This is a genomic window from Litchfieldella anticariensis FP35 = DSM 16096, from assembly GCF_000409775.1.
Lineage (GTDB): Bacteria > Pseudomonadota > Gammaproteobacteria > Pseudomonadales > Halomonadaceae > Litchfieldella > Litchfieldella anticariensis.
The window spans coordinates 181,514-239,184 of sequence record NZ_KE332393.1 but is presented as its reverse complement, the minus strand read 5'-3'; the positions used below and the strand labels follow the sequence as shown (position 1 = coordinate 239,184).

Below are 57,671 nucleotides of genomic sequence, written 5' to 3'. Positions count from 1 at the left end.
AGGGATCGTTATGAGTGCACGACCACCACGAGTCAGGTGTACTCACCCTGATACCTCAACGTGCCAACGCCACTTCAATAGTGATGTTGCACTCAGAACCTGCATCCGCCCAATACAAAATCTATGGTCACCCCCGCGACTTGAACGTGAGCTCCGAAATCCACATAGGGCAACTGTCCCAAAAGGCCAAAGTTGGAGAACGACAAGGCAGTAGGGAGTACAATGAGGAGCGATTGGCGACCAGGGCGAGCCGATATCTCAATTCATTGATATACAAAGAAGAACTTCAAGGATCTGGATGCGGATTGAACATCGAGTGACGCGGTGGCTGGTGGCAATCGCTGCCTGCCTCGCATTGCTTCCCTTGCAGAGTTGGGGACAGTCGTCACCCTCCCCCGCGGGTGACGACAGCGACACCATCGTCGTCGGCGGGGATCACTACCATCCGCCTTACGAGTTTCTCGACGAGGATGGCCAGCCTGCCGGCTACAATGTGGAGCTGACCCATGCCATTGCCGAGGTCATGGGAATCGATGTGCGGATCGAGCTGGGCACCTGGGGCGACATGCGCGAGCGGTTGGAAAATGGCGAGATCGACGCACTCCAGGGCATGTCCTACTCCGAAGAGCGCGACAAGCCATTCGATTTCGCGCCGTCTCACGCCATTGTGCATCAATCGATTTTCGCCCGACGCGGTGACCCGGTAGTGGGCGTAGAAGGCTTGCGAGGGAAGGAAGTGATCGTCCAGCGTGGCGATATCATGCACGACTACCTGATCGAGCATGACATCGGGGCCAAGGTGATCACCGTGGATACCCATGCCGATGCGCTGCGAGCGCTGGCGTCTGGCCAGCACGACTACGCCATGGTGGCCAATTTGCCGGCACTCTACCTGAGCCGAGAACTGGGGCTGACCAACATCGTACCGATAGCGAAGCCTTTTTCGTTGCGTTATGGCTACGCGGTGAAGAAAGGCGATTCGAACCTGCTCGCCCAGTTCAGTGAAGGGCTAGCCATTCTGAAGAACACTGGCCGACATCAGGAAATCTACGACAAATGGCTGGGCCCTCTGGAAAGCTCAGATGGCATTCCCTGGAAGAAGATCGGCCAGGTGGGCGCTGCCGTTTCCGGACTCCTGTTGCTGATCCTGGGCGGTATCGTGGTCTGGAATCGAATGCTCAAGAAGGAAGTGGCAAGCCGCACCGAGGAGCTGCGGCTGCATCAGAAGCAACTGATCCAGGCCGACAAGATGACCTCCCTCGGCATTCTGGTGTCCGGCGTGGCACACGAGATCAACAATCCCAGCAGCCTACTATTGCTGAACCTGCCGGTGTTGCGCGATGCCTACGCCGATGCCGAGCCGATTCTCGAAGAGCACTACCGCACGTATGGCGATTTCACGCTCGGAGGGCTGGCATATTCGCGGATGCGCGAGGAGATACCCTTCATGATCGACGAGATGCTGGAAGGCACCCAGCGCATCAAGCGCATCGTCGGCGATCTCAAGGATTTCGCGCGGCAGGGAAACACCGACCTGGGCGAAACCCTGAACCTCAACGAGGTGGTGACCACCGCCATCCGCCTGGTCGACAACTCGATTCGCAAGGCCACCTGCCGCTTCGAGACGCACTACGCCACGGACCTGCCACCGCTCAAGGGCAACGCTCAGCGTATCGAGCAGGTAGTGATCAATCTGGTGCTGAACGCCTGCCAGGCCCTGGACAGCATGGACCAGGGCATCTTTCTGACGACACGCTATGATCACGCAAGAAATTGCGTGGTACTGGAAGTCCGCGATCAAGGCAGAGGCATCGACCCCGAGTCGCTCAACCTGCTGACGGACCCTTTTTTCACCACCCGGCGCGAGTGTGGCGGCACCGGACTGGGGCTATCCGTTTCCGCTGGAATCGTTCGCGAGCATCATGGCAGCCTGGAATTTGACTCCTGGCCAGGTGAAGGAACGATCGTTACCCTCGCGCTTCCGGCATCATCGCAACCGATACTCGACGAGGCGTCTCAGCACCCAGTGTCGAGTTGAATGGTAACCACGGCATTTTGACAGTAGGTGGGTAATGTGCCCAATGACGAAGAACCTGTACCCCTCATTCGGCCTGTTGCTCGTCGATGACGAACCCTCGTTTCTGCGCAGCCTGAGCATTGCGCTGGAGCGCTCTGGTGGCATCACTCATATCCACCGCTGCCAGGACAGTCGCGAGGTGATGGAAACGCTGGCCCGGGAAAACATCGGCCTGGTGACCCTCGACCTCACCATGCCGCACGTGTCGGGCGAACGGCTTCTGACGCAGATCGTCGAAGAGCACCCGGACATTGGCGTCATCGTGATCAGTGGCCTGAACCAGGTGGAAACGGCCGTCAACTGCATCAAGCTCGGAGCCTTCGACTATTTCGTCAAGACCGACGAGGAGAGCCGCCTGATCGAGGGGATCAAACGGGCCATCCACCTTCAGGAACTGAAGCGTGAGAACCAGGAGCTGCGCAAGCGCTTCCTCAACGATACCCTGGAGCACCCTGAGGCGTTCGCTCATATCACCACCGGTGACAAAGGCATGCGTTCGGTTTTCCAGTATCTGGAATCAGTGGCTCCGACCAGCCAGCCGATACTGATCACCGGTGAAAGCGGCGTGGGGAAGGAGCTGATTGCCCGTGCAGCCCATACCTTGAGCGAGCGCCAGGGGCCTTTGGTATGCGTCAACGTGGCGGGGCTGGATGACAATGTCTTCGCCGATACGCTGTTTGGCCACCAACGCGGCGCGTTCACCGGCGCCGATCAAGCACGTGCCGGGATGATCGAGCAGGCGGCAGATGGCACCCTCTTCCTCGACGAGATCGGCGATCTCAGCATGTCCTCGCAAGTGAAACTGCTGCGCCTGCTGCAGGAAAGCGAGTACTACCCTCTCGGTAGCGACCGTCCCAAGCGCATGCAAGCACGAGTCATCGTAGCGACTCACCAGGACTTGAGCGAAAAGCAGCTGGCAGGGGAGTTTCGCAAGGATCTCTACTACCGACTGCGCACGCACCAAGTCCATATTCCACCACTACGACATCGCAAACAGGACATCCCGCTATTACTGGAGCACTTCCTTGAGGAGGCAGCTGAAGAGCTCGGCAAGAACAAACCGACGTATCCCCAGGAACTGCCGGTATTGCTTGCCAATTACGACTTTCCCGGCAATGTGCGCGAACTGAGCGCCATGGTCTTCGATGCCATGAGCGTCCATAAATCCAGAACGCTATCCATGGACGTTTTCAAACGCACCATCCACCAAACGAGTCTGGATACGGAAACGCATTTTGCCGCCAGGCAGGACGTGTTCTCAGTCGACGCGTCTCTACCAACACTGCATGAAGTGGCCGATCTGCTAGTGCAGGAAGCGATGCAGCGCGCCGAAGGCAATCAGTCCATCGCCTCGCGCTTGCTAGGCATCTCCCAGCCGGCGCTGAGCAAACGGTTGAAAAAGATGCGGGGCTGAACCCCTATAACCTGGGCGGCATTTATAACTTTTGTTATAGATCGCCATAACTAGCTGTATTGGCATAAGTTTTCATATTTTTTCCCGACAACTTAGATCCCTGGTTATATCCCTTCATCCTGCGCCATCTATTGACCTGCCAAAAATATCTCTTCAATAACAATGCGTTAGATCATATTTCTTGACTGGCATGGTCTTTGCTCTCTATGAACTGGCCCGCAAATTGCGGGCCTGAACATGTGCGAGCAAGAGGTTCGACCCACCATGCCAACAACAATGATGGCGGCAGCTATGGTATGGGCTGCATCGCTTTCCCTGCCTACAACAACTACGGATGGAGATTCATGATGCTGGATATCGTCAACGATATTCTCTGGGGAAAAGTATTGATCGCATTGCTGGTTGCGGTCGGTATCGGCTTTACTCTGTTCTCCCGTTTCGTCCAGTTTCGTTATTTTGGCCGCATGTTCCGGATCCTGAGTGCCAGCCAGGCGTTCAAGCGGGACAAACACGGCCACTTGAGTTCTTTCCAGGCTCTGGTGTTGTCAGTGGCCGGCCGTGTCGGCGGTGGTAATATCGCCGGTGTCGCGGTGGCGATCACCCTGGGTGGCCCGGGTGCCATCTTCTGGATGTGGGTGATCGGTCTGATGGGTATGGCTACCAGCTATCTCGAATGCACCCTCGCCCAGGCCTACAAGACGGCGGAACCGGATGGTACCTATCGAGGTGGCCCGGCGTACTACATCTCAAAAGGGCTGGGCAGCCAGTGGAAGTGGCTTGCGAGCCTGTATTCCGTGCTGCTGCTGATTACCTTCGGGTTCGGTTTCACCGCCTTGCAATCCTACGCTGTTGCGACTTCCTTCGGTGACGCCTTCGGTGTCCCCGTCTTCTACACTGGCATTGGCCTGGCCTTGGTCGTGGGCCTGATCATCTTCGGTGGCGTCAAGCGCATCGCCCGCGTTGCGGAAGTTCTGGTGCCGGTAATGGCGGGTGGCTATCTACTGATCGCCATCGTGGTGTTGGCCCTGAATCTGCCCCGAATTCCCGATGCGATCCTGCTGATCGTCAATAGCGCCTTCGGTCTCGAGCCAGCCATCGGCGGCGGCATCGGCGCGGCTATCCTGATGGGGGTCAAGCGCGGCCTTTTCTCCAATGAAGCCGGCCTGGGCAGCGCTCCGAACGTCGCCGCCGTCGCCTATGTGCCACACCCGGCCAACCAGGGTATCGTCCAGGCATTCTCGGTATTCATCGATACGATGATCATTTGTTCCGCTACCGCTTTCATCATCCTGCTCAGCGGTGTCTACGATCCGGCAGCCGGTGCCGAAGTCAATGGGGTAGCGCTGACCCAAGCCTCCCTGGCCGATCATGTGGGCGAGTGGGGACGTAGCTTCGTCAGCATCGCACTGCTGCTGTTCGGCTTCAGTACCATCCTCTACAACTACTATCTGGGGGAAAACAGCCTCAATTTCTTCAGCAACCAGAACCAGTTGTTGTTCAATATCTTCCGGGTTGCGGTCATTGGCCTGTGTACTTGGGGAGCGATCACCGACCTGGGCACGGTATTCGCCTTTGCCGATGTGACCATGGGCTTCCTGGCACTGGCCAACCTCGTTGCCTTGATCATGTTGATCAAGCCCGGGCTGCGTTTCATGCGTGACTTCGACGACCAGATCAAGGCGGGTATCGAGCAACCCATTTTCGATGCCAGCAAGTTCACCGATCTGGACATCGATCCGGCTGCGTGGGACATCGAACCTGAGGACCTGCAACGAGTACAGCGGACACAAGCCGCTAGCCCTCCTTCCAACTAAGCGGCCTCAATACCCACATTTCATCATTCGGCCCGGAATCTGGCTATGCCAGCTCCGGGCCACTTATCGCTTTCGTTGCACGTCACGTGAAACACGTGAACGCATGTTCGGGATTATGGTAACGATGCAGCAATTGGTGGATGAAATAAACGAACGGGCCAGGGCCAAATTCGGGACAGGACGTGTCGCCGACTACATACCGGCACTGGCGGAACAGAATGCCAACAAATTCGGCATCGCGGTCTGCACCAACGACGGACAGGTGTACGCCGCAGGCGACGCACGGGACGCGTTCTCGGTACAAAGCATCGCCAAGGTATTCCTGCTGACTCTCTCGCTACGCGTTTACCAAGACACGTTATGGGAGCGCGTGGGTCTCAATCCATCGGGAATGCCATTCAACTCCCTCACTCAGCTCGAAGCGGAACGGGGCAAGCCTCGCAACCCTTTCATCAATGCTGGCGCCATCGTGGTGGCCGATCGTCTGGTCAGCGCCTTTGCCACGCCGTCAAAACACATACGGGACGTTGCCCGAAGACTGTCCGGTAACGAGTCGATCCTGATCGATGCACGCGTGCTGGAATCGGAATGGCAGCATCGCTCCCGGAATGCCGCCATGGCCTATCTGATGAAGGCGTTCGGCAACATCGACAACGATGTCGACCAGGTACTTCACTCCTATTTTTCCTGTTGTTCCCTGGCAATGAGCTGTGTCGACCTTGCCATCGCATTGAACTATCTGGCCGCGGACGGACATGCCCAGGCCATGGGCGAGCAGTTCATCGCCGCCGACCTGGCACGCAGGATCAACTCGATCATGTTCACCTGCGGCATGTACGATGCTGCTGGTGATTTCGCCTACCGTGTGGGTCTACCGGCCAAGAGTGGTGTCGGTGGCGGTATCATCGCTATCGTGCCGGGCAAGATGACAGTTTGCGCCTGGTCCCCAGCCCTTGATGAAAACGGGAACTCGGTGGCGGCCCAATATGCCTTGGAGCTGCTCGCCAACGAGATGGGATGCGAGTTCGGACGTTAGTCCACTCCCGTTTCGCTGCAACGACACGCCGTAAGGGTCGCGACACGTTCCGCCCGCAGCCCCAGGTAAAAGATCAGCAGACCACCGGCTGCCAACGCAGCCCCCACCAATCCTGTGGTGGACCAGGCGAAACCGAGCTTGACCGTGATACCGGCCAGCCAGGCGCCAAGTGCATTGGCGCTATTGAAAGCGGCATGATTGAGTGACGCTGCCATGGTCTGGGCATCCTCCGCCACATCCATGAGCCGTGTCTGGATCGCTGGCCCCAACGCGATTCCCGTGCCGACCAGCCCAACGAAGAGTATGCCCAGCCACACGAAGTTGGCAGCAACGAAGAACAGTCCCTGTACCACTAGGCACCACAGTAGGATGCTGGGAATCGCGCGCATCAGGTTACGGTCCGCCGCCCGGGCACCAACCAGGTTACCGATGATGGTGCCAATACCAAACACCACCAGTGCCAGCGGCCCCAGCGCCTCACTCATGCCAGCCTGCTCGGTGAGCGTAGGAATGACGTAGCTGAACACCGCGAATATGCCACCGAAACCGATGCAGGCCACTCCCAGGGTGAACAGCACGCGCTGCTTGACCAGCGCGGAGAGCTCACGCCTCGCGCTAGCCCCAGGAAGGCCGGGCTGCACCGGTACCCACAACCGCACCAATAACGCGGTAAGCAGGGCAATTCCACCCACCCCGATGAAAGCGACCTGCCAGCCGAGCAGGTTCCCGGCCCAGGTGGCCAGGGGTGCCCCGATCAGGATCGCGGTGGAAAGCCCCAACATGACACGGCTGATCGCACGCGCTCGTTCGGTGATCGGCACCGCCGCTGCGGCGACCAGCGCGGCCACACCGAAATAGGCGCCGTGAGGCAAGCCGGACAGGAAGCGCAGGAACACGAACGACCAGAACCCTGGAGCAAAAGCGCTGGCCAGATTGCTGAGAGCGAAGAACAGCATCAAGCCAATCAGTAACGTCCGCCTGGGAACACGCGCCGCCAGTGCCGAGATCAGGGGCGCCCCCACCACCACGCCCAAGGCGTAACTACTGATGGCATAGCCCACATCGGGCACCGCCACCTGTAAGTCATTCGCCACACGGTTCATCAGGCCCATGATCACGAATTCCGTGGTACCGATACTGAAGCCGCCAAGAGCCAACGCCAGCTCGGCCAGACGTGGGCGAGATGCGGTGGAAGATTGCACTGCGTTGGTGGAATCATGCATACGTCGGCTCCAGTTCCATGGGCGGGTGAGCAGGGCCGGCCGCCCCGGAAGAGGCAAAGAGGCACAGACGAAGCACCGGTACGGCCAAGAGACCACCGGCGCTGCATTGGAAGTCAGCGATCTTCGCAGATTACGACTAAAGTCTAAAAGAACTTTCGGCTATCAGCTCGATTGGCAAAAGCTATGGAAGAACTGCCGTGGCAGTGCGAAGCCGATGACCAATGTGCGATAATGCGCGTTTCTCTCGAAGCGGCTCAATCGGACACATTATCATGTCCCACGGTACTCTTTTCATCGTTTCCGCGCCGTCTGGCGCTGGCAAGACCAGCTTGGTGCGGGCGCTGCTCGAACGCCTCGACAACATCCAGGTTTCGGTATCGCACACCACCCGCCCTCAGCGGCCCGGCGAGGTCGATGGCGAGAACTACCACTTCGTCGACGTTTCCGCCTTCGAGCGCATGATCGAACGGGGTGATTTCTTCGAACACGCCCGAGTGTTCGACAACTACTACGGTACCTCACGACCGGCAGTGCAGGCGTTGCTTGCCGCTGGCCAGGACGTGATCCTGGAAATCGATTGGCAGGGCGCCCGCCAAGTGCGCGCTCAGGTACCGGAAGCGGAATCGATCTTCATCCTTCCACCCTCGCGCGCTGCCCTGCGCGAACGGCTGGCCAGCCGTGGTACCGATGACGACAGCGTGATCGAACGCCGTATGCGCGATGCCATCAGCGAGATGTCGCATTTCGACGAATACCGCCACGTGATCATCAACGACGACTTCAACACGGCATTGACCGATCTGGAAAGTTTGGTGCGAGCCAACCGTTCCAGCCTGGAACGAATCCGCGAACGCCATGGGCCGCTAATCGAGGCGCTCTTGTCACGCGACGACGGGGTCGAGTAGACTCATTTATTCTCCCCCAAGCGTTTCAACCACATGCGTCCCACGCATTTAACCGTAATAGCAGGATACCACCCATGGCGCGAGTTACCGTCGAAGATTGTCTGGAACACGTCGAAAACCGATTCAAGCTGGTGATGATCTCTACCCAGCGCTCCCGCCAGCTCGCTCGTGGCTCCCGCGATGCCCTGCTGCCGTGGGAAAATGACAAGCCCACCGTCATGGCGCTGCGCGAGATCGCCGCTGGCAAGATCGACGAGAATGTACTCGACGAACCGATCGAAGCTCCTGTAAGGACACGCCGCGAGCCCGAGCTGGGAGAGGAGTGACGTTCGTCATTTTGGGCATAGGCGCGCTTCATGTTCACCATCGATGACCTCGCCGACCGACTTGGCGGCTATCTCCCCCCGGATGAGATCCAGCAGGTCAAGCGTGCCTTCTATTACGCCGAGCAGGCCCACGATGGCCAGCGTCGGCGTTCTGGTGAGCCTTATGTGACCCACCCTCTGGCGGTGGCCAATATCCTCGCCAACATGCACATGGATCATCAGAGCCTGATGGCTGCCATGCTGCACGACGTGATTGAGGATACCGGGGTATCCAAGGACGCCTTGGCCGCTCAATTCGGCGAGCCGGTGGCGGAATTGGTCGATGGCGTCTCCAAGCTGACCCAGATCACTTTCGAGGACAAGGCGGTCGCCCAGGCGGAGAATTTCCAGAAGATGGTGCTGGCGATGTCCAGGGACATCCGGGTAATCATCGTCAAACTCGCCGACCGCCTGCACAACATGCGCACCCTAGGCGCGCTGCGCCCGGAAAAGAAACGCCGCATCGCCCGCGAAACGCTGGAGATCTACGCACGCATCGCCAGTCGACTGGGCATCAATACCATTCGTGTCGAGCTCGAGGATCTCTCCTTCCAGGCCCTTCATCCGATGCGGGCCGAACGCATCAAGCATGCCGTCAGCAAGGCCCGCGGTCACCGTCGCTCGACCATTCGTCAGGTCCAGAACAGTCTGCAGAAGTGTCTTGACGACGATAGCTTGCCGGGAACCGTAATCGGCCGCCAGAAACACCTGCTGTCGATCTATCGCAAGATGCGCGATCAGCGCAAGTCGTTCGCCGAGATCATGGATGTGTTCGGCTTCCGTATCATCACCGATGACGTCGATAGCTGCTATCGCATCCTCGGCGCGGTGCACAACCTCTACAAGCCGGTTCCCGGGCGCTTCAAGGATTACATCGCCATCCCCAAGGCCAATGGCTACCAAAGCCTGCACACAACCCTGTTCGGCTCGAGCGGCATGCCTATCGAAGTGCAGATTCGCACTCGCGAGATGGAAGCCATGGCCAACAACGGTATCGCCGCTCACTGGCTTTACAAGGCCGGCCAGACTGCGCGCCCGATTGCTGCCGGCAGCCACGCCCGGGCTCGCGAATGGGTACGCGGGCTGCTCGAGATGCAGCGCCACGCCGGCAATCCGCTGGAGTTCATCGAACACGTCAAGAATGACCTGTTCCCCGACGACATCTACGTATTCACTCCCAAGGGCGACATCATGGAACTGCCCCAGGGCGCCACGGTGATCGACTTTGCCTACAGTGTGCACACCGATATTGGCAACAGTTGCATTGCGTGTCGCATCGACCGCCACCTGGCGCCACTGTCGACGCGGCTGGAAAGTGGTCAGACCCTGGAAATCATCACGGCGCCGGGAGCACGCCCCAATACTACCTGGTTGTCGTTCGTGGTCACCGCCAAGGCGCGTTCGGCGATTCGTCATGCCTTGAAGCACCAGCAACACACCGAATCGGTTCAGCTCGGTCGCCGGCTGCTCAACAAGGCCTTGGCCGATTTCGACACCAGCCTGGAGGAACTACCCAAGGAGTACTTGCGCAGCCTACTCGACAACATGGGACTCAAGCACGAGGACGAACTGCTGGAGTCCATCGGACTGGGTACACGTTTGGCTTATGCCGTTGCCCGTCGCCTGCTCGATGCCTTGCCTGATGGCACAGTTTCCGACGACCGGCTACGTACCTCGGACCAGGACAGCCCCATCGTGATCAGCGGGGCCGAAGGTATGGTGATCAACTTCGCGCGCTGCTGTCACCCGTTGCCGGGCGATCCGGTGATCGGCCACCTTTCCGTGGGCAAGGGCATCGTCGTCCACCGTGCCGAATGCCGCAATCTCGACGAACTTCGCAACGATCCGGAGAAACTGTTCGCCCTGGAATGGTCGCAGCAGATTCAGGACGACTTCCCGGTGGCCATGCGCATCGAAATGGAAAGCCGCCGCGGCCTGGTCGCCGAACTGGCCAGCCTGGTTACCGATGCCGATGCCAATATCGAACGCATTGGCATCGAAGAGCGTGATGCTAGATTGTCGATCGTCAACCTGACGATCGCCGTGCGTGACCGCGTGCACCTGGCACGCATCATCAAACGGATTCGCAACCTGCCCCATGTGGGCAGGATCTCGCGCGTCCGAAATTGAAACCCCGCGACCATCCGCCGCGCCAGGCGCGGCGGATGGTCGTTTTTTATTATGAACTCATCGTTATAACACCAAGGAGCGACACCATGAGCAACAAGGCCGTCATCAACACTGATAAGGCACCCGCCGCCATCGGTCCTTACTCCCAGGCCATCAAGGCCGGCAACACCGTCTACATGTCGGGCCAGATCCCGCTCGATCCAGCCACCATGGAGCTGGTCTCCGATGACTTCGAGGCCCAGGCCCGCCAGGTCTTTGCCAACCTCAAGGCGGTCTGCGAGGAAGCCGCTGGCTCGCTTTCCGACGTCGTCAAGATCAACCTCTATCTGGTCGACCTCGGCAACTTCGCCATTGTCAATCAGATAATGGAAGAGTTCTTCACCTCTCCCTTCCCGGCACGTGCTGCGGTCGGCGTCAAGGCGTTACCGAAGGGGAGTCAGGTTGAAGCGGAAGCCATCATGGTCATTGGTGACTGAGGATAGAAAGTGGCTGCACTCGGCCATGCTGCGTTAAAAACCGGCTCGAAATACTCATTTACGCTTGTAAATTCGTGTGCGAGCCCAGTCCGTTTTCTCGCCGGTTTTTGCCTTGCCTGACCGTCGTTCGCCGACTTTCTAGCTTTCTAACATGCGGCTGTTCTTTGCTTTGTGGCCGGATGACGCGCTGCGCCATGAGCTGGTAGCCCTGGCTCGCCAGGCCCAAGGTATCTGTGGCGGGCGTCGTCCACGCGACGAGGCCATGCACCTGACCCTGGCCTTTCTTGGCGAGGTGTCCCCGGTGCAGGCCTCACAGTTGGTCGCTATGACCCAACAATTTCATTGCCCGGCTGGGCAGTGGACATTGGATCGCTACGGTCACTTCAAGCGTGGCGGTATCTTGTGGTTAGGCAGCCAGTTTCCCGCCCCCGCTCTCGACGTATTGCAGGCGCGACTATGGCAGGCATTGGCAGAATACGAGTTCACACCGCCGTCACGTCCTTTCCTGCCGCACATCACGCTACTACGCAAGGCGCGCCGGCCGTCATGGGCATCACTTCCCGACGTCCACCTCGACTGGCGCTATCATCAGTTAAAATTGATACAATCTGTTGCAGACGGCGCTGGACGCCGTTACGTCTCTCTCGCCCACTCGGTGTTCGACTGAGGAGTCACGATGCCAAGGAAGTCCCTGGTCACCACTGCCCCATGGATGGCTGCCATTCTGTTGGCCACCACTTCACCCGCCAACGCTGACCTCTATCTCGCTGCCGGCGCGACCAGCGAAAATACCGCTGCCCTCAAGGTCGAGCTCGATCATGAGTTCGACCTCGATCACTGGCATCCCCAACTCAGCCTGCGTCTGGGCACTGGTGCATTGCTGCTGTCCAGCGACCACGACAATGGCAATCTCGCCTGGCTGATCACACCAGCCTTTCGCTACACCTTCACAGGCGAGAGCGGTGTGTTCGTGGAAGCCGGAATCGGCGCCAGCGTGTTTCTCGACACGCGGCTCGAATCACGCGAACTTTCCACCTCCTTCCAGTTCGAAGATCGCCTGGCAGTGGGCATGCCCTTCGCCAGTGGCGAATTGAACGCGAGTATCACCCATTACTCCAACGGCGGTATCAAACAGCCCAACGATGGCTTTGAGGTATTCGCGTTGGGTTATCGTCTACCGATGTAGGAACACCTAGGCTTTCACGCCTTCGAGGAAACCACCTTCCTTGAGCACATGCGTGTATCCCTCACGGTAGGTGGGGTAGCGGAAACGGTAGCCGGACTCAAGCAACCGCGTATTGTCGCAGCGTTTGCTCGAGCGGCGCTTGAGAGGCGACTGGATGATATCGGTGGTTTCCACCTTGAGCTTTTCAGCCAACCAGCTCATCACCTCGTGCAAAGGGGCCGGTTCGCAATCGGTAGCCAGATACAACTCCTCGATCTCATCGCCGGCCAGGCACAGGTCGATCAGGTGGGCCAACACTCCGACACAGTCGTCGCGATGAATACGATTGGTATACATCGGCGGGGAGGCCGGAGCTATGCGTCCCTCGCTGACCTGGCGTATCAGGCGATCGCGGCCTGGCCCATAAATGCCCGAAAAGCGTACTACGGTGCCAGGCACTGCATGCTTGAGCAGAATCTGCTCGGCTTCACGCATCAACTGTCCCGAAAAGCCGTGCGGCTCGGTGGAGCTCGACTCGTCGACTTGCTCACCGGATTGCTGAGCATAGACACTGGTCGAAGAAACGAAGAAAACCCGTTTGGGAGGAACGTCACGCTGGCCATACTCAGCCAGGACGGACGCAAGCCCCTTTGGATAAGCGGCCTGATAGGCACCTTCGTCGAAGTGGTCAGCACTCACCACATAGACCAGAATATCGACATCGGGCAATGCCGAAAGCGTATCGACATCATTGATATCCAATGCCAGCGCTTCGATGCCGCTACCTTCGAGCATCTGCACGTTGCGACGGGCACCCAACACCCGATGGCCGGCCTCTTTCAACTGCCGCCCCAAGGACATGCCGATATCGCCACAACCAATAATCAGAGTCGTTGTCTTCACCTTTTTGTCGCCCCTTGATAAAAAGTCCCTATTGGAAAGCCTATCCATCTGATTCAAGAGGATGCCGTAGAAGGCACCACCATGACTCTAACAGAACTTCGCTATATCGTAACCTTGGCGCAGGAGCGTCATTTCGGCCGCGCTGCCGAGCGCTGCTTCGTCTCGCAACCTACGCTGTCGGTGGCCGTGAAAAAGCTCGAGGAAGAGCTCGGCGTGGCCCTGTTCGAACGCTCCAAGTCCACGGTACAGGTCACCCCGCTGGGTGAACAGATCGTCGAGCAGGCTCAGCGCGTGCTGGAACAGAGCAGTGTGATCAAGGAACTGGCCAATGCTGGCAAGGACCAACTTACCAGTCCTTTGCGTATCGGCGCCATCTATACTATTGGACCTTACCTATTTCCGCACCTGGTGCCGGAGCTGGCGCGCACAGCGCCGCAGATGCCGTTGTACATCGAAGAAGGCTTCACCGCCAACCTGCGCCGCAAACTGCGCAGTGGTGAGCTGGATGCAATCATAGTCGCCTTACCCTTTACCGAAACCGATGTGCTGACCAAACCGCTGTACGAGGAGCCCTTCGAGGTTCTGATGCCAACTGGCCACCCCTGGACAGCCAAGGTCACCATCGACAAGGAAGATTTGCTCAAGGAGCGTCTACTCCTGCTCGGTGAAGGCCATTGTTTCCGCGACCAGATTCTCGAGGCCTGCCCAGCAATAAGTGCCCAACTCAATAGCCCCAGCAATACCCTGACCGCAGAGGGCGGCTCGCTGGAGACCATCCGCCATATGGTCGCCTCCAAGCTCGGCGTGACGGTCTTGCCCCATTCAGCCATCGGTACCGGCCATTACGAGGCTGGGGTACTGGAGAGTCGTCCCTTTACGCCAGAGGCTCCTTCGCGCACGGTGGCCGTCGCCTGGCGAGCCAGCTTCCCGCGTCCCAAGGCCATCGACGCCCTGACCAATGCCATCGTCAATTGCCGCCGTCTCCAGCAACCCGAGCCGGCATGAGCGATCTGACGCAACCGGCCACGGCGCTGTCAGGAGTCGGCGAAGCGCTGGCCGTCAAGTTGGCACGGCTGCGTGTCGAGAGCGTTGCCGATCTGCTTTTCCATCTGCCACTGCGCTATCAGGATCGCACCCGCATCACGCCGATTGCTACCTTGCGAGCCGGGCACGAAGCCGTGATCGAAGGCGAGGTCGCTGCCAGCGACGTGGTACGGGGGCGTCGGCGCAGCCTGCTGGTACGTCTCAAGGACGGCTCGGGAATCCTGAGCTTGCGTTTCTTCCACTTCTCACCCGCCCAGCAGCAACAATTCCAGCCTGGGGTGCGCGTACGCTGCTTCGGCGAAGCACGTGCCGGGGCTACAGGCCTAGAGCTCTACCACCCCGAGTATCGTCTGCTCAAGGCCGGCGATACCCCCGTGGACGACCACTTGACGCCGATCTATCCCACCACCGAAGGGCTCCACCAAGCACGCCTGCGTGGCTTGATCGGTCAGGCCCTGGAGAAGCTCGATGCCGCACCCGCCGCATTGCCGGATTGGATTTCACAGCCGCTGCGCGAGCGTTTTCGCCTCCCCGAATTGCACAGCTCACTGCATTACCTGCACGAGCCGCCGCCCGATGCCGACCTGGCGCGCCTAGCCGACGGACGTCATCCCGCCCAGCGCCGTCTGGCCCTGGAGGAACTGTTGGCCCACCAGCTCAGCCTGCGCCAGGTGCGCTTACGCATCCAAGCCGATGGTGCTCCCGTCCTGCCTTCCGGACGCGGACTGCAGGCGCGTTTCGTCACCCAATTGCCGTTTGCCCTGACCGGCGCCCAGCGCCGCGTGCTCGACGAGATCGCCCATGACCTCGAGCGTCCGGTACCGATGCTGCGGCTTGTACAGGGCGACGTTGGCTCGGGTAAGACGGTGGTGGCAGCGATGGCCGCGCTGCAGGCAATCGCCGGTGGCTGCCAGGCAGCGATGATGGCACCCACCGAGATCCTTGCCGAACAGCACTTCCGTACCTTTCGTGACTGGCTGGCACCGCTCGGCATCGAAGTCGCTTGGCTGGCCGGCAAACTCAAGGGCAAGGCTCGTCTCGATACCAAGGCCGCGATTCTCGACGGTCGCGCCCAGATGGTGGTCGGTACCCACGCCCTGTTCCAGGGTGACGTGCACTTCCAGCGCCTGGGGCTGGCAATCGTCGACGAGCAACACCGCTTCGGCGTACACCAGCGCCTGGCACTGCGCGAGAAGGGCGAGGCCGGCGGCCTGACCCCTCACCAGTTGGTGATGACCGCCACGCCCATCCCACGCACCTTGGCAATGAGTGCCTATGCCGACCTCGATGTCTCGGTGATCGATGAGTTGCCCCCGGGCCGCACCCCGGTGCAGACCGTTGCCGTGCCCGATGAACGCCGTCCTGAGGTCGTTGCCCGTATCCGCCAGGCATGTGCTGCAGGACGCCAGGCCTATTGGGTATGCACCCTGATCGAAGAATCCGAAGTCCTGCAATGCCAGGCCGCCGAAGCGACCCGTGACAGCCTGGCGGAAGCACTGCCGGAACTTGCCATCGGCTTGGTCCATGGGCGCATGAAGGCCACCGAAAAAGCCGAGGTGATGGCTGCTTTCAAGCAGGGCGAGCTGGACTTGCTGGTCGCCACTACGGTGATCGAGGTTGGTGTCGACGTGCCTAACGCCAGCCTGATGATCATCGAAAATCCCGAACGCCTGGGGCTGTCGCAGCTGCACCAGCTACGCGGTCGCGTGGGGCGTGGTGCCACCGAAAGCTTCTGCGTACTGCTCTATCATCCACCACTATCAGCCCATTCCCGCGAGCGCCTGGCGGTGATGCGCGAGACCACTGACGGCTTCCGCATCGCCGAGAAGGACCTGGAACTCCGTGGCCCCGGTGAGGTGTTGGGTACCCGCCAGACCGGGCTGGCGCAGATGAAAATCGCCGACCTGGAGCGCGACCGCGATCTTCTCGATCAAGTCAGCCCCCTGGCCAAGGCCTTACTGGAAGAGGCACCCGAGGCCAGTCAGCCACTGATCCGTCGCTGGTTGGGCGAAGAAGCGGGGAGGTATGGGCAGGTGTGAGCGAGGTGTTCCAATATCAAGAACACTATCTCGCTATCATTAGAACAAGGTCCTTTCGATACTCAGGGGTGTCCCATACCACAACAAGGACAACCCTTATGGATCTCAAGCTGCTATTGAACTGGCGCCTGCACCTGACGGTGATACTAGCGTCACTTCTCGCCGAGTGGATCGGCATTCTCCGCATACCGATGGGGCCCGGCACTCTGCTACTGCTGCCGTTGTTTTACGCCTTCATCATCGGTGTACTGCTCAATCCTCACCTTTTCTCCGGCATGAACCGTATCATCCCCAAATCGGTCAGCAATGCCGCAGGCCCGCTTATACTGATCGCTATCCTGCCCTTCATTGCCAAGTTCGGCTCTACCATCGGTCCAGCCATCGAGCAGATCATCGCCGCCGGCCCGGCACTGATCCTGCAGGAATTGGGCAATCTCGGCACCATGCTGCTGGCGCTGCCCTTCGCCGTGCTGGTATTGCGCATGGGGCGTGAAACCATTGGTGCCACCTATTCCATCGCCCGCGAGCCGAACATCGCCATCATTTCCGACAAGTACGGCCTGCGCAGTCCAGAGGGCATCGGCATCATGGGGGTCTACGTGGTCGGTACCATGTTCGGCACTCTTTACTTCGCGCTGATGGCAGGGTATCTGGCATCGCTGGATATCTTCGACGTGCGTGCCCTAGCCATGGCCTGCGGGGTGGGAAGCGGCAGCATGGTAGCGGCCTGTTCCGGCGCCCTCGCCGAGGCAATGCCAGGCATGCGCGACGAACTCCTGGCCTTCTCCGGTGCCAGCAACCTGCTCACTTATGCGACGGGGCTCTATGTTTCCCTGTTCATCGCCCTGCCCGCTGCCGAATGGCTATACAAGCGTCTGAGCCCTACCGCTCTTCAGGAGGCCCGCAATGAAAACCTCTGATACTGTCACCATCGATAACGAGCAGTTGCAGGAACTGCGCCCCGAAAACCAGCTCGGCAAGACCGCCTTGCTGCTGGCCGTGGTCTGCGTCGCCGCCTGGATCGCCAATATCGTCAACGGCGCACCTCTGCTTCAGGCACTGCCGGGCATGATAGTCCTCTACGCCATGGTGATGCTCGGCCTGGGGATAGGGCGTGTCGCGCCCTTCTACCTGCCCAGCGTCGCCTGGGTCTCGCTGGTCAGCATCCTGATGACGCTACCGTTTTTTCCGGGTAACGGCTGGATCGTCGAGCAGCTCACCCACGTAAACTTCCTGGCCGTGGTGACCCCAGTGCTCGCCTATGCCGGGCTGGCACTGACCGGCCGCGAGTTCACCATGTTCAGGCAGACAGGCTGGAAACTGGTGATCGTCTCGCTACTGGTGTTCACCGGCACCTTCGTCGGCTCGGCCGTCGTCGCCCACCTGATGCTGTAGGAAGAATCGCAATGCCATCTATTCCTCTGCCTTCCTACGATCTTCTGCGCGAGTGGCGACACGACTTCCATCGTCACCCGGAAACCGCCTTCGAGGAGTTCCGCACCAGCGAGCGCCTTGCCACCTTGCTTCGTGAGTGGGGATTGGATGTCACCACCGGTATCGCCGGCACGGGGGTGGTCGGCGTGCTGGATGGTGCCCGAGGTGCGGGACCGAGCATCGGCCTGAGAGCCGACATCGACGCCTTACACGTCACCGAGGAGAATGATGTCGCCCACGCCTCCTGCCATCCGGGACGCATGCATGCCTGTGGCCACGACGGTCATACCACCATGTTGCTCGGAGCGGCCTGGGCACTGTCCCGACAGCCTGACTTCCGAGGCCGGGTAGTGTTCATCTTCCAGCCGGCGGAAGAGAACGAGGGTGGTGCCCGTGCCATGCTCGAAGAGGGCCTCTTCGAGCGCTTCCCCGTGGATGCCGTCTACGGCCTGCACAACTGGCCCGGCCTGCCGGTGGGGGAAGCGGCGGTGCACGACACCGCCGTGATGGCGGCCTTCGACATCTTTTCATTGACCCTCACCGGCAAGGGCTGCCATGCGGCAATGCCACACCTGGGCACCGACACCCTGTTGGCCAGCTGCCAACTGGTCACCCAGTTGCAGGCATTGATCAGCCGCGAGACGTCCCCCGACCAGCCCGCAGTGTTGAGCATCACCAGCTTCCATGCCGGGGATACCTTCAATGTCATTCCGGAGCGAGTCGAGCTGCGTGGCACCCTGCGCTGCTTCGATATGGAACTCAAGGCTCACCTGGAGCGGCGCTTCACCCAGGCCATCGAAACGCTCGCTGGCTTCCACGGGTTGCAGGCGTCGCTGGACTATCGGCGCTGTTATCCGGCAACCATCAACACCCCGAACCATGCCCAGCACTGCGCCGAGGTGCTCGATGACCTGCTGGGCAGCGACAAGGTGCGGCGCAATCCCCCGCCCAGCATGGCCTCCGAGGACTTTTCCTTCTTCCTCGAGCAACGACCAGGCGCCTATATCTGGCTGGGTAACGGCCATGACTGCGCACCGCTGCATAGCCCGCGCTACGACTTCAGCGACCAGTTGCTGCCGATCGGTACTCGCTACTGGGTCGAGCTGGTTGCCAAGTTGCTGCGCTAGACAAAACGAGCACCTTCAGCATGGAAATAGCCGGGTTCGGGCCTCTCAGGGCTCGGATCCGGACACCCTTTGCCCATCGTTTCATAGGAGTCTGACATGTCTTTCCATATCACCGTTATCGGCCTAGGCCAGATGGGTGGTGCCATGGCGCTGACCTTGCATAGAGCCGGTTTCACCGTCATTGGTACAGACATCAGTGCCGATACCCGCCAGCGACTCACCGATCGGGGACTGGCTGTCGTCGCCCCGGAAGCCCTCGGCGCAAGCGACGTATACCTGCTTTCACTACCAACTTCGGCGCACGTACGCGAGGTGATCGAAACCGCTCCGGGCCTGCTGGCGATAGCGCCTCCAGGCAGCGTGATCGTCGATACGTCGACCTCCGACCCCGCGATAAGCCGGGAACTGGCTGCCACGGTGGAAGCATCAAGCCGTGAATGGCTGGATGCACCGGTCAGCGGCGGGCCGCGTGGAGCGGCAACCGGCAAGTTGGGCATGCTGCTGGGTGGCAAGCCGGGCACTGTGGAGCGCTTGCGGCCGATGCTCGACGCCATGTCGTCGAAATATACCCATGTCGGCGGCCCAGGCTGTGGCCACACCGTAAAACTGGCCAACAACTATCTGTGTGCGGCACACCTAATCACCACTGCCGAAGCTGTGGCATTGGCCTCCAACGGCGGTGTCGACCCCGCCGCTTGTCTGGCCGGGCTCAACAGCGGCTCGGGGCGCAGCGCGGTAAGTGAAGTCAACTTCCCTGAATGGGTACTCTCCGGGCGCTTCGACTCAGGCTTCACCATGGGACTGATGCGCAAGGATCTGCGTCTGGCACGGGATGCCGCCCAGGGGATGGACCTGCCACTGGCACTTCTCGAACAGGTTGTGGCGCATTGGCAAGAAAGTGGCGAGGACATCGCCGACCATGAGGATTTCAATCGTATCGTCGCCCCCTTGATGATGGAGATCGCGCAATAATGAGTTCCACACTTAATCACCAGGCTCGACAGCAACTGCAAGCGCTTCTTGACGAATTGCTGACCACCGACGATGGCATCGTTGCCTCCAATTGGATCGACGGCAACCTGTGCGCCGGGGGCGGTGAAGAAATCGAACTCGACAACCCGGCAACCGGAGAAGCGTTGTATCGCTACCGTGACGCCGGTGCCACATTACTCAACCAGGCAGTCGCCGCCGCCACCTGTGCCCAAGGTGCGTGGATGGCGCTGAGTGCCAGCGAACGCGGGCGGCGCATGCTGGCTGCAACCCGTGGCCTCGACGGCCATGAGGAGGCCCTGGCGCGACTGGAAAGCCTGATAGCCGGCAAGCCGATCCGCGACTGTCGTGCCGAGGTGGTCAAGGTGCGCGAGATGTTCGAGTACTATGCCGGCTGGTGCGATAAGCAGCACGGCGAGGTGATCCCGGTGCCCACTTCTCATCTCAACTACGTGCGTTACGTGCCCTACGGCGTGGTCGGCCAGATCACCCCCTGGAACGCCCCCATGTTCACCTGTGCCTGGCAGCTTGCTCCGGCCATCGCCGCCGGTAACGGCGTAGTACTCAAGCCCTCGGAGCTAACACCATTCTCCTCTGTGGTGATCGCCAGACTGCTGGAGAATGGCGGCTTGCCAAAGGGTTTGATCAATATCGTCAACGGCCTGGGGCCCACCACCGGCGCGGCACTGACTGGCCATGACGGCATCGGCAAGTTAGTGTTCGTCGGCTCGCCGGAGAGTGGTCGCCTGATTGCGGAGGCTGCAGCCAGGCGCTTGGCTCCCAGCGTGCTGGAGTTGGGCGGCAAGTCGGCCAACATCGTGTTCGCCGATGCACGGCTGGACGAGGCGGTGGCCGGTGCCCAAGCGGCGATCTTCGCCGCCGCCGGACAGAGCTGTGTGGCGGGCTCACGCCTGCTGGTCCAGCGCGAGATCTTCGAGGAAGTGGCCACTCGCTTGGCCCGCGCCGCAGAGGGAATAGCCGTGGGTCTGCCGGATGATGAGACCACGCGCATGGGCCCGTTGCAGAATCGCCGGCAATACCAGCAGGTCATGCGCATGATCGAAAGTGCCGTGGCAGCAGGCGCCAGGGTATTGACGGGTGGCCAGCGGCCTACAGGGCTGCCTGAAGAGGCTCAAGGCTATTTCATCGCTCCTACCGTGCTGGTGGACGTGACACCCGAGATGGAAATCGCCCGAGAAGAAGTATTCGGTCCGGTGCTGGTGGTAATGGCCTTCGATGATGAAGCCGATGCCATCCGCTTGGCCAACGACACTCGCTTCGGGCTTGCCGGCGCCGTGTGGACCCAGGATCCCGCCCGGGCACATCGAGTCGCTGCCAGGCTGCGTGCCGGCACGGTATGGATCAATAGCTACAAGGCCATCAATGTGATGTCGCCCTTCGGCGGTTTCCGTGACAGCGGCTATGGTCGTTCCAGTGGTCTGGACGGCTTGCGTGAGTACAGCGTACCGCAAAGCGTATGGGTGGAAACCGCTCCTGAGGCCAGCGTGGCATTCGGATATGGCAATGGAGTCGGCTAAGTGCGACTAACAAAACTCCCAGCAATTGATGGGCACCGGGGGCAAGGCGTAGCGAGGGTCATTTGCCAAGGATGGCAAATGTAGCGCCCAGGGAGGGGTTCACAGCGCCCTCGCGAAGCCTTGCCGCCGGACAGGCCCATTCTCATCTGCATGAGCGCCACATTGCCGACGTTGGCTCAGGGTGAGCGTGGCGCTTCCGCATCACGGAATGCCTGCATCCAGTGCTGCAGATGACGCAACAGCAGTACGCTGGCCTTGGGCTGCTGTCGCCCGATACGGGTGACCATATGGGCCTGGGAACGCTGGAATAACGGGTCGTCGACGGGGCGTGCCACCAGAGTGCCAACATCGAGGTCATGCGCCACGGCAAAGCCCGGCAGGAGAGTGATGCCCATGCCGCTGCGTACATACTGGGCAAGCACCACCATGGAGTTGGTATTCATTGCCAGGCGCGGGCGCAGGTGCGCCTGTTGGAAGGCCTGATCGACCATCTGCCTCACCCCGTGGCCTGGGTCCCACATGGCCATTGGCTGGTTGCTGAGCTGTTCCAGCGTCAACGGTGTCGCTTGAGCGGCAAGTGGATGGTCGGGAGGGAGTATCGCCATCAACGGCTGCGGGCTCGAGGTCCAGAAGCGTAGCTGGGGATGGGTGCGTTCATGAAACATCAGACCGATATGCGCCTGATCCTCGACGATCGCCTCGATAATGCCAGTGGTGCCCGCCAAGTGGATATCAAGCTGTATACCGGAATAGCGTTCGGTGAATTCACGCAGCGGCGAAGTGATCAGATCGCTGACGAAGCCTTCTCCCACCACCAGTGACACCGTACCGGTTTCCAGGCGCTGGTAAGCTTCAAGGGAGGCAATGAAGCTCTCATCCAGTGCGCCGCGACGCTCGCAATACTCCAGCAACATCTCACCAACCGGTGTCAGTCGGATACCATGTCGCTGGCGCTCGATCAGAACGGCGCCTAGGGCTTCTTCGAGCAGTGCGACCTGTCGGCTGACAGCCGAAGGCGCAATATTGAGGCGCGACGCAGCCCGCCGCACCGATCCCGATTCGGCGGCGATCCGAAAATAAACGAGACGCTGATGAGGAATGTCCACGGTTGCTCTCTATGGGAAGGCGTTTGGCCAATTCAGAACCGTGGTACATGTTACTAGATATAGCGAAGCAACTTCTGCAACTTCTGAAGGTCGCCTGAGTCACCGACCAAGCGTACGGTGCCTGCCATCATGCCATCAAGAAATGTCCGTTGAGTAGGCCGCCTCAGTACCTTGACGGCAGTATCGACGTCGGCGAAGCGCAATTCCAGGTCGAGGTCGACCGGCAGACCCGGACCTGTTTCAACCCTATCAGGCGACATGCGGTAGTGACGAGCGATGGTCAGGTCTTCAGTCGCAATGCCCCAGTCCAGACCACGTATCTCGGCGAGCGTGTCCCGAAAACCAGGCTTGCGACGCTGAGCGCGTTTGAGCATCAGGCCGAGTAACCACAGCATCAGTCGAAGCTTCATGGCAGTCCCTGTGGCGGGCAGAGAAGAAACGGGTACGCCGGCTGCGAAAAAACAGCCGGCGAAACTTGGCGCGGCCCCATCCCGTCGGCCCTAGACGCCAAGCTGCCCCACGCTGTGGAGCGCGATGAGACCGGCGCTATTTAGCCACGGCGTCCTTGAGCGCCTTACCTGGCTTGAAAGCCACCGTCTTGCTGGCGGGAATGGTCAACGGCTGGCCAGTTTGAGGATTCTTGCCGGTACGAGCGGCGCGCTCGCGCACGGTGAAGGAGCCGAAACCGATCAACGATACATCCTGCCCCTTGGCCACGCTGCCAGTGATCTCGTCGAGAATGACATTGAGCACCTGGCTGGCCTTGTCCTTGGATAGATCGGCACGCTCGGCAATCGCCGAGGCGAGTTCTGGTTTGCGCATACAGCCCTCCTAGTTTGGCATGACAAGGCGGCAATTCACCGCCGTTCTTGTTGTTGACAACAACGTGCGCTCCGAAATGAAGACGCACCCTTCAGCGTTATCGGCAACCGCCCCCGATGCATTGAGCACTGAGTGTCAGAGCGGTGCACTGGGCACAACGACACTAGACTAGCAATGCTGGTGCAGCTCGCGCCAGTTCGACTTTCCGCCTGACACAGGCGCCTGTCAACGCAAATCCAATCAAACGTCCGTCTTCATCTTCTGCCAGCGCCGTCAAATCAGGGCCCTTCCCTTCGATTCTCCAGTGTGCTGGTGGCCGTGTTGGCGGTAGCGCTACCACTGGGCACAAGGGGGTTTTCACCAACACCGGCCAGGGACCGTAGCTGACCCGGGTCAGGGTACCGGCAAGCGTTGCCGCCAACGCCTTGGCGCTTGCCTGCAGCGGCTGTACGTACATGGCATTGACGCCGTCCACGCAGGCCACATCACCCAACGCATAAACATCGGGAGCCGAAGTACGCAGATAGCGATCGGTATGTATACCGGCCTCACTGACGTCAATACCCGCCTCGGCAGCAAGTTGGATTCGCGGCTTGAGGCCAGTGGCGACCAGTACCAGATCGGCCTCCAGAGCATGACCATCGCTCAAGGTCAGACCGACGTCGGCTCCGGCATCCTCTAACGTAGCCAGGGTACGTCCCAGCAGCAGTTCGATCCCTCCATCCTGCATGGCTTCACCCAAAGCCTTGCCCAACGGCTCAGGCAGTAAGCGCACCAGCGGTGCCGTCTCGGGGGCAATCATGCTGACCTGATGGCCGCCACCCGCCAGGTCGTTGGCGAATTCGCAGCCCACCAGACCAGCGCCGACGATGGCCACTCGGGCAGGTCGGCCCAGGCTCGTCAAGGTGGAGTAAAAGGCCCGATAGTCATCAAGATCGTTGATGGTGAAGACCCTTGCCGCCAGGTGGAGGGGAATTGCCATCGGCGGCTGTGGCTCGGCTCCTATGGCGACCACCAATTCACCATAAGGCAATGCCTCGGGCCCCAGCCTTAGTGTTCTCGATTGGGTATCGATAGCCGTGACACGGGTATGAGTGCGCACCACCACACCCAATTGATCCGCCACGTCCAATGCCGAGCGTTGTGCCAGGCGCTCTGGCGGCAGACGCTTGGCAAAACCGGTGGACAGCAGGGGCTTGGAATAGTCGTCACCGCTGTCCGCGGTGATCAAGGTGATCGCTCGCTCGGGATCATGGGCACGCAGTTGTCGGACCAGGCCCAGGCCGGCCATGCCAGTGCCGAGTATCGTCAGGGGTGCGCTCATGATGCTCCTGGCTAGCAAATTTCGTGGAGCCCACATGGTACACTACGCGCGCCGATTCTGACCCTGCCCCGGAGGCTGCTTGGTGCACGATAGCCTGACAACCGCTTCGACCTGGTCCCCCCATTGGCAGCCAGCCGCGGCCAGTCGCCCGGCCATGAGTCCGTCATGGTGGAGCTGGGTCGCCTCGAGCGACTCATTGACGGCCAGATTGATGGCGGCGGCTGGCCATCGCGACTTCCGCGTACGCCTGATAAACCAGCGCATCGCCCGCCCTTGCCATGACGAAGCTCTGGCGTTGGGCCTGCCACTGGGCCGACACGCTTGGCTGCGCGAAGTGGCATTGTGCGTGGCTGAACGTCCATGGGTGGTGGCGCGTTCCGTGGCACCACTATCGCGGCTACGTGGCCAACGCCTGGACCGCCTGGGCGAAAGTTCCCTAGGAAGCTGGTTGTTTCGTCAGCCGGATCTCGAACGTGGCCCCATCGATATCACTCGCCGCCACGCCCCCTTCTATCCGGCCCCGGGCCCTTGGGGGCGGCGCTCGGTATTCCGTCATGGGCGCTTCACGGTACTGGTCCAAGAGTTCTTTCTTGACACCATGAAAGATGAATTGGTATTGCCCGCAAGCTAGGATGGGGTTGTTCGACGTGGAGGTATGAATGGATCACACGCTACGTGCTCGCGGCCTGGCCCGCCTGCCCGATTTCCTGCACTTGATGCGCCTCGACCGCCCGATCGGTACCTGGCTGCTGATGTGGCCAACCCTATGGGCGTTGTGGGTCGCTGCTGAGGGGCTGCCAAACCGCAACCTGCTGTTGATCTTCATTGCCGGAGTCTATCTGATGCGGGCTGCCGGTTGCGTGGTCAACGACTATGCTGACCGCCACCTTGACGGCCACGTCAAGCGCACCAAGGAACGCCCCCTCGCCACCGGACGCATCAGCGAACGCGAGGCCAAGGTGCTGTTCGGCATGCTGGTCGCCAGCGCCTTCGTGCTGGTGTGCTTCACCAATCTATTTACAGTGATGCTATCCGTAGGAGGGGTCATCCTGGCATTTATCTACCCCTTCATGAAGCGCTACACCCACCTGCCGCAAGTGTTCCTGGGTGCGGCCTTCTCATGGGCGATTCCCATGGCCTTCGGTGCGGTACGTCAGGAATTACCATTGGAGGCCTGGCTGTTATTTGCTGCCAATGTGGCCTGGACAGTGGCCTATGATACTCAGTATGCCATGGTCGACCGCGACGACGACGTGAAGATCGGCATCAAGTCTACTGCGGTGCTGTTCGGTCGTACCGATAAACTGATGATTGGGATACTGCAGCTCACCACCTTGGTTCTGCTCGGCTGGGTCGGAGAACGACTCACACTGGGTGGCTTTTTCTGGGTGGGGCTGGCAGCAATGGCAGCGATTTTCGTCTATCAACAGTGGCTGATTCACGACAGGTCCCGTGATCGCTGCTTCCAGGCCTTTCTCAACAACCACTGGGCAGGTCTGGTGGTTTTCGCCGGGCTGGCGTTGACACTATGGCCCCCCGTTGCCGGGTGAGCAGCGACTGTGCCACGTCTCGGTCCGGTTGCTGTCACAACTCTGTCACATTAGCATGTTGCAATCGTCATCACTCCGTCATTGCTTGCCCGAGGACCGTCCATGTCCGCCAAGACCGTACTGATCGTCGATGACGAAGCCTCCATTCGTGAAATGATCGCCGTGGCCTTGGAAATGGCCGATTATCGAGTGCTGGAGGCCGACAGTGCCCAAACAGCCCATGCCATGGTGGTCGATCACCAGCCTGACCTGCTGTTGCTCGACTGGATGATGCCCGGCACCAGCGGCATCGAACTAGCCAGGCGTCTCAAGCGCGACGAGACCACCGCAGAACTACCGATCATCCTGCTCACCGCCAAGAGTGAGGAAGACAACAAGATCCAGGGACTGGAAGCCGGTGCTGACGATTACATCACCAAGCCTTTCTCACCCCGCGAACTGGTGGCACGCCTCAAGGCCGTATTGCGCCGTACCACACCCAGGGGGGTCGAGGAGGCCGTGGAAGTCGAAGGACTGGTACTGGATCCTGCCAGTCATCGGGTCAGTGCTCATGGCAGTGCCGTGGAGATTGGTCCCACCGAGTATCGTCTGCTGCAGTTCTTCATGACACACCAGGAACGCGCTTATACTCGTAGTCAGCTGCTCGATCAGGTATGGGGCGGCAATGTCTATGTCGAGGAGCGCACCGTGGACGTCCATATTCGCCGCTTGCGCAAGGCACTAGGCGACACTCACCAACATCTGATCCAGACCGTGCGCGGTACCGGCTACCGGTTCTCCGCCAAGGGTTAGGATCATCCCTACCGTGCGCCTCTGGAGCCGTGAACTGTGGCGGCTGGCCTCCCTGGCCTTTGCCGGGCTGATGGCAGGCTGGCTGTTCGCTGCTCCAGGCCTGGGTTTGGCGATCGGACTAGGCCTCTACCTGTTTTTTCATCTGTATCAGTTGCGCGCCCTGTATCGCTGGCTGACCCGTCACCCCCACGACGAACCGCCTGCCGCCAGCGGCTTGTGGGGTGAGCTATTCGACCGTCTCTACAAGTACCAGAAGGGACAACGCCTTACCCAGCAACGTCTACGTGCGACACTCAAGCGTATCCAGGAGTCATCCGAGGCCATGAGCGACAGCGTGGTGATGCTTGACCGGCGTGGTGACCTGGAATGGTGGAACAGCGCTGCTGAGCGCATGTTGGGTCTTCAGGCCGCCCACGATCGCGGTCAGCACATTACCAATCTGCTGCGTGACCCACGCTTCATCGATTATTTCAACGCCCGTCACTATCACGAACCCTTGGCTCTGCCCTCACCGATCGATGAGCGCCAGATTCTGCAATTCCAGATCACCCTCTACGGTGACGACGAACGCCTGCTGATGGCCCGCGATATCACCCGCCTGCACCGCCTGGAGCAGATGCGCCGCGACTTCGTGGCCAACGTATCGCATGAGCTAAGAACGCCGTTGACGGTGCTCGCTGGCTATCTGGAGACCTACAACGATCATGCCGACCAGTTACCGTCACGTTTCGCCCGCGGCCTCACCTTGATGCAAGAGCAAACCATGCGCATGCAGAATCTGGTCAATGACCTACTGCTGCTATCGCGCCTTGAGATCGACCATCGCAGCGAGGACGCCGTGCCGGTGACGGTCGATGAACTGCTGTCAGCGATCAGACGCGACGCTGACTCGCTATCCGGCGGGCGTCACGAATTGAGCATCGAGATAAATGACCAGCGGCAATTGCTTGGCAGCGAGCAGGAATTACGCAGCGCCATCTCCAACCTGGTGTTCAATGCCGTGCGTTACGCGGGCGAGGGATGTCATATCGTGCTGCGTTGGAACTCCTGCGCCAAGGGGGCCTGCATCGAAGTGGAAGACGACGGCGAGGGTATCGACCCAGTGCATATTCCACGCCTGACCGAACGCTTCTACCGCGTCGACAAGGGCAGAAGTGCCGCCACTGGCGGCACCGGCCTGGGACTGGCCATCGTCAAGCATGTACTGCTGCGCCACGATGCCCACTTGGAAATCGAGTCCCATCCTGGAAAAGGTGCATTGTTCCGCTGCGTCTTTCCTGAGCCCCGACTCGTCGAAGCGAACGACGACCATCCTCGGGTTCAGCGCGCCTGAACTGCATTCGACGTCAATTCACGGTAGTGCCGATCCCACATCAACACCGCACCAGCCACGGCACCGGGCAACAGGAACAGGTTGGCCAACGGTATCCAGGTAATCAGTGTTACCCAACCGCCATAGGTCAGCGTCGGCCACCAGCGGCTACGCAGTCGGCGCCGCATATCGGCAAAACTGACCTTGTTGTTGTCCATGGGATAGTCGAGATAGGTGATAGCCATCATCCAGGCCGAGAAGACAGCCCATAACAGTGGCATGATCACGTTGATCACCGGGATCCAACTGAGCACCAGGAGCAACGCCAGACGCGGCAGAATATAGCCCAGCTTGACCAACTCGCGGCCCAAGGCATCGATACCGGTCTTGAGCAACCCTCGGTCATCGGCGGGCGGACGGCCAGTGACTTGCATTTCCACCTGCGCGGCGAGGAAGCCATAAAAGGGAGCCGCGATCATGTGGGTCACCAAGGTGAAGGAAAAGAACACCACCACGATGAGGGCAACCACGAACAGTGGCCAGATCAGCCACTCCAGCCAGCCCAACCAACCTGGCACCATGGCCATCCAGCCATCCAGCCATCCGCCGAAGTGACCCAGTACATAATACAAGGTGGCCACATAGACCAGCAGATTGATCAGTACCGGGGCGAAGACATAGCGTCGCAACCCCGGTGAAAACACGAGGCGTGTGCCCCGCTCAAGCGCGGTCAGGGCATTCAGCATCTCAAGACACTCTCCACTCGCAAGACAAGAAGCCACTAACAAGACAGCAAGGCCGTCACCATTGGCGACGGCCGAGAGTATCGCATCTTGTGGTAGGCGTCATTCAGCGCTTGAGGGCATCCTCATCGAGTTCGTCGGGGTCGATATGGCGGATATCCAGTCCCTTGACCAGATAGATCACGTATTCAGCGAGGTTATTGGCATGATCACCGATGCGCTCCAGTGCACGCAGGATCCACATCACGCTGAGTACCGAGGTGATCGAGCGTGGATCCTCCATCATGAAAGTCATCAGCGAGCGCATGGCGCTAGTATATTCGCTGTCCACCGCATCGTCCTCGTGAACCACCGCCAAGGCCAGATCGATATCGAAACGAGCAAAGGCGGTTAGTGCGTCGCGTAGCATCTTGCGCACATGTTCGCTGATATGACGTACCTCAACGAAGCCCTTGGATCCATTGCCGCCCTCGGTCAGGGCAAGAGCGTTGCGAGCGATCTTGCTCGCCTCATCACCGATCCGTTCGAGATCCGAGGTGGCACGGATCACCGCCAATACCAGGCGCAGGTCGGAAGCCGCTGGCTGACGTCGTGCCAACACTCGCGTGCACTCATCGTCGATCTTGATCTGCAAGTCGTTGACGGCCTTGTCGTTGTCGCGCACATGTTCGGCCAAACGACTGTCGCCATCGAGCAGCGCCGATACGGCCTCCTGTATCTGACGCTCCACCAATCCGCCCATGGCCATCAGGTGGGTCTTGAGCTCTTCGAGCTCATGGTTGAACTGCTTGGAAATGTGCTGACTATGCGTTTCGCTGGTGATATCCATGGGGCTCTCCTGTGGCGGGGGCATCAGCCCATCCGACCAGTGATGTAGTTTTCAGTCTGCGCCAGGCGCGGGTTGGTGAACAAGGCATCGGTAGCGGCGTATTCCACCAGCTCGCCACCGTTCAGGAAGGCGGTGTAGTCCGAGACCCGTGCCGCCTGCTGCATGTTATGGGTGACCAGAATCAGCGTCAGACGCGACTTGAGACTGCGGATCAGTTCTTCGATCTTCAGCGTCGAAATCGGATCCAGGGCCGAAGCTGGTTCGTCGAGCAGCAATACCTCGGGTTGCACGGCCAAGGTGCGGGCGATTACCAAACGCTGCTGCTGACCGCCGGACAATGACCAGGCGGAATCGTGCAGGCGATCCTTGACCTCATCCCATAACGCCGCCGAGCGCAGCGCCCATTCGATCACTTCATCGCGCTGACGCTTCTTCAACGACATTTGCAATCGCAAGCCGAAGGCCACGTTCTCATAGATCGACATGGGAAAGGGGTTAGGCGTCTGAAACACCATGCCTACGCGCCGGCGCAATTCCGCCACTTCCACCTCGGGTGCATGAATCTCCTGTCCCTCAAGGTGAATATGCCCTCCACGCCGTACCTCCTCGTTAAGATCATGCAAGCGATTCAGAGCTCGCAGTAATGTCGTCTTGCCACATCCCGAAGGGCCAATGAAAGCCGTCACCCGCTGGCGCGGAATGCGCAACGTCAGATTGCTGAGCGCCGGCGTATCGCCATAGGCAAGCGACAGCCCTTCGATTTCGAAGCAGCTGGCCGAGGCAGGAATCTCAGTCACGGCACCGGTCGTTGCAAGTGCCGGTGACACGGAATCGGTAACATGGTCAAGAGCAGGCAACGACGGGCCTCCTAGCGTTGCAGCGCGCCATGACGCGCCTTCACATGATGCCGCAGAAAGATTGCAGTCAGGTTAAGCACCAGAATCACCAGTACCAGTAATAGTGCCGTGGCATAGACCAGCGGTAGTGCCGCCTCGATATCGCCGCTGTAAAAGCCGACATCAAAGATGTGATAGCCCAAGTGCATGAACTTCCTCTCAAGATGGAGGAAGGGAAACTCATCGTCCACCGGTACCTGGGGTGCCAGCTTGGCTACCCCGACGAGCATCAACGGCGCCACTTCACCAGCAGCACGCGCGATGGCCAGGATCATACCGGTCAACATCGCAGGAACGGCCATGGGCAGCACGACACGTCGTAGGGTTTCGGCCCGGGTAGCGCCCAATGCCAGGGCTCCTTCACGCTGTGCCTCGGGTATCCTGGCCAGTCCTTCCTCGGTGGCAACGATCACCACCGGCAACGTCAGTAACGCCAACGTCAACGATGCCCACAGCAAGCCGCCAGTACCGAAGGTTGGCGACGGCAAGCGCTCGGAGAAAAACCACGTATCTAACGTTCCACCGATGCCGTATACGAACACCCCCAGGCCGAATACGCCGTAGACGATGGAAGGCACTCCGGCCAAATTGCGTACTCCGATCCGCACTAGCCTGGTCAGGCGCCCTTGAGGAGCAATCTCGTTGAGATAGACTGCTGCCAGTACCCCGAACGGAGTGACCGCCAGCGACATCAACAACACCATCAGTACGGTGCCAAAGATCGCCGGCCATACGCCTCCCGCCGTATTGGCCGAGCGGGGCCCCTCACTGAGAAAGCGCCATACCCCTTGCTCCCAAGCCACGAGCTTGCCGAAACTTGACATGGCATTGGGATATACAATCTTGTGCACCTCAGCAAGCGGCTGGATCAAACGCTGCCCGTCGATGCTCTCCAATACCAGATGACCAGCCTCAGTATTGCGATCAACCACCCGACCGATGAAATCACCCCAGCGGCGACGTTCAACGACCACCAGGTCGGCCGGCCGCTCTCGCATCGCGATACGCTCGACATCGACCCAGCGCCATACCGTGCCGTCCAAGTCGCGGTTGCCGGTGTAATAAAGCCGCTCGACCGGCATCGCCTGGCCTTGCACCGGTCGCTCCTCGCGCACTGCACGGCCAGCAAACCGCTCACCGTCGTCAAGGGTGACCAACTCGATTTCAGTAGGCCAGAAATGTGCCAGCCCACGCCCGGCCAGTAGTGCTAGCAAAGCCACCACCATCAGCAATGCCAGCGCTACACAACCCGCGGCCAGCCATGCCCCTGGCCCTTCACCACGATAGCCATGCAGAAACCTCGCCCGTGCCATCATGAGCCTCCCTCCAGGCGCCGGTAGCGATACTTGAGCCGCTCCCGAACCAGCTCGGCCACTGTGTTGACACAGAAGGTGAAGACGAACAACAACAAGGCGCTAAGCAGTAACAGGCGATAATGGGTTCCACCAACGGAGGCCTCGGGTAGTTCGATGGCGATATTGGCAGCCATCGAACGCATGCCTTCCAACGGGCTCCATGTCATTACTGCCGTATTGCCGGTTGCCATCAGCACGATCATGGTCTCACCCACGGCACGACCGGCACCGATCATCACTGCCGAGAAAATTCCGGGACTAGCAGCCGGCAACAGTACCTTCCACAAGGTCTGCCAGCGTGTCGCCCCCAACGCTTGAGCACCTTCACCAAGACTGGCTGGTACCCCGGAAAGAGCATCCTCGCTCAGTGCATAGATGGTCGGAATCACGGCGAAGCCCATTGCCAGCCCGACGATCATGGCGTTGCGGTTGGCGTAATCGAGCCCCAAGGTCTGTTCCAGCCACAGGCGCAGATCGCCGCTGAAGAACAGCCGTTCCAGGGTCGGTGACAACGCCAGCGAAGTAGCGATCAGCACCGCCACCCAAGGCATCAACCACAAACCAGCCCACCCTATAGGCAACCGCTGCCGCAGTGACGGCGAAAGAAGTGACCAGCACCAACCGCCGAAGAGCATCCCCAGCGGCAATACCAGCAACAGGGAAAAGACACCAGCCAGATGGCGTTCAACATAGGGGGCCAGCACCAGGCCGGCGATAAAGCCGATCACGACCCCCGGCATGGCTTCCATCATTTCGATGGTCGGTTTGAGGCGATGGCGCAACTGACGTGACATGAAGCAGGCCGAGTGAATGGCCGCTCCCAGCGCCAAAGGTATAGCGAACAGCAGGGCATAAGCAGCGGCCTTGAGCGTACCCCAAGCCAGCGGTGCCATACCGAACTTGGGCTCATCGGCAGGCTGCGTAACACTCGCCTGCCAGCGATGCTGAGGCTCGGAATGCCCTTCGTAATGCCGTGGCCGCCATAAGCTACCCCAGCTTACCTCAGCGTGCTTGGCATCGATGGAAAGCTGTTCGATCCCCGCTTCACCTGCCCACAGCAACCGACTCTCGGCATCGAATCCCAAGGGTTCCCCGGAAGGAGCTGGCCCCGTCCAGCGTAAGCCGGTCAAAGCCTGATAAAGCGCCAGCTCACCGGCAGCATCAAGCGCTAGGAACAAACGCTGGTCGGGCACGGGCATCAAGACGCGAATCGCCGCTTCTCCCGCTTGACGATAAGGCCGGGTAGGCACCGGCAAGGCACTGCCTCCAGGCCCCATCATCCAGCGCCTCACGCCACCCTCGTCGTCGCCGACAATCAATGCCTGCCCACCAACCAGCGAGGCCAGGGCGGTGATCTGTCGTCCCTCTTCTACTGCCGTTATCCGGCCCAGCAGACGTGGCTCGCCTTCCTCCAGCGAAAACACTTCGAGTTCACGCCCATCGGCCTGCCACAGTATTTTTTCACTCACGGCCATCGGCCCCGTTCTCATCTCGGCGAAAGTCTCCTCGGTATGGGGAACGAGTGCTGAAGGCGGTACAGGACGCAGCCAAGTACGCTGCAGATCTGCAGAACGCGGTATGTCCTGGGCGGTCACTGGTGACTCATTGACCCCTGGGGAGGCGAACAACGGCACCACTTCCACGGCGAGAAAGATGCCAATGGCCAATACCGCCCCGACCACTCCGATGCCACAGGCGCTGATCAGTAGCGTGGCCAAGCGGTCGCGTACCACACGCAACCTCCGGCGATGATGCATGGAAGAGGTGGAAAGATCGATCATGTCCGGAGGAGGCCGAAAAACATAGGTGTTGACCGCAGAGGCTATAGGGTCCCACCACAACTATGCGGCAGGCGTATGACAAAGAAATGACAGCGCGTCACGGAGGTGAGGTCAACGGTGCAAGCGCCAATCGCTGGCGACTGGCCGTGATCATCTCGTCAGGCAAGGGCACAAACCCCAATTCACGCACGATCTCTTGGCCAGCTGGCGACAATACCAGATCGAGAAAGGCCAACTCGGGTTGAGGTAGCTGTTCGCCGGGCGGCAGATTGACATACAGGAACAACGTTCGCGCGAGAGGGTAGGCACCGCTCAGTGTGGTCTCGATACTGGGGTACACTGCTCGTCCCAGGCTATCGTATAGTGCCACGGCACGTACCGACGGGGTCAGATATCCCATGCCTGCATAGCCGATTCCTCCCGGGCTTCGGGCCACCGCCGCCACTACCGCTGCCGACCCTGGATACTCGTTGACGTCTCGGCGAAAATCGCCGCCACATAGGGCTTCGCGCTTGAAGATACCATAGGTGCCTGACGCTGAATTGCGACTGTGCCTCACGATGGCCCCCACCCCAACCCCTAGTGTTTCCCAGCTTTCGATAGCAGCTTCAGCGCCACACAGCCGAGTGTCGGAAAAGATGGCATCGACCTGGGTCAGACTCAGCGCCTCGAGGGGATTGTGGCGGTGGACGAAGATCGCCAGTGCATCCAGGGCGACGGGAATCCGAGTCGGCGCATAGCCTTGACGATTGACGAAATTGCGGCGTTCGCTTTCGGACATGCGACGTGACATAGGTCCAAGCCGGGTAGTACCAGCAGCCAGTGCAGGAGGCGCCGTCGCCGAACCGCTGGCTTGTAGTTGCAAGTGCACGCCAGGATAACGAGCTTCCAACTGTTCGCCCCAACGTAACATCAGCCCGGCCAAAGTGTCGGAGCCAATAGAGCCGAGATTGCCGACGACTGGAAATGATGTCTCGGCCTTGAGGGGCGCCAGCGGCAAACATGCCAGCACTCCCCATACCAGCAAGCGCTGAGCAAGACTCCACTTCCCGGTCATGGTGGCTCCTCTAGGCGATGGGAAATAGGATGAGGTGGTGAAATGCCCCCTCTGGCGTTTAAGATGCTTATATCTGCGTCGACAGACCCGTCCGCACAACAATAACCTCTGAGCAAATGATGTCCATGACCGATCTCGATGATGTGCCTACTCCGCAGGGGGTATTGACCCTGAAGTTGCTGGCCTCGCGGCAAGATACCAATTTCTATGGCGATATCCCCGGTGGTTGGCTGATTGCCCACATGGATCAAGCCGCCGAACTGGCGGCTGGGCGCCAGGCACATGGCCGTACCGCTACCGTGGCCATTGAATCCATGGATTTTCTATGCCCGGTACGAGTCGGATCGGTGGTCAACATCTTTACCGCCGTGCGTGACATCGGCCGCAGTTCAGTCAAAATCGACGTCCAGGTCTGGATCCGCCCACCCAACGAACGCGACCCCGATGAGCTCTATAAGGTCACCGAGGCGCGATTCGTGATGGTGGCACTCGACGACAACGGCCGTATTCGTGCTGTTCCCGATGGCGATGCCTGATTGCCTAGCTGCTGGCCGCTTCACGCGTCTTCAGATAGGCAAACTCACCGACGTCGGTGAATGAGCTCACCAGTTGCTGGAACTCACGATAGGACTCGTAGATCTTGCGTGAATCCGGATCGTTTTCGACTTGGCGCTGCAGCACTTCCTGAGATGACTTGTAGAGCGCTTGCATCACATCTTCGGGGAAACTACGCAGTTGGACGTTGTGCTCGTCGACTAGGGTCTTGAGTGCCTGGGCGTTGCGATAGGTGAATTCATCGATCATGGCCAGGTTGGCGGAACGCGCAGCTTCCGTGACGACAGCCTTGAGATCGTCAGGCAGAGCGTTCCAGGCATCCAGGTTGACAGTCCCTTCCAGGATCGCGCTGGGCTCGTTCCATGCCGAGGTGTAATAATAGTCAGCCACTTGATGCAAGCCGAAGGCCAGGTCGTTGTAGGGGCCGACCCAGTCCGCGGCATCGAGTACCCCGGTCTGCATGGACGTGAAGATCTCCGACCCCGGCATATTCACTGTCGTCACCCCGATACCGTTCATGGCCTCACCAGCCAATCCCGGCAAGCGCAACTTCAGGCCCTGCATATCTTCCAGCGAGTTGATCTCCTTCTTGAACCAACCGGCCATCTGGGTTCCGGTGTTGCCCACGGGGAAAGGCTTGAGATTGTGCTTGGCGTAGAGTTCGTCCCACAGTTCCTGACCACCGCCGTTGTACAGCCAGGAATTGGTCTCGGTGGTGTTCATGCCGAAGGGCACGGCGGTGAAGAACTGCGCCGCAGCGACTTTGCCGCGCCAGTAATAGGCGGCGGAGTGGCCCACCTCAGCGGTGCCGGCCGCCACTGCATCGAAAACTTCCAACGCTGGCACCATCTCACCGGCACCGTGGACTCGCACCCGCATGCGGCCCCCAGAGAGCGTCTCGATGCGCTTGGCAAAGTCGTTGGCACCGGTACCCAGTGCAGGAAAGTTCTTGGGCCAGGAAGTGACCATGTTCCAGGTAATGGTCTCCTGGGCGCTGGCGGTAGAGACGAAAGGTGCTGCAATGGCTCCAGTTGCACCGGCTCCCATCGCGGTCAGAAATTGTCGGCGTTGCATGTGAGCGTGACTCCAGAATGCATTGTTGTGATTTCCTATCGGAGGCATCGCCCCCCGGAAAAGCGTCCGTCACGCAGTATGCTTAGCGGCATTTTGTTCGGCAAGTACCGACAGTTAACGCACTCCCCCGCCCACCTCACAACGGGGTCAAGTTGGCAAAGCCCAAGACCAGCCACTTATCGCCTTCGCCCTCGAAACTGACCTGCACTCGAGCTCGCTCGCCTTCACCCTCGGCATTGAGGATTATCCCCTCGCCGAACAGCGGATGGCTGACACGCTGTCCAAGTGATAATACGGGAAGGTCGTCACCGCCATCGACCGAGGTCTGCCGCGACAATCCCATCGTTGGGCGGGTGGCAGTCACCGGCCGCGAGATCTGACCACGCAGACGCACTTCCTCGAGCAACTCCTCGGGGAGTTCGCGCAAGAAGCGCGATGGTCGTTGGAATGTCTCCTTGCCATGCAGGCGGCGCAACTCGGCATAGGTAAGGTAAAGCTTGCGCATGGCGCGGGTTACACCCACATAGCAGAGTCTACGCTCTTCCTCGAGACGACCAGGCTCCTCGAGCGACATCTTGTGTGGGAACAGCCCTTCTTCCACCCCGGCAATGAATACGATAGGAAATTCCAGGCCCTTGGCCGAGTGTAGCGTCATCAGCTGTACGCCATCCTCGAACTCATCGGCCTCGTGATCGCCGGCATTCAAGGCCGCCTCGGCCAGAAACGGCTCCAATGCCGCCGCACCTTCGCCAACTTCAGGCGGATCCAAGGCATCGCCTAACGTGAATGCGCGCGCGGCATTGACCAGTTCCTCGAGGTTCTCGACCCGGGCCTGGCCTTTCTCACCCTTTTCACTGCGGTGGTGCTCCACCAGCCCCGACACCTCGTTCACATGTGCGATGATCTCATGCAATGTCATACTGGCCGTGTCATTGTCGAGACGTTCGATCAGATCGGCAAACGCCTGGACGGCATTACCTGCACGTCCCTTGAGGGTGGTATCGGCCAGACAGTCGTGCAGTGCCTGCCACAACGAAACATTGGTCTGGCGAGCCCGCTCGCGCAGTATCTCTACCGTCCGCGTGCCAATTCCCCGCGCCGGCACATTGATCACTCGCTCGAGCGAAGCGTCATCCTCGCGATTGAGCAACAGCCTTAGGTAGGCCAGGGCATTCTTGATTTCCAAGCGTTCGTAGAAACGCTGGCCACCGTAAATACGGTAAGGTACACCCTGACGGATCAAGGTTTCCTCGAGCACCCGCGACTGGGCATTGGAGCGGTAGAGAATGGCGATCTCACGTCGCGTGAAACCTTCGTCGACCTTCTCTTGAATCGTATCGACGATAAAGCGCGCTTCATCGAGGTCGTTGAAGCCGGCATACACCGAGATCGGCTCACCACGCTCGCCGTCGGTCCACAACTCCTTGCCCATCCGTCCTGCGTTGTGGGTGATCAGCGCATTGGCGGCATCCAGAATGGCGCTGGTCGAACGATAGTTCTGCTCCAGACGAACGGTATGGGTATCGGGGAGTTCCTGCTCGAAGCGGCGAATGTTCTCGACCCTGGCACCACGCCAGCCATAGATCGACTGGTCATCGTCGCCGACCACCGTCATTCCCGCCTGATCGCCGGCCAGTAGCTTCAACCAGGCATACTGCAAGGTATTGGTGTCCTGGAACTCATCGACCAACACATGGGTAAAGCGCTCGCGATAATGGGCCAACAATGCCGGTGTATCGCGTAACAATTCGAGACTCCTGAGCAGCAATTCACCGAAGTCGACCAAGCCGCCGCGCTCGCAGGTCAGTTGATAACGCTCGTAAAGCTCGACCATCTGCCCCATGTAGGCGTCACCATGGGCATCCACCTGGTGTGGCCTCAGTCCCTCTTCCTTGCAACCGGAGATGAAATACTGCACTTGGCGCGGTGGGAAGCGCTCGTCATCGATCCTGTGATCCTTGAGCAAGCGCTTGATCAGCCGTAGTTGGTCGTCGCTGTCGATAATCTGGAAGTGCTGCGGCAGACGCGCATCCTGCCAATGAGTGCGTAGCAGCCGATGGGCAATAGAGTGGAAGGTCCCCACCCACATATTACGCAGCGACAAACCGAGCAGGGCCTCCAAGCGGGTACGCATCTCGCGGGCGGCCTTGTTAGTGAAAGTCACGGCGAGAACGGCATAGGGCGACATGCCCTCGGCTTGCAACAACCAGGCAATACGATGCACCAATACCCGAGTCTTGCCGGAGCCGGCTCCGGCCAGCACCAGCATGTTGCCTTGGGGGGCACTCACAGCCTCGCGCTGGGCTGGATTGAGATGTTCGAGAATCGCCGTGACGTCGTCCATCGGGAAGGCATCGCTGCTTGGAAAATGGGCCAATAGCTTACCATATCCCCCCAGCTCGAAGCTCGAAGGTCGCATATGGCCATCAAAGCTAGGGCCAGGGGTTTTCTTCCAGCTTCCAGGCGCGAAGCGCCGCTCTTCCAGCTTAACGCTTACCGCTCATGACTCATTCTGGCTCGGGAAAGCGTAGCGGCGTCAGGCTCTTCTTTACCGCCTTCAATTGTTCGGCCAGCTTGGGACCACGTGTCTTGGCAACACCCACCGCTAGAACGTCAATCAACACCAAGTGAGCAATACGCGAGCTCATCGGGGTATAGATCTCGGTATCCTCGTGGACATCGATATACAGCGGCAAGGTGACTTCCTCAGCCAACGGCGAGCCACTGGGACACAACCCGACCACCGTGGCGCCGGTCTCGCGGGCCAGGCGAACGCTGGCCACCAGAGCCCGGGTACGCCCCGTCTGGGAGATTGCCACCACTACGTCACCTTCCTTCAGCGTTACCGCCGACATGTTCTGCATGTGCGGGTCGGCATAAGCCGAAGTGGAAATCTGCAAGCGAAAGAACTTGTGCTGGGCATCGAAAGCCACTGCGCCCGACGCTCCGAATCCGTAGAACTCGACCCGATTGGCCATGGCCAGGGCATTGATGGCCTTGCTCAAGGCATCGTTATCGAGCCGATCACGCACCGAGAGCAGAGTTCCCACGGTGGAATCGAAGATGCTATGGGAAAATTCGGCCACACTGTCGCTATCGTTCATGGAGAACTGCGCGAACTGGCTGCCAGTAGCCAACATCTGGGCGAGTTTGAGTTTGAAATCCTGGAAGCCATTGCAGCCCAGCGCCCGGCAGAAGCGAACTACGGTGGGCTCGCTGACCTTGGCCTCGGTGGCCAGATCGACGATCCGCATGTGGATAACTTCATCAGGATTGCGCAGCACAAAACGTGCCACCTTCTGCTCGGAGCGACGAAAGTGCTCCATGCGACCTCTCAATTCATCAAACAGGGCGCGGCTCACGATTCGCTCCTTAAACAGCACGTTTCTTGCTTGTTTGATTGCATAACCAGCACTTCGTCAATAACCAGCACGATATTCGGCCCACTTGCGGTCGCCGATGAATACAGTATGCCCCACTTGATGAGTCGATTGTCATGTCTTGGTGAGATAAGCGTTGTCACCCACGCCGTCATCATTTTGTCAAGTGAGGTATAGTAAGTAATGACATGTCGTGATAATCGCAGGAAGCCTGCACTCACCGTAAGCCAGGAGAGCCGATCATGCGTAATGTCGAACAGGTATCTTCGGTCAAGAATGAACTTCTCGACATCTTCATGAGCATGAAAGAAAGCGAGCACAAGCAGCGCAAGAGATCCGCGGCCGTGCGTTATCTGAGGGCCCGTCGAGGTATCGAACTGCACAACGAATTCAAGCGCCTGGAACGTGATATCGCCGACCTGGACGATGAACTGATGCAGTAGCAGGAGAAACGCCACTGAACGAATAGGGCGTAATCGACCCACGCGAGCCCCGGATCGCCAGGGCTCGCAGATGACGCTCGGCAGCTCTCGTTCTAGAGAAGGCCGCCGACAAAGACGAAGATCACGCCGATCGGTGCGATGTAGCGTGAAGTGGCATGCCATAGCGCATTGCCGGTGGCACCCAGTGACAGCTCCCGATGAACACTTTCGCGATCCAGGCACCAAGCGGCGAATACGATCGCGCCAAGACCGGTTAGCGGCAACAGGAACTTGCTGGTGAAGGTATCCAGCAGATCGAAGACGTTGAGTCCGAAGGCAACCGGCGCATCCCACACGTTGAACGACATCAGAGCTGCGATCCCCAAGGCCCAGACCGCCACGGCTGCGATCAATGTCGCGGGAACACGGGTCAGCGGCGTACGCTCCTCGACGAACTCCACCACCGGCTCCAGCAGCGAAATGGCCGACGTCAGTGCAGCGAAGGTCAGCAATACGAAGAACATCAATCCCAGGATCGTCCCTCCGGTCATGTTACCGAAGGCCAACGGCAAGGTGACGAAAATCAGGCCGGGGCCCTCGCCGGGGCTCAGCCCATTGGCGAAGACGATGGGAAAGATCGCCATACCCGCCAGGATAGCGACCAAGGTATCCAGGATGATCACGGTCCGCGCCGTACTGATCAGATCCACGTCCTCTCCCAGATAGGAGCCGTAGGCCATCATGATGCCCATGCCCAGCGACAGGGTGAAAAAGGCCTGGCCCATGGCCGCCAGCACCACACCGCCACTCAATGCACTCCAATCGGGGTTGAACATGAAGCTCATGGCTTCACCGAAATGCCCGGTGGTCATGCCATAGATCACCAGCACCACCATCAGTATGAATAGCGCGGGCATCATGGTACGAACAGCCCCTTCCAGACCTTTGGTCACCCCCCGTGCCACGATGAAGACGACCAGCAGCATGAAGGCCGTATGCCACAGCAGTAGCTTCCCAGGGCTAGCCAGCAGGCCGTTGAAAAGCCCGCCGATAGCATCGGCATCCTTGCCACTGAAGGCGCCGGTCACCGAGCCCAATGTATAAGACAGCGACCAACCACCGATCACACTGTAGAACGACAGAATCAGAAAGGCAGCCACAACGCCACTGATCCCGATCAGTGTCCAAGCCTGACTATGTCCACCCTTCCTGGCCAGTTCAGCCATGGTATTGATAGGATTTTTCTGCCCACGCCGGCCTATCAGCCATTCCGATACCAGGACCGGCAGGCCGACCAGCGCAACGCAGGCAAGGTAGACGAGTACGAAGGCAGCGCCACCGCTTTCGCCCACCATATAGGAAAACCGCCAGATATTTCCCAAGCCAACCGCAGAACCGGCGGCGGCGAGGATGAAAGTCATCTTCGATGACCATTGTGCATGGGATAGTTTCGACATGTTTCACCTGATTGTGCGTGTCGTCATCGATCGGTCGGAAGCGATGACGGCTTGTGCTTGTTGTCGCCACGCCCTCGACACCCCGGATCACAAGGTGCCTTCCAGGCATGACAGGATCCCAGCAGGATCGCTGCCAGCACTCCACCGCTGGGTATTTGGTCGATACCCTGGCGGGGAAGCGGGATACCGGTGCAATGGAAAGATGCATGGATATCGCACGTTTCCAGAAATATCGATGGGTAGCCGGTATCTGAGCGGTAAAACTATCCGATCATACGCTTGATGGCCAGAGGGAATGAGCAGTACTCAGAATAGCGAGGTCTGGGTGTCGCCCGCGAAGGAAGCAAGCGGAGGCAACGTGCAGTGTCGAGAAAGCTGCTTATAAAGACGACGCGCCAATTGGGGAGCTTGGCGGTTATCCGGTGTATGCACAAAGAGAAAAGGAGTTTTCCCCTGATTTATCCACAGGGCCAAACGTTCACACCAAGGTGCGAAATAAGCATCATTGATACTTTCATCCAAGTGGCCAATGAAACGTATCAGCGGTCGTTCTCCCGTGGAAATCACGTGTAATGGGCATTTCGGCTTTTCGCTCTGGGCCTTGACCAACCTGGGATCCGCTTCCGCGGATGTGGAGAACAAGGGGCGTACATCGAGCATCACGCGATCCACACCATGAGTTATCAACAACCGGTTCAGTGCAATCTCCGCCTTCCCCTTGTGGAAAAAATCACTATGACGTACCTCTACGGCACTGGGGATTTCCGCTGGCCAACGAGTTAACAGACGATCGAGCTGGGGCAATTCCTGTGCACTAAAATCACGCGGTAGTTGCACCATGATGGGACCAAGCCGGTCATGCAATGGCGCAAGACGCGAAAGGAAACTATCAAGCTCGGCATCGATTCCCGACAAACGCCGCTCATGGGTCAGCGTGGCGGGCAGTTTGAAGCAGAAACGGAAACCCGCCGGAGCCTGGCGAGCCCAGGAGGCAACCGTTTCAGCTTTGGGGGCGCCGCTGTAGAAAGTGGTATTGCCCTCGACGGCGGAAAACACTTTGGCATAATCGGCAAGCCAATCCTCCTGCCCACCGTGAGGAGCGAACAGACTACCCCGCCAATCGCTGTTGGCCCACATGGCCAGGCCAAGGTGAATCATGGCTGGCCTGGTGACGTTCACCCCTGACATGCAAGGACCCTGTTAAAGCTCTATCCCGCTTACAATCGTTCCAGCAGCCAGTCGGCAGGCTCGCCATTCACCGTGAGTTCATGCCCTTCCAACTGGAAGTGCGTACTATAGTGACCATCTCCTTCTTGAAGGATGATCCCCTGCTTGAGAAGCGCGTCAACGTCGGTGGAGACCATTTCCTTGGCGAGTGCCGTCAATTCCTTGTCGGAAGCCTGATACCCTATTTCGTTGTAATCATGGCGAAGATATTCGCGTGCCATCTTGTGGATAAGATCAGCGGAAACATCCGCGGAGAGCTCCACCTGACTATCCGACATCAGCAATGCCTGCTCACTGGCCCCGAACACCATGAGGGCGTCTACTGGAATACTGGCATCCAGTTCCAGATTGAGACCCGCTTCGCCCATACTGATTTGCACCGGTTTGGCACTCAATTGCAACCGATCACCGACCAGCGCCATGGCCGCTTCATTCATTCGCTCGAGGACGACAGGTGAAACCTCGGGATGCTCGAGCTGGAATTCATCCACGGCGCGATAGAACAACTGCCACAGGTCATCGTATGCACTGCGCCGTAACTGTCCCATTCTCAACTGGTAGTCATAAGCCACGGGCTCGTCCATATCCTTGAACCGAATATCTCGAGCGCTCATCCCCGCAACCAGTTCCAAGGCATCATCGGCTTCCGGCTCGAGACCCAGGCTGACCTTCATTGCATTGAGGGAAATGCTCGGCACTCCCTGCTCCTTGACAACAATGGCATCCAGCCCCAGGTCAGCACTTCCAAACCAGGCATGCTCGCCCTCTCGCGTCCCCTCGAATGCCAACGACACACCATCGGCTTGCAGACGACCATTGGGCCAAGCGGTATCAAGTTCGTCCATGCCGAGTTGCGATTCGAAGCGTTCGACTCGTCCGTCATCATCGAAGTAAACGCCAAGAAAAGTAGATTGACCCGTTATCCGCGAGGGGTGCAATGCATCGCGACTTTCGTTGAGAACGAGTGAATCATGGGACTCGAGGCGGAGTTCACGTAGTGTTCCGTCCGAGAAGCGTGCCACGACTTCCGACGTCGAGTCCTCGGTCGTACGCACACCAGTGGGATCTTCCATGAGCATCCGTTTCATCCGTCCGGTCGTATGGTACTCGCCAGTGCCCGGATCGTAGCTGAAGTCGCCACCTTCATAGTCCATGACATAGCGGGCATCCCAGCCCATATCACGCCATTCAGGAGCCGCCGTTACGGCAAGATGCATCGGCTCCCAGTGACCGCGCAGTACCTGGTCATAACCGATCGAAGCTCGATATCCCTGACCTGTCGTTTGCGCTTCGATTTCCACCAGACTCGCCAGCAACCCTCCGTCAAAACCGACGTGTCCTTCCACACGCGCCATTCCCCCATTGAAAGGACCGTGCTGTATACGATCGCTGACGCTTACGAGGAGTGCTTCATTCGGAAGTTGCCAGGCGGGAAAGAGCGACTTCACCAATGTTTCAAATTCGGAACTCAGGGCGAGGTCATAACTGGCCCGTGCGGAAAACCAATGGCGCTCATAGCGCGAACTCAGTACCTCAAGATAGGCCAAGTCGTCTAGTTGCTGCAGATACTCCGCATACTTGCGTTCGGTCTGCTTTCCCATCCAATACGGTATCGCCAAGACCGCCACGAACACCAACAACGACAAGGCAACCAAGATTCTTGGCCATCGGCCACGCAAACTCCCTTTCCCCACGTCCGTTTCCTCTTTTATTGGATCTTATTTTTCAAAGGCCGACCTCAATAACCACTCCCCGTATGAGATCGGCCTATTCAAGCAAATAATGCAAACGATCATTCCACCGTCACTGACTTGGCCAGATTGCGCGGCTGGTCGACATCGGTACCCTTGAGTACCGCCACATGATAGGACAGCAGCTGTAGCGGCAGAGTATAGAGAATCGGCGCCAGTGCCTCGTCGATATGCGGCAAACGCAGGATTCGCAGTCCTTCTGTCTGCTCGATCGCCACATCCTCATCGGCGAAGACGAACAGTTCTCCGCCACGAGCACGAACTTCCTGTAGGTTTGACTTGAGCTTGTCGAGCAGTTCGTCGTTGGGTGCAACCGAGATTACCGGCATTTCGCTGTCGACCAACGCCAGCGGACCATGCTTGAGTTCACCGGCGGGATAGGCTTCAGCATGGATATACGAAATCTCCTTGAGCTTCAACGCCCCTTCAAGAGCGATAGGAAAGTGCGCTCCACGCCCCAAGAACAATGCATGGTTCTTTTCAGCGAAAGCTGCCGATAGCACCTCGATTTCATTGTCCAATGCCAACACCTGATTGGCGATTGCTGGCAACTCGCGCAGTGCCGCGGCAATTTCAACCTGACGTTGCGCATCGCCACCATGTACCCGCGCCAGCGCCAGAGTCAGCAGCATCAAGGCAGTAAGCTGGGTGGTAAAGGCCTTGGTGGAGGCCACACCGATTTCCGGTCCCGCCTGAGTCATCAACGTAAGATCGGACTCGCGCACCAGAGAACTGCCCGGTACGTTGCAAATCGCCAAACTGCCCAGATAGTCGCGCTCTTGGGCAAAGCGCAAGGCCGCCAGGGTATCGGCGGTCTCTCCAGACTGCGATAGGGTCACGAACAGCGTGTCCTCAGGTACGACTACGCTTCGGTAGCGATACTCCGAGGCCACCTCGACTTGGGTAGGAATCCCGGCATAACGTTCCAGCCAGTATCGTGCCACCATCCCGGCATGATAACTGGTACCGCATGCCACGATATGGATCTGCTTGGCCCGTGAGAACAGCGATTCAGCGTTCGTACCGAAACTCTCGACCAGCACGCCACGCTCACCGAGACGCCCCTCGAGGGTCGCGGCAATCACCTGCGGTTGTTCGTGAATCTCCTTGAGCATGAAGTGACGGTACTCTCCCTTGGTGGTCAAACCGTCGCCATGCTCGAAGACTTGAACAGGACGTTTCACGGCTTCTCCGGAAGCGTCGAATATCTCGATCCGTCCGCCCGGAGAGAGCCGTACCACATCCCCTTCCTGGAGGTAGATGAAGCGGTCGGTGACCTGCAGTAGTGCCAGCGGATCCGAGGCCAGAAAGGCTTCCCCGATGCCAACCCCCACCACCAGAGGACTGCCCTTGCGTGCTCCGATTACCACACCCGGCTCGCCCTTGTGCATTACCCCTAACGCATAAGCACCGCCCAACCCCGACAGCGCACGCTGTACGGCTGTCAGCAGGTCCTGGCTACGCGTGAACTCGCGGGCCAGTAGATGCGCAATGACCTCGGTATCAGTTTCGGAGGTAAAGACGTAACCTTGCCCTTCCAACTCGGTCTTCAGTGTCTCGAAATTTTCGATGATGCCGTTATGGACCACGGCCAGACTGTCACCGGACTGGTGGGGGTGAGCGTTGCCTTCGGTAGGGCGTCCATGGGTGGCCCAACGAGTATGGGCAATTCCCACGTTGCCGTTCAATGGCGCCTCTTGCAGACAGGCCTCCAATGACGAAACCTTGCCTACCGCCCGTTGTCGGTTGAGACGGGTATCCTCGGAGAGAATCGCCATACCCGCCGAGTCATAACCGCGATATTCCAGGCGCTTGAGTCCTTCGAGCAAGATACCTTGCACATTACGCTCGGCCACCGCTCCCACGATCCCACACATGGCATTCTCTCCTTATTGATTCTTGTCTGACGCCTTGCGCGGTCTCGGCCAGTCAGCCTTGCTGATTTGGCGTCCACGAGCAACCGCCAGAGCACCATCGGCGATATCCTTGCTGATTGTCGAACCGGCCCCCACGGTGGCACCCCGCCCCACCGTCACCGGTGCCACCAACGCGGTGTTCGAGCCAATGAAGGCCTCATCGCCGATTTCCGTGCGGTGTTTGTTGACCCCATCATAGTTGCAGGTGATGGTGCCGGCGCCAACATTGACATTACGCCCCAGGCTAGCATCGCCGACATAGCTGAGATGATTGATCTTGCTACCTTCGCCGACCTCGACATTCTTGGTTTCAACGAAGTTGCCAACCTTGGCTCGCACTGCAAGCCGCGATCCCGGTCGTAGGCGGGCAAAGGGACCGATACGGTTCAATCCGGCCGCCACTGTCCCTTCGATCACACTATGCGCCTCGACGACGCTTTCTGCACCGATATGGCTGTCACGAATCACGCAATAGGGACCAATGCGCACGCCTTCGCCCAACTCGACCTCGCCTTCGAAAATACAGCCGACATCGATTTCGACGTCATGGCCACACGTCAAGCTACCCCGCACATCGAGACGCGAGGGATCGATCAGGGCCACCCCCTCATCCATCAAGTGTTCAGAGATCCGCTGCTGATAGGCGCGTTCGAGATTCGCCATCTGCGCCCGATTGTTGACGCCTTCCACCTCCAGCGGGTTTGATGGCTGTGCGGTGGCAATACTCACCCCCTCAGCCGCAGCAATGGCGATCACATCCGTCAGGTAGTATTCCCCTTGGGCATTGTCAGCTGAGAGCTGCGGCAGCCAGCGTTTGAGCTGGGCAGCGGTCATGGCCATGATCCCCGTGTTGCACTCGCGGATGGCACGTTCCCCTTCACTGGCATCCTTGTGTTCAATGATGGCCACCGCCTGACCGTCATCGTTTCTCAGAATGCGCCCGTAGCCCGTCGGGTCATCGAGAGTCACGGTGAGAAGCCCCATACGTCGCTCATCGACTTGAGACAGTAGTGCTTCCAGGGTGTCACGACGAATCAGGGGCACATCGCCATAGAGCACCAGGACCTTGTCATGTCCCAACGCATCCAATGTCTGTGCTACGGCATGCCCCGTGCCTCTCTGTTCCTCCTGCAAGGCAAAATGCACCGGACAATCGCCCAATGCCACACGCACCTGATCGCCACCATGCCCCACTACCACATGTAGCCGGTCGGCTCCTAGCTGTGATGCCGTATCAATCACATGACGCAACATCGGCTTGCCTGCCAGCCGATGTAACACCTTGGGCGTGTTCGAACGCATTCTCTTGCCCTGCCCTGCGGCAAGAATCACCACGTCGAGCGTCATCATGACTCCTTGTATCCGTTACCATTCATATTCATGTTGTCGTCGGGCAACGCGATATTCATTTCGGTCACCGTCTCTTCACCAAAGTAGTCGACGAAGGCCGGGCTGACTCGACTTGCCCAGCCATTGTCAGTGCGCTCCAGCGTCAGCACCTTGAGATCCTGTTCCCGAGCCAGAGCCATGGCCGACTCTGGCCCCAGCACCAGCAGCGCCGTAGCCCAGGCATCGGCCCAGGCATTGGATGGATGCAGTACCGAAACCGAGGCCAGCTTGTGACGAATCGGGTATCCATTACGTGGGTCGATAGTATGTGAATACCGCTTGCCATTTTCCTCGAAATAGTTGCGATAGTCTCCCGAGGTCGCCACCGAGATATCATGCAATGGCAACACGTGCTGGGCCACTCGCTGACTGCCATCGGGCACTTCGACACCAACACGCCAAGGGGTCTCATCACCATCACGATAGCCCTTGACGGCCAACTCGCCCCCTATGTTGACCAAATAATGTTCGATACCTTGAGTCTCCAGATATGACGCTACCCTGTCGGTACCGTGCCCCTTGGCAACCCCCGACAGATCCACGAACACATCACTGAGGCGCCGTGCCCGGCGGTTCTCGACATCGACCTCCAGCTTGTCGTGACCAATCTCGGCCAGGCGTGCCTGGAGTTCACTCTGCTCCGGTATCTCGCGTGGTCGTGCCTCAGGACCAAAACTCCACAGATTGACCAGTCCACCGATGGTGACATCGAAGGCGCCTCCACTCGCCTCTGCTACCGCCTCACTGACCGCCAGCACCTCGATCAGTTCCTCGGAGAGTATCTGCCACTCGCCGACCGGTGCTTCGTTGAAGGCCATCAACTCGGAATCGTCTCGGTAAGTGGACATGGCTGCATCAACCGCCTCAAGCTCACCGACGACATCAGCTTCGAGTTCTTCGACACGACTTCGAGTAAGGGGATCGGCAATAGTGACCTGATAGAAGGTCCCGAAGATTTCACCCTCCAGTTGCACCGGCGAATCGAGCTTGGGATCCGCATCGGAACACCCCACCAAAAGCGTGGCAAGCAAGCCAAACGCCGTGACGGCGAATATCTTCGTTTGCATGATACGTCTCTTCCCCTACCAGAAGAACCACAGTAACCACAGCCCGAAGACAATGCGATAGACCACGAAAGGCTGCATGCCGATACGTTTGATGAACACCAGGAAGTAGTGAATGCACAGATAGGCGCTGACGCCGGAAAGCAAAGTTCCAAACACCAGTGCCGACCAGTCGACGGGCCGGGGTTCGAGCAGTAGGTTACACACCTCGAGTCCACCGGCAAGTACGATTACCGGAATCGACATCAGAAAGGAAAAGCGCGCCGCCCCCTCGCGGTTCATCCCCAGTAATAGCGCCGCTGTAATGGTGATTCCGGAACGGGATGTACCAGGGATCAATGCCAATGCCTGAGCAAGACCAACCAACAGGGCATCCTTAAAGGTCAGTTGATATTCACTTCGGCTACCACGCCCACGCCAGTCGGCATAACCCAACAATAAGCCGAAGCCAATCAGGCCACTCGCCAGCAATAGCGGCGAACGCATGGCAACCTCGATGGTGTCGTGAAATGCCAATCCCGCCACCCCGACGGGAATGGTCGCCAGCAGCACCCACCATGCCAAACGACCATCTTCATCGGTCCCACGTCCCGCCACGGACCCTAACCAGCTTCTCGCCATACGCCACAGCTCACGACGAAAATAGAGCACGACCGCTGACAGACTGCCCACATGCAACGCCACATCGAAGGCCAGTCCTTGGTCAGACCAGGTGGTGAGCACAGGAACCAGAATCAGATGTGCGGAGCTGGAAATCGGCAGGAACTCGGTGATTCCCTGCACCAGAGAAAGAACGACTACCTGAAACCAATCCATTGGTGGATTCCCATCTTCAGAACGTTTACGCCACTCGCAAGTAGCAAGGTTGTTGACCCGTCATGCTTCAGTGCAGCAATTGACTGGCCGTTGTGAGCATACACATCTTTGTCTCCACTGTCCGCCCAGCTTCCTCGCACTCAGTCTCGGCTCAGCCAGGTGCCCAACACATGACCACCCCATACGGCTATCAGGCAGATCACGCCTGTCAGTATCATGTAGAGAATACCCATGGCCGGAACGCTTCGCAGCAGTTCGAGACTTTCGAGACTGAACAACGAGAAGGTCGTGAAGCCACCACAAAAGCCGATCATGGTAAACAGGCGAAGAGGGGGAGAAATGCTTCGACCACTAGGGTGGTGCGTCAGCGCCGCCAATAAACCGATCAGCAAAGCGCCAGCCGCATTGATGAAAAGAGTTGGCCAGGGAAAAGCCGTCATCCAGAGGCGTGCGAGAAAATCCCCTAACACGAAGCGAAGTCCACCGCCCAGTGCACTGCCCAATGCGACCCAGCCCCATCCCTTCATGCCGACCCCATCATCCAGAAAGCCAGCGTGCTTCCAAGCCACCAGCCCAGCCATATCCCCAGCAGACACAACGCGAAGGAGGTCACCACGTTAATGCAAGCGGCGCGCCAGCGCGATTCCCTCGTCAAGTCGAAAGTCTGCAGGGCAAACGATGACACGGTGGTATAGCTACCACACACTCCCACGATCAGTAACTCTTCAGCCGAAGACAGTGAAACCACGGTTTCCAACGTTCTCATGCCAGAAACCAATACACCGACCAACATCGAGCCCGAGATGTTGACTACCAGGGTTCCCCATGGAAAACGCGGCCCTAGCCAACGGCCGACCAACGCAGATGCCCAGAAGCGTGCCACCCCACCGATCGCACTACCCAGTAGCACTGCCGAGAGGTTGACGAAGTAGGCATGCATGTTCAGAGCCCGCTCAAGACCGCCGTCGCGATACTGAAATAGATCAGTACTCCCGAAGCATCGATTAGCGTGGTGACCAGTGGCGCCGAGGCGGTCGCCGGATCCCAGCCCAAGCGATTGAGCAGAAAAGGCAAGCACATGCCAAGAAGACTACCGAACAACACGATGGTCACCATGCTCGTAGCTACTACCATGGCTACCGCTTCGCCACCACGCAGCACACCGATGGGCGCCACGGCAACCGCCATGGTTACCCCCAACGATCCCGCTACCAACAGTTCACGCCCCAGCAGTTTGCCCCAATCCTTGAGACCGACTTCGCCAGTGGCCATACCGCGCACCATCAAGGTCGCTGCCTGGGCTCCAGCATTGCCGCCGCTGCCTATCAGTAGCGGCAGGAAGAACACCAATGCCACTTGGGCGGTGATGATGTCTTCGAAATAGGCGATGCCGGCACCGGAGAACAGATTGGCAAACACCAGCAACACTAGCCACATCACCCGCTTGCGGTACAAGCTCCACAGCGGTACCCGCCTGACGCCATCTTCCAGTTGGCCGATCGACATCCCCTTGTGGATATCTTCGGTGGCCTCGGACTCTGCCACGTCCATGGCGTCATCGTAAGTGACGATTCCCACCAGACGATCCTCGGCATCGATCACCGGGATCGCCAGCAGATCGTAGCGTGCCACCAGGCGCGCGGTCTCTTCCTGAGGATCATCGACTCGGACGCTGATTACATCCTTGATCATCAGATCGTCGACCCGCGCACCAGGGCGAGCCACCATCAACTGACGCAGCGACATGGTACCCGCCAAGCGCCCCTCCTCATCCAGCACGTAGATCTGATAGACAGTTTCAGCATCCGGTGCCGTCTGACGCACTCGCATCAAGGCCTGGGAAACCGTCATACCGCTGGGAATAGCCACATAATCCGAGGTCATCACCGCACCGGCGGTGCCTTCCTCGTAACTGGCCAACCGCTTGAGATCCTCGCGCTCCTGACGTGCCATGCGTCGCAGCAAGCCTTCACGACGATCCTCATCAAGCAAATTGAAAAGGTCGGCCCGTTCATCGGAGCTCATCTCTTCGAACAGTGCGAGCAACGTCTCGTCGGACATCGCCTCGGCCAGTTCCTCCTGCAACTCTGCCGGCAAATAGCCATACACGTTGGCACGGCGTTCGATCGACAGCAGGTTGAGCAGAGAGAAAACCGTCGTCGCATCGTCCTCCTCGAGGATGTCCTCCAGGATTTCGGCAATGTCCGCGGCACGCAACTCGGGTAGCAGCTCCTCAAGCGAACCTTGATCGTCCCGCTCCAGTGCATCCACCAGAACGCTTTTCTGTTCGCTCAGGGCTTCATTCAATGACATAGGCATCCTCCTGGCGTCCCCATCGACCCCAGGGTGTCGTTGGTCGCGTTAGACGATACAAAAAACGCCCCTTGAACGTGCAGTTCGAGGGGCGTCGATTCGGCTGTCGGAAAATCGACTCAGCCCTTACCAGCCTTCTTGCGCAATTGCTGGATGGTGCGTAACTGAGCTACCGCCTCAGCGAGTTCCGCCGCTGCCCGGCTGTAGTCGATTTCCGCGGATGCGTCGTTGATTTCCCTCAAGGCATGCTGCCGAGCTTCCTCGGCAGCTGCCTCATCCAGATCCGCAGCACGAACGGCAGTGTCGGCCAGGACCGAAACCACGTCAGGCTGGACTTCGAGGAAGCCACCCGTGACATAGTAGTTTTCTTCCTCACCACCGTCGTGGATGACACGGACCGGGCCAGGATGGAGTTCGGTCAACAACGGGGCGTGTCCCGGGAGTATCCCCAGATCTCCCAATACCCCGGCTGCGATGACCTGCTCCACCTCACCCGAGAAGATCGACGCCTCGGCGCTGACAATCTCGCACTTGAAGCTTTTCGCCATAGCTATGTCCCCTTTGGGTGGACGACCTTACTTCATGGAGTTGGCTTTTTCGACCGCTTCGTCGATGGTGCCTACCATGTAGAAGGCCTGCTCAGGCAGCTCGTCGTACTTGCCATCCAGAATACCTTGGAAGCCTTGGATGGTCTCCTTCAGCGACACGTACTTGCCCGGAGAGCCAGTGAAGACCTCGGCGACGAAGAACGGCTGCGACAGGAAGCGCTGGATCTTACGCGCACGTGCAACGGTCAGCTTGTCTTCATCGGACAATTCATCCATCCCTAGGATGGCGATGATGTCCTTGAGTTCCTTGTAGCGCTGCAGCACATTCTGCACACTACGAGCGGTATCGTAATGCTCCTGGCCAACCACTAACGGATCGAGCTGACGCGAGGTGGAGTCCAGCGGGTCGATAGCCGGATAGATACCCAGCTCGGCGATCGAACGCGCCAATACCACGGTCGCATCCAAGTGCGAGAAGGTGGTAGCCGGAGAAGGATCGGTCAAGTCGTCCGCGGGCACGTAAACGGCCTGCACGGAAGTGATCGAGCCGGTTTTGGTGGAGGTGATACGTTCCTGCAGAACCCCCATTTCCTCGGCCAAGGTCGGCTGATAGCCCACCGCCGACGGCATACGACCCAACAACGCCGACACCTCGGTTCCCGCCAGGGTGTAACGATAGATGTTGTCGATGAACAACAGCACGTCACGACCTTCATCGCGGAACTTCTCGGCAATGGTCAAGCCGGTCAGCCCCACGCGCAGGCGGTTGCCCGGCGGCTCGTTCATCTGGCCATAGACCAACGATACCTTGTCGAGAACGTTGGACTCACTCATCTCGTGGTAGAAGTCGTTACCCTCACGAGTCCGCTCGCCGACACCGGCGAATACCGAGTAACCGCTGTGCTCGGTGGCAATGTTACGGATCAGCTCCATCATGTTGACGGTCTTGCCGACCCCGGCGCCGCCAAACAGACCCACCTTACCACCCTTGGCGAAGGGGCAGATCAGGTCGATCACCTTGATGCCGGTCTCGAGCAGCTCCTCGGTGGCTGCCTGCTCGGCATAGGTAGGGGCTTTGCGATGAATCGGCATGCGCTCCTGCTCACCGATCGGGCCAGCTTCATCGATCGGCTCACCGAGTACGTTCATGATCCGACCCAGGGTCTCCTTGCCCACCGGCACGGAAATCGCAGCACCGGTGTCGGTGATCTCCATGCCGCGCTTCAACCCCTCGGTGGAGCCCATGGCGATGGTACGCACCACGCCATCACCCAATTGCTGCTGAACTTCCAGAACGGTCTCGGAGCCCGAGACATTCAGCGCGTCGTAGACCTTGGGCACTTCGTCCCGCGGAAACTCTACGTCAATCACCGCGCCGATGATTTGTACGATACGTCCGCTCATCTTGGTTCCTCTTAAATACCTGCAAATGAAACCTGCTTTGCCTGAAAACGCGGGCGGTGTTTCGTCGCGAGACGTGTCGGCCCCAAACGTTTCCTTGCGGCGCTATACGGCTGCCGCACCACCGACGATCTCGGAGATTTCCTGGGTAATGGCCGCCTGACGGGCCTTGTTGTACACCAGTTCCAGGTCATCGATCAGATTGCCGGCATTATCGGTGGCGCTCTTCATGGCGACCATGCGCGCTGCCTGCTCACAAGCAGCGTTCTCGACCACCGACTGATAGACCTGCGATTCGATGAAACGCACCAGCAAGCTATCCAGCAACGCCTTGGCATCCGGCTCATACAGGTAGTCCCAGGTACTGGGACGGGTCTGTTCTTCGTCTTGCTTGTCATTCCCCATATCGGAAGACAAGGGCAACAACTGTCGTACGACCGGTCTCTGGGTCATGGTGTTGACGAACTCGTTGTACACCACGAACAGACGATCGATGCGTCCCGCGTCGTAGGCTTCCAGCATGATCTTGACGCTACCGATCAAGTCCTGCACTTCCGGTGCTTCGCCCAGGCCACTCGTGGAAGCCACCAACTCCCCACCATACTTGCGGAAGAAAGCACTGGCCTTGGCGCCCAAAGCACAGAACTGCAGTTCCGCGCCGCGATCGCGCCATGCCTTGGCATCCCTAAGCACCGTCTTGAACAGATTGACGTTCAAGCCACCGCACAGACCGCGATCCGACGACACTACGATGAAGCCAACACGCTTGGTCTCGCGCTCGATCATGTAATCGTGACGATACTCGGGATTGGCATCGGCGATATGACCTACCACATTTCGGATCTGGCGGGCATAAGGCTGGCTCGCCTTCATACGATCCTGGGCTTTACGCATCTTCGATGCAGCAACCATCTCCATGGCGCTGGTGATCTTCTGCGTATTCTTGATGCTCCCGATCTGGGTGCGTATCTCTTTTGCAGCTGCCATAGCGATCTACCCTCTCGTTCCTGACCCTCAGAAGCTTTCGAGGTCCACCCCGATACCTCGAGGTGGACCGATTGGCATTACCAGCTCTGAGTGGACTTGAACTTCTCGAGACCCTCTTTCAAGCCTTGCTTGATCTCGTCGTTGTAGTCGCCGGTCTGGTTGATCTTGTCGAGCAGCTCACCATGTTCGGCTTTCATGTAGCCGTGCAGGGCACTCTCGAAGTCCAGCACCTTGTTGACATCCACGTCGTCCAGGAAGCCCTGGTCGGCGGCGTACAGCGACAGCGCCATCTCGGCCACGGACATCGGCGAATACTGATGCTGCTTCATCAGTTCGGTAACGCGCTGACCATGCTCGAGTTGTTTGCGGGTCGCTTCGTCGAGATCGGAAGCGAACTGCGAGAAGGCTGCCAGCTCGCGATACTGCGCCAACGCCAGACGTACGCTACCGCCGAGCTTCTTGATGATCTTGGTCTGTGCCGAACCACCCACGCGGGATACCGACAGGCCGGCGTTGATGGCCGGACGGATCCCCGAGTTGAAGAGGTTGGTCTCGAGGAAGATCTGGCCGTCGGTGATCGAGATCACGTTGGTGGGTACGAACGCCGAAACGTCGCCACCCTGGGTCTCGATGATCGGCAGCGCGGTCAGCGAGCCGGTCTTGCCCTTGACCTCGCCATCGGTGAACTTCTCGACGTAGTCGGTGTTGACGCGCGCGGCGCGCTCGAGCAGACGCGAGTGCAGGTAGAAGACATCACCAGGATAGGCTTCACGACCCGGTGGACGACGCAGCAGCAGGGATACCTGGCGATAAGCCCAGGCCTGCTTGGTCAGGTCGTCATAAACGATCAGGGCATCCTGACCGCGGTCGCGGAAGTACTCACCCATGGTGCAACCGGCATAGGGAGCCAGGAACTGCATCGGAGCCGGATCGGCAGCGCCGGCAGCAACCACGATGGTATGCTCCATGGCGCCGTGCTCTTCGAGCTTGCGTACCACGTTGGCGATGGTCGACTGCTTCTGACCGATGGCCACGTAGATACAGGTGACACCCTTGCCCTTCTGGTTGATGATGGTATCGACGGCGATCGCCGACTTGCCGATCTGGCGGTCACCGATGATCAGCTCACGCTGACCACGGCCGATCGGCACCATGGAGTCGATCGACTTGAGACCGGTCTGGATCGGCTGATCGACCGACTGACGGGTGATGACACCCGGCGCGACCTTTTCCACCGCATCGGTGAGCTTGGCGTTGACATCGCCCTTGCCATCGATGGGGTTGCCCAGTGCATCGACCACGCGGCCTACCAGCTCAGGCCCCACCGGGACCTCGAGGATGCGGCCGGTACACTGCGCGGTCATACCCTCTTCGAGCTGCAGGTAGTCACCCAACACCACGGCGCCGACACCGTCGCGCTCGAGGTTGAGCACCATGCCGAAGATGCTGCCGGGAAATTCGATCATCTCGCCGAACATCGCGTCGGCCAAGCCGTGAATACGCACGATGCCGTCGGAGACGCTGACGATGGTGCCCTGGTTACGGGCTTCGGACGCGACGTCAAGCTTCTCGATACGTTGCTTGATGATGTCGCTGATCTCGGAAGGATTCAGTTGCTGCATGCCATGTCCCTCAAACTCAGGCGGAAAGGGTTTCGTGGAGGCGGTTCAGTCGACCGCGTACCGAGCCGTCGATGACGGTATCGCCGGCACGCAGGATGACGCCACCCAGCAAGCTGGGGTCCACCTGAGTGGTAATGGAGATTTCGCGATCGAGGCGCTTCTTGAGTGCACTGCCAAGCGTTTCCTGCTGCTTGGCATTCAGTTCGAAGGCCGACACGATGGTCACTTCCACGCGCCGGTCATGTTCCGCTCGGAATACCTCGAACTGTTGTGCAATCGCTGCCAGTGCCGACAGGCGACCCTTCTCACCCAGATGATCGAGGAAACGCCGGGCCGCGTCATTGACTTCAGCCTCGGACACCTCGATCAGGATCTCCACCTTGCGAGTGGTATCGAGCTTGGGGTGAGAAAGGATCTTCTGCATCTCGCTCACGGACGCGACTTGGCCGAGCTTGCCTAACAGCTCGGACCAAGTCTCAAGTTCCTCATGATCACGTGCGTA

54 protein-coding genes (1 of these 54 cut by a window edge) are annotated in these 57,671 nt (G+C 59.1%); 24 read left to right on the top strand and 30 right to left on the bottom strand.

The annotated features are described in order from the left end of the window. Nucleotides 1-298 precede the first annotated feature (298 nt). From L861_RS19515 to glsB, 4 genes are all read left to right on the top strand, one after another. Nucleotides 299-2,038 (top strand): transporter substrate-binding domain-containing protein, encoded by a 1,740-nt coding sequence (locus L861_RS19515; protein ID WP_016418377.1) that lies wholly within the window; start codon nucleotides 299-301, stop codon nucleotides 2,036-2,038. A 43-nt stretch (nucleotides 2,039-2,081) separates the two neighbouring features. Beyond that, complete coding sequence (locus L861_RS19510; RefSeq protein WP_016418376.1) at nucleotides 2,082-3,491, top strand: sigma-54-dependent transcriptional regulator; 1,410 nt, start codon at nucleotides 2,082-2,084, stop codon at nucleotides 3,489-3,491. A 347-nt stretch (nucleotides 3,492-3,838) separates the two neighbouring features. Continuing rightward, nucleotides 3,839-5,305: an alanine/glycine:cation symporter family protein gene (locus tag L861_RS19505; protein WP_016418375.1), complete on the top strand. Its 1,467-nt coding sequence runs from the start codon at nucleotides 3,839-3,841 to the stop codon at nucleotides 5,303-5,305. Between the two features lie 124 nt (nucleotides 5,306-5,429). Continuing rightward, on the top strand, nucleotides 5,430-6,341 hold the full coding sequence (gene glsB / locus L861_RS19500) for a glutaminase B (protein ID WP_016418374.1): 912 nt from the start codon (nucleotides 5,430-5,432) through the stop codon (nucleotides 6,339-6,341). On the opposite strand, the gene L861_RS19495 is transcribed toward glsB, so the two are convergent. Then, the gene (locus L861_RS19495) at nucleotides 6,338-7,564 is read right to left on the bottom strand and encodes an MFS transporter (protein WP_016418373.1); all 1,227 of its coding nucleotides are present in this window, start codon (nucleotides 7,562-7,564) and stop codon (nucleotides 6,338-6,340) included. The genes glsB and L861_RS19495 overlap by 4 nt on opposite strands. 272 nt (nucleotides 7,565-7,836) lie before the next feature. On the opposite strand from L861_RS19495, the gene gmk reads away from it, so the two are divergent. The 6 genes from gmk (at nucleotide 7,837) to L861_RS19465 (ending at nucleotide 12,626) form a co-directional block, all read left to right on the top strand. Beyond that, nucleotides 7,837-8,469: a guanylate kinase gene (gene gmk, locus L861_RS19490; protein WP_021029237.1), complete on the top strand. Its 633-nt coding sequence runs from the start codon at nucleotides 7,837-7,839 to the stop codon at nucleotides 8,467-8,469. Nucleotides 8,470-8,543: 74 nt separating this feature from the next. After that, entirely contained in the window at nucleotides 8,544-8,795 is a 252-nt protein-coding gene (gene rpoZ / locus L861_RS19485; RefSeq protein WP_016418371.1) for a DNA-directed RNA polymerase subunit omega, read from the top strand. 30 nt (nucleotides 8,796-8,825) lie between these two features. After that, the gene (locus L861_RS19480) at nucleotides 8,826-10,964 is read left to right on the top strand and encodes a RelA/SpoT family protein (protein ID WP_016418370.1); all 2,139 of its coding nucleotides are present in this window, start codon (nucleotides 8,826-8,828) and stop codon (nucleotides 10,962-10,964) included. An 86-nt stretch (nucleotides 10,965-11,050) separates the two neighbouring features. Further along, the gene (ridA, locus tag L861_RS19475; protein WP_016418369.1) at nucleotides 11,051-11,440 is read left to right on the top strand and encodes a deaminase RidA; all 390 of its coding nucleotides are present in this window, start codon (nucleotides 11,051-11,053) and stop codon (nucleotides 11,438-11,440) included. 151 nt (nucleotides 11,441-11,591) lie between these two features. Continuing rightward, a complete protein-coding gene (gene thpR, locus L861_RS19470; RefSeq protein ID WP_016418368.1) occupies nucleotides 11,592-12,107 on the top strand; it encodes an RNA 2',3'-cyclic phosphodiesterase in 516 nt (171 codons plus the stop codon). Between the two features lie 9 nt (nucleotides 12,108-12,116). Beyond that, nucleotides 12,117-12,626: an acyloxyacyl hydrolase gene (locus tag L861_RS19465; RefSeq protein ID WP_236617180.1), complete on the top strand. Its 510-nt coding sequence runs from the start codon at nucleotides 12,117-12,119 to the stop codon at nucleotides 12,624-12,626. Nucleotides 12,627-12,632: 6 nt separating this feature from the next. Here the strand turns inward: L861_RS19465 and L861_RS19460 are convergent, their stop codons facing one another. Then, nucleotides 12,633-13,508, bottom strand: a complete 876-nt coding sequence (locus L861_RS19460) for an SDR family oxidoreductase (RefSeq protein WP_016418366.1) — start codon at nucleotides 13,506-13,508, stop codon at nucleotides 12,633-12,635. An 81-nt stretch (nucleotides 13,509-13,589) separates the two neighbouring features. On the opposite strand from L861_RS19460, the gene L861_RS19455 reads away from it, so the two are divergent. The 7 genes from L861_RS19455 (at nucleotide 13,590) to L861_RS19425 (ending at nucleotide 21,680) form a co-directional block, all read left to right on the top strand. Next, nucleotides 13,590-14,513, top strand: a complete 924-nt coding sequence (locus L861_RS19455; RefSeq protein WP_016418365.1) for a hydrogen peroxide-inducible genes activator — start codon at nucleotides 13,590-13,592, stop codon at nucleotides 14,511-14,513. Then, entirely contained in the window at nucleotides 14,510-16,591 is a 2,082-nt protein-coding gene (gene recG, locus L861_RS19450) for an ATP-dependent DNA helicase RecG (RefSeq protein WP_016418364.1), read from the top strand. The genes L861_RS19455 and recG overlap by 4 nt, the downstream gene beginning before the upstream one ends. A gap of 98 nt (nucleotides 16,592-16,689) precedes the next feature. After that, on the top strand, nucleotides 16,690-17,511 hold the full coding sequence (locus L861_RS19445; protein WP_016418363.1) for a DUF3100 domain-containing protein: 822 nt from the start codon (nucleotides 16,690-16,692) through the stop codon (nucleotides 17,509-17,511). After that, on the top strand, nucleotides 17,498-17,986 hold the full coding sequence (locus tag L861_RS19440; RefSeq protein WP_016418362.1) for a hypothetical protein: 489 nt from the start codon (nucleotides 17,498-17,500) through the stop codon (nucleotides 17,984-17,986). The genes L861_RS19445 and L861_RS19440 overlap by 14 nt, the downstream gene beginning before the upstream one ends. Before the next feature lie 11 nt (nucleotides 17,987-17,997). After that, complete coding sequence (locus tag L861_RS19435) at nucleotides 17,998-19,152, top strand: M20 aminoacylase family protein (protein WP_016418361.1); 1,155 nt, start codon at nucleotides 17,998-18,000, stop codon at nucleotides 19,150-19,152. Between the two features lie 96 nt (nucleotides 19,153-19,248). After that, entirely contained in the window at nucleotides 19,249-20,124 is an 876-nt protein-coding gene (locus L861_RS19430; protein WP_016418360.1) for an NAD(P)-dependent oxidoreductase, read from the top strand. Then, nucleotides 20,124-21,680, top strand: a complete 1,557-nt coding sequence (locus L861_RS19425) for an aldehyde dehydrogenase family protein (protein ID WP_016418359.1) — start codon at nucleotides 20,124-20,126, stop codon at nucleotides 21,678-21,680. Before L861_RS19430 ends, L861_RS19425 begins: the two co-directional genes overlap by 1 nt. 176 nt (nucleotides 21,681-21,856) lie before the next feature. Here the strand turns inward: L861_RS19425 and L861_RS19420 are convergent, their stop codons facing one another. The 4 genes from L861_RS19420 to L861_RS19405 all read right to left on the bottom strand — a co-directional run bounded on the left by L861_RS19420 (nucleotide 21,857) and on the right by L861_RS19405 (nucleotide 24,932). After that, nucleotides 21,857-22,786: a LysR family transcriptional regulator gene (locus tag L861_RS19420; protein WP_016418358.1), complete on the bottom strand. Its 930-nt coding sequence runs from the start codon at nucleotides 22,784-22,786 to the stop codon at nucleotides 21,857-21,859. A gap of 53 nt (nucleotides 22,787-22,839) precedes the next feature. Further along, nucleotides 22,840-23,196 (bottom strand): hypothetical protein, encoded by a 357-nt coding sequence (locus tag L861_RS19415; protein WP_016418357.1) that lies wholly within the window; start codon nucleotides 23,194-23,196, stop codon nucleotides 22,840-22,842. A gap of 136 nt (nucleotides 23,197-23,332) precedes the next feature. Then, nucleotides 23,333-23,608 (bottom strand): HU family DNA-binding protein, encoded by a 276-nt coding sequence (locus L861_RS19410; protein WP_016418356.1) that lies wholly within the window; start codon nucleotides 23,606-23,608, stop codon nucleotides 23,333-23,335. A gap of 163 nt (nucleotides 23,609-23,771) precedes the next feature. Continuing rightward, complete coding sequence (locus L861_RS19405; RefSeq protein WP_016418355.1) at nucleotides 23,772-24,932, bottom strand: FAD-dependent oxidoreductase; 1,161 nt, start codon at nucleotides 24,930-24,932, stop codon at nucleotides 23,772-23,774. An 82-nt stretch (nucleotides 24,933-25,014) separates the two neighbouring features. Here L861_RS19405 and L861_RS19400 point away from each other — a divergent pair, with 82 nt between their 5' ends. The 4 genes from L861_RS19400 (at nucleotide 25,015) to phoR (ending at nucleotide 28,607) form a co-directional block, all read left to right on the top strand. Then, on the top strand, nucleotides 25,015-25,563 hold the full coding sequence (locus tag L861_RS19400; protein WP_021029236.1) for a chorismate--pyruvate lyase family protein: 549 nt from the start codon (nucleotides 25,015-25,017) through the stop codon (nucleotides 25,561-25,563). Between the two features lie 28 nt (nucleotides 25,564-25,591). Next, nucleotides 25,592-26,482, top strand: a complete 891-nt coding sequence (gene ubiA / locus L861_RS19395) for a 4-hydroxybenzoate octaprenyltransferase (protein WP_016418353.1) — start codon at nucleotides 25,592-25,594, stop codon at nucleotides 26,480-26,482. Between the two features lie 102 nt (nucleotides 26,483-26,584). Next, complete coding sequence (gene phoB, locus L861_RS19390) at nucleotides 26,585-27,274, top strand: phosphate regulon transcriptional regulator PhoB (RefSeq protein WP_016418352.1); 690 nt, start codon at nucleotides 26,585-26,587, stop codon at nucleotides 27,272-27,274. A 13-nt stretch (nucleotides 27,275-27,287) separates the two neighbouring features. Next, complete coding sequence (gene phoR, locus L861_RS19385; RefSeq protein ID WP_016418351.1) at nucleotides 27,288-28,607, top strand: phosphate regulon sensor histidine kinase PhoR; 1,320 nt, start codon at nucleotides 27,288-27,290, stop codon at nucleotides 28,605-28,607. On the opposite strand, the gene cysZ is transcribed toward phoR, so the two are convergent. From cysZ to L861_RS19355, 6 genes are all read right to left on the bottom strand, one after another. Next, nucleotides 28,595-29,332, bottom strand: coding sequence for a sulfate transporter CysZ (cysZ, locus tag L861_RS19380; RefSeq protein WP_016418350.1), 738 nt, complete (start codon nucleotides 29,330-29,332; stop codon nucleotides 28,595-28,597). The two genes, phoR and cysZ, sit on opposite strands and share 13 nt — an antisense overlap. Before the next feature lie 103 nt (nucleotides 29,333-29,435). After that, the gene (gene phoU / locus L861_RS19375) at nucleotides 29,436-30,158 is read right to left on the bottom strand and encodes a phosphate signaling complex protein PhoU (protein ID WP_016418349.1); all 723 of its coding nucleotides are present in this window, start codon (nucleotides 30,156-30,158) and stop codon (nucleotides 29,436-29,438) included. Nucleotides 30,159-30,181: 23 nt separating this feature from the next. Further along, nucleotides 30,182-30,955, bottom strand: coding sequence for a phosphate ABC transporter ATP-binding protein PstB (gene pstB / locus L861_RS19370; protein ID WP_027947595.1), 774 nt, complete (start codon nucleotides 30,953-30,955; stop codon nucleotides 30,182-30,184). A gap of 71 nt (nucleotides 30,956-31,026) precedes the next feature. After that, on the bottom strand, nucleotides 31,027-32,370 hold the full coding sequence (pstA, locus tag L861_RS19365; RefSeq protein WP_016418347.1) for a phosphate ABC transporter permease PstA: 1,344 nt from the start codon (nucleotides 32,368-32,370) through the stop codon (nucleotides 31,027-31,029). Next, entirely contained in the window at nucleotides 32,367-33,470 is a 1,104-nt protein-coding gene (locus tag L861_RS25330; protein WP_371828299.1) for an ABC transporter permease subunit, read from the bottom strand. Before L861_RS25330 ends, pstA begins: the two co-directional genes overlap by 4 nt. Nucleotides 33,471-34,287: 817 nt before the next feature. Then, nucleotides 34,288-35,247 carry a PstS family phosphate ABC transporter substrate-binding protein gene (locus tag L861_RS19355; RefSeq protein ID WP_016418345.1) on the bottom strand — a complete coding sequence of 320 codons (960 nt, stop codon included), beginning with the start codon at nucleotides 35,245-35,247 and terminating at the stop codon, nucleotides 34,288-34,290. Between the two features lie 125 nt (nucleotides 35,248-35,372). Here L861_RS19355 and L861_RS19350 point away from each other — a divergent pair, with 125 nt between their 5' ends. Next, on the top strand, nucleotides 35,373-35,783 hold the full coding sequence (locus tag L861_RS19350) for an acyl-CoA thioesterase (RefSeq protein WP_016418344.1): 411 nt from the start codon (nucleotides 35,373-35,375) through the stop codon (nucleotides 35,781-35,783). Between the two features lie 4 nt (nucleotides 35,784-35,787). On the opposite strand, the gene L861_RS19345 is transcribed toward L861_RS19350, so the two are convergent. The 3 genes from L861_RS19345 to hexR form a co-directional block, all read right to left on the bottom strand. Beyond that, entirely contained in the window at nucleotides 35,788-36,876 is a 1,089-nt protein-coding gene (locus L861_RS19345) for a TRAP transporter substrate-binding protein (protein ID WP_016418343.1), read from the bottom strand. Nucleotides 36,877-37,012: 136 nt separating this feature from the next. Further along, entirely contained in the window at nucleotides 37,013-39,220 is a 2,208-nt protein-coding gene (uvrD, locus tag L861_RS19340) for a DNA helicase II (RefSeq protein ID WP_027947593.1), read from the bottom strand. 163 nt (nucleotides 39,221-39,383) lie between these two features. Further along, nucleotides 39,384-40,238, bottom strand: coding sequence for a transcriptional regulator HexR (hexR, locus tag L861_RS19335; RefSeq protein ID WP_016418341.1), 855 nt, complete (start codon nucleotides 40,236-40,238; stop codon nucleotides 39,384-39,386). Nucleotides 40,239-40,498: 260 nt separating this feature from the next. Here hexR and L861_RS19330 point away from each other — a divergent pair, with 260 nt between their 5' ends. Continuing rightward, nucleotides 40,499-40,699, top strand: a complete 201-nt coding sequence (locus tag L861_RS19330) for a PA3496 family putative envelope integrity protein (protein ID WP_016418340.1) — start codon at nucleotides 40,499-40,501, stop codon at nucleotides 40,697-40,699. A 92-nt stretch (nucleotides 40,700-40,791) separates the two neighbouring features. Here L861_RS19330 and L861_RS19325 read toward each other — a convergent pair whose 3' ends face one another. Continuing rightward, a complete protein-coding gene (locus L861_RS19325; protein WP_027947592.1) occupies nucleotides 40,792-42,135 on the bottom strand; it encodes a sodium-dependent transporter in 1,344 nt (447 codons plus the stop codon). Between the two features lie 107 nt (nucleotides 42,136-42,242). On the opposite strand from L861_RS19325, the gene L861_RS24735 reads away from it, so the two are divergent. Beyond that, on the top strand, nucleotides 42,243-42,389 hold the full coding sequence (locus tag L861_RS24735) for a hypothetical protein (protein ID WP_154658842.1): 147 nt from the start codon (nucleotides 42,243-42,245) through the stop codon (nucleotides 42,387-42,389). Between the two features lie 52 nt (nucleotides 42,390-42,441). Here the strand turns inward: L861_RS24735 and L861_RS19320 are convergent, their stop codons facing one another. The 14 genes from L861_RS19320 to L861_RS19255 form a co-directional block, all read right to left on the bottom strand. Continuing rightward, nucleotides 42,442-43,323 carry a DUF72 domain-containing protein gene (locus L861_RS19320; RefSeq protein ID WP_035568877.1) on the bottom strand — a complete coding sequence of 294 codons (882 nt, stop codon included), beginning with the start codon at nucleotides 43,321-43,323 and terminating at the stop codon, nucleotides 42,442-42,444. A 29-nt stretch (nucleotides 43,324-43,352) separates the two neighbouring features. Further along, nucleotides 43,353-45,056: a DUF945 family protein gene (locus L861_RS19315; RefSeq protein WP_081645901.1), complete on the bottom strand. Its 1,704-nt coding sequence runs from the start codon at nucleotides 45,054-45,056 to the stop codon at nucleotides 43,353-43,355. Nucleotides 45,057-45,154: 98 nt separating this feature from the next. Then, complete coding sequence (gene glmS / locus L861_RS19310; RefSeq protein ID WP_016418336.1) at nucleotides 45,155-46,990, bottom strand: glutamine--fructose-6-phosphate transaminase (isomerizing); 1,836 nt, start codon at nucleotides 46,988-46,990, stop codon at nucleotides 45,155-45,157. A gap of 12 nt (nucleotides 46,991-47,002) precedes the next feature. Then, nucleotides 47,003-48,379, bottom strand: coding sequence for a bifunctional UDP-N-acetylglucosamine diphosphorylase/glucosamine-1-phosphate N-acetyltransferase GlmU (gene glmU, locus L861_RS19305; RefSeq protein ID WP_027947590.1), 1,377 nt, complete (start codon nucleotides 48,377-48,379; stop codon nucleotides 47,003-47,005). Then, a complete protein-coding gene (locus tag L861_RS19300) occupies nucleotides 48,376-49,485 on the bottom strand; it encodes an FAD:protein FMN transferase (protein ID WP_016418334.1) in 1,110 nt (369 codons plus the stop codon). Before L861_RS19300 ends, glmU begins: the two co-directional genes overlap by 4 nt. Before the next feature lie 15 nt (nucleotides 49,486-49,500). Next, nucleotides 49,501-50,298 (bottom strand): undecaprenyl-diphosphate phosphatase, encoded by a 798-nt coding sequence (locus tag L861_RS19295; protein ID WP_016418333.1) that lies wholly within the window; start codon nucleotides 50,296-50,298, stop codon nucleotides 49,501-49,503. 140 nt (nucleotides 50,299-50,438) lie between these two features. Continuing rightward, nucleotides 50,439-50,867, bottom strand: a complete 429-nt coding sequence (locus L861_RS19290; protein WP_161629048.1) for a fluoride efflux transporter FluC — start codon at nucleotides 50,865-50,867, stop codon at nucleotides 50,439-50,441. Next, nucleotides 50,822-51,238 carry a fluoride efflux transporter CrcB gene (crcB, locus tag L861_RS19285; RefSeq protein ID WP_016418331.1) on the bottom strand — a complete coding sequence of 139 codons (417 nt, stop codon included), beginning with the start codon at nucleotides 51,236-51,238 and terminating at the stop codon, nucleotides 50,822-50,824. Before crcB ends, L861_RS19290 begins: the two co-directional genes overlap by 46 nt. Before the next feature lie 2 nt (nucleotides 51,239-51,240). Next, complete coding sequence (mgtE, locus tag L861_RS19280; protein WP_016418330.1) at nucleotides 51,241-52,611, bottom strand: magnesium transporter; 1,371 nt, start codon at nucleotides 52,609-52,611, stop codon at nucleotides 51,241-51,243. Between the two features lie 119 nt (nucleotides 52,612-52,730). Further along, entirely contained in the window at nucleotides 52,731-53,159 is a 429-nt protein-coding gene (locus L861_RS19275; RefSeq protein WP_016418329.1) for a F0F1 ATP synthase subunit epsilon, read from the bottom strand. A 27-nt stretch (nucleotides 53,160-53,186) separates the two neighbouring features. Then, entirely contained in the window at nucleotides 53,187-54,563 is a 1,377-nt protein-coding gene (atpD, locus tag L861_RS19270) for a F0F1 ATP synthase subunit beta (RefSeq protein ID WP_016418328.1), read from the bottom strand. A gap of 102 nt (nucleotides 54,564-54,665) precedes the next feature. Further along, a complete protein-coding gene (atpG, locus tag L861_RS19265) occupies nucleotides 54,666-55,547 on the bottom strand; it encodes a F0F1 ATP synthase subunit gamma (RefSeq protein ID WP_016418327.1) in 882 nt (293 codons plus the stop codon). 77 nt (nucleotides 55,548-55,624) lie between these two features. After that, the gene (gene atpA, locus L861_RS19260; RefSeq protein WP_016418326.1) at nucleotides 55,625-57,169 is read right to left on the bottom strand and encodes a F0F1 ATP synthase subunit alpha; all 1,545 of its coding nucleotides are present in this window, start codon (nucleotides 57,167-57,169) and stop codon (nucleotides 55,625-55,627) included. A 16-nt stretch (nucleotides 57,170-57,185) separates the two neighbouring features. Next, nucleotides 57,186-57,671: the 3' portion of a F0F1 ATP synthase subunit delta gene (locus L861_RS19255; RefSeq protein ID WP_016418325.1), read on the bottom strand. It continues 51 nt past the right edge of the window; the window shows 486 of its 537 coding nt (coding positions 52-537); its start codon lies off the right edge, out of view; its stop codon occupies nucleotides 57,186-57,188.

Coding starts and splice junctions, on each gene's coding strand:
- L861_RS19515 (WP_016418377.1), top strand. CDS start 299: ATGCGGATTGAACATCGAGTGACGCGGTGGCTGGTGGCAATCGCTGCC.
- L861_RS19510 (WP_016418376.1), top strand. CDS start 2,082: ATGACGAAGAACCTGTACCCCTCATTCGGCCTGTTGCTCGTCGATGAC.
- L861_RS19505 (WP_016418375.1), top strand. CDS start 3,839: ATGCTGGATATCGTCAACGATATTCTCTGGGGAAAAGTATTGATCGCA.
- glsB (WP_016418374.1), top strand. CDS start 5,430: ATGCAGCAATTGGTGGATGAAATAAACGAACGGGCCAGGGCCAAATTC.
- L861_RS19495 (WP_016418373.1), bottom strand. CDS start 7,564: ATGCATGATTCCACCAACGCAGTGCAATCTTCCACCGCATCTCGCCCA.
- gmk (WP_021029237.1), top strand. CDS start 7,837: ATGTCCCACGGTACTCTTTTCATCGTTTCCGCGCCGTCTGGCGCTGGC.
- rpoZ (WP_016418371.1), top strand. CDS start 8,544: ATGGCGCGAGTTACCGTCGAAGATTGTCTGGAACACGTCGAAAACCGA.
- L861_RS19480 (WP_016418370.1), top strand. CDS start 8,826: ATGTTCACCATCGATGACCTCGCCGACCGACTTGGCGGCTATCTCCCC.
- ridA (WP_016418369.1), top strand. CDS start 11,051: ATGAGCAACAAGGCCGTCATCAACACTGATAAGGCACCCGCCGCCATC.
- thpR (WP_016418368.1), top strand. CDS start 11,592: ATGCGGCTGTTCTTTGCTTTGTGGCCGGATGACGCGCTGCGCCATGAG.
- L861_RS19465 (WP_236617180.1), top strand. CDS start 12,117: ATGCCAAGGAAGTCCCTGGTCACCACTGCCCCATGGATGGCTGCCATT.
- L861_RS19455 (WP_016418365.1), top strand. CDS start 13,590: ATGACTCTAACAGAACTTCGCTATATCGTAACCTTGGCGCAGGAGCGT.
- recG (WP_016418364.1), top strand. CDS start 14,510: ATGAGCGATCTGACGCAACCGGCCACGGCGCTGTCAGGAGTCGGCGAA.
- L861_RS19445 (WP_016418363.1), top strand. CDS start 16,690: ATGGATCTCAAGCTGCTATTGAACTGGCGCCTGCACCTGACGGTGATA.
- L861_RS19440 (WP_016418362.1), top strand. CDS start 17,498: ATGAAAACCTCTGATACTGTCACCATCGATAACGAGCAGTTGCAGGAA.
- L861_RS19435 (WP_016418361.1), top strand. CDS start 17,998: ATGCCATCTATTCCTCTGCCTTCCTACGATCTTCTGCGCGAGTGGCGA.
- L861_RS19430 (WP_016418360.1), top strand. CDS start 19,249: ATGTCTTTCCATATCACCGTTATCGGCCTAGGCCAGATGGGTGGTGCC.
- L861_RS19425 (WP_016418359.1), top strand. CDS start 20,124: ATGAGTTCCACACTTAATCACCAGGCTCGACAGCAACTGCAAGCGCTT.
- L861_RS19415 (WP_016418357.1), bottom strand. CDS start 23,196: ATGAAGCTTCGACTGATGCTGTGGTTACTCGGCCTGATGCTCAAACGC.
- L861_RS19410 (WP_016418356.1), bottom strand. CDS start 23,608: ATGCGCAAACCAGAACTCGCCTCGGCGATTGCCGAGCGTGCCGATCTA.
- L861_RS19405 (WP_016418355.1), bottom strand. CDS start 24,932: ATGAGCGCACCCCTGACGATACTCGGCACTGGCATGGCCGGCCTGGGC.
- ubiA (WP_016418353.1), top strand. CDS start 25,592: ATGGATCACACGCTACGTGCTCGCGGCCTGGCCCGCCTGCCCGATTTC.
- phoB (WP_016418352.1), top strand. CDS start 26,585: ATGTCCGCCAAGACCGTACTGATCGTCGATGACGAAGCCTCCATTCGT.
- cysZ (WP_016418350.1), bottom strand. CDS start 29,332: ATGCTGAATGCCCTGACCGCGCTTGAGCGGGGCACACGCCTCGTGTTT.
- phoU (WP_016418349.1), bottom strand. CDS start 30,158: ATGGATATCACCAGCGAAACGCATAGTCAGCACATTTCCAAGCAGTTC.
- pstA (WP_016418347.1), bottom strand. CDS start 32,370: ATGATGGCACGGGCGAGGTTTCTGCATGGCTATCGTGGTGAAGGGCCA.
- L861_RS19355 (WP_016418345.1), bottom strand. CDS start 35,247: ATGACCGGGAAGTGGAGTCTTGCTCAGCGCTTGCTGGTATGGGGAGTG.
- L861_RS19350 (WP_016418344.1), top strand. CDS start 35,373: ATGACCGATCTCGATGATGTGCCTACTCCGCAGGGGGTATTGACCCTG.
- L861_RS19345 (WP_016418343.1), bottom strand. CDS start 36,876: ATGCAACGCCGACAATTTCTGACCGCGATGGGAGCCGGTGCAACTGGA.
- uvrD (WP_027947593.1), bottom strand. CDS start 39,220: ATGGACGACGTCACGGCGATTCTCGAACATCTCAATCCAGCCCAGCGC.
- L861_RS19330 (WP_016418340.1), top strand. CDS start 40,499: ATGCGTAATGTCGAACAGGTATCTTCGGTCAAGAATGAACTTCTCGAC.
- L861_RS19325 (WP_027947592.1), bottom strand. CDS start 42,135: ATGTCGAAACTATCCCATGCACAATGGTCATCGAAGATGACTTTCATC.
- L861_RS24735 (WP_154658842.1), top strand. CDS start 42,243: ATGACAGGATCCCAGCAGGATCGCTGCCAGCACTCCACCGCTGGGTAT.
- L861_RS19320 (WP_035568877.1), bottom strand. CDS start 43,323: ATGTCAGGGGTGAACGTCACCAGGCCAGCCATGATTCACCTTGGCCTG.
- glmS (WP_016418336.1), bottom strand. CDS start 46,990: ATGTGTGGGATCGTGGGAGCGGTGGCCGAGCGTAATGTGCAAGGTATC.
- glmU (WP_027947590.1), bottom strand. CDS start 48,379: ATGATGACGCTCGACGTGGTGATTCTTGCCGCAGGGCAGGGCAAGAGA.
- L861_RS19300 (WP_016418334.1), bottom strand. CDS start 49,485: ATGCAAACGAAGATATTCGCCGTCACGGCGTTTGGCTTGCTTGCCACG.
- L861_RS19295 (WP_016418333.1), bottom strand. CDS start 50,298: ATGGATTGGTTTCAGGTAGTCGTTCTTTCTCTGGTGCAGGGAATCACC.
- crcB (WP_016418331.1), bottom strand. CDS start 51,238: ATGCATGCCTACTTCGTCAACCTCTCGGCAGTGCTACTGGGTAGTGCG.
- mgtE (WP_016418330.1), bottom strand. CDS start 52,611: ATGTCATTGAATGAAGCCCTGAGCGAACAGAAAAGCGTTCTGGTGGAT.
- L861_RS19275 (WP_016418329.1), bottom strand. CDS start 53,159: ATGGCGAAAAGCTTCAAGTGCGAGATTGTCAGCGCCGAGGCGTCGATC.
- atpD (WP_016418328.1), bottom strand. CDS start 54,563: ATGAGCGGACGTATCGTACAAATCATCGGCGCGGTGATTGACGTAGAG.
- atpG (WP_016418327.1), bottom strand. CDS start 55,547: ATGGCAGCTGCAAAAGAGATACGCACCCAGATCGGGAGCATCAAGAAT.
- atpA (WP_016418326.1), bottom strand. CDS start 57,169: ATGCAGCAACTGAATCCTTCCGAGATCAGCGACATCATCAAGCAACGT.